Source organism: Kordia jejudonensis (genome assembly GCF_001005315.1).
GTDB classification, from domain to species: Bacteria; Bacteroidota; Bacteroidia; order Flavobacteriales; family Flavobacteriaceae; genus Kordia; species Kordia jejudonensis.
The window spans coordinates 1-57,671 of sequence record NZ_LBMG01000004.1 but is presented as its reverse complement, the minus strand read 5'-3'; the positions used below and the strand labels follow the sequence as shown (position 1 = coordinate 57,671).

Below are 57,671 nucleotides of genomic sequence, written 5' to 3'. Positions count from 1 at the left end.
TCCGTTTCACCATCTTCCTTCTTGATTTTCACTTTCGTATCTTCCGTCTCCATTTTAACTTTTGTTCCATCTTCATTTGTTTTTATCTCTGCTCCATCTGCCTCCATTTGTTCAATTAGTTTTTCTTCTTTTGTTTTTTCTTCACAAGAAGTAAACGTTGATATTGTAAAAACTGATACGATTGCTAATGTTAGTAATTTTTTCATAATAAGTATTATTTTATATTAGGTGTTAATTTTATTTTTTATCTGTTGTTATTGTATTGGATACTATTTTTGTGGCTCCTATTTGAACAAGGTAACCCAACATTGATTTCATAAAAGAATTAGATTTTCCTATTAAGACGCGTTTCGAAATGTATCCTACTGCAATACTGATTACGGATTCCAAAACATTGTTCTTTATTTTTGGTTCATCCTTTAAGTCTGAGTAGACACGTTTTACAACATTCACGGGTCTTAATTGCTCATAAGAAAGTGCCATTTGAGATTTTAATGCCTCATAGTCAATTGCTTTCTGAGTTTTCAATTCTAATATTGCTAGTTCTAGGTCTATATTATTTCGTATTCTCTTCTTCATGGATTGCAATATTAGCGGTTAATATATCTTCTTTTTTCTTTCGCATCAATTTTGAGATTACTAGGTCAGTAATTGGTTGCATAATTAGTTTTCCATTAAAAATGTACAGACAAATGCCTAATACCAAATAAAATGATGAAACTATTAGGAAACCGAGATAACCTGCTCCTAGCAATGTACCTATGTACAAACTGATTCCTATATTGATGAATAATAAAAATACTGCTGCTACAGAGCCCAATACGATCCACGAAACTAAAGATGATACAACATCTGCTGTTTTATCTATGGCGTTGAGTTTATATAACTCTATGCTTGTTTCCGTGTAGGCTTTTGCCCTTTCGTAGATTGACTCTATGTGTGATGCAGTAGATTCCATTATTGATTGTTATTGTTAATTTTTTGCTGTATATTGACTATACTTCTTGTTGAAATTCTTCTTTTGCATCTGTAGCAATACGTGACGCAGTATTGATTTTTTCTTTTCCTTTCGCAATGATTTCTCTTCCATCGTTTTTAAGTTCGTTGAACTTTTGAGAAACTTCATTCATTACTTTATCAACGTTATCTTTTACGCTGTTTGCTAAATCTTTCGTTCCGTCAGCAATTTCTTTTCTAGTTTCTTCACCTTTTTTTGGTGCAAATAAAATTCCTAATGCTGCTCCTACTGCTACGCTTCCTAATACTAATACTGTGTTGTTAATTTTCATCTTTTCTGTGTTTTTAAATTAATAATTATTTTGTGTTTATCCTTTTGAGTGGATTAGACTGCTTTGCCACCTTTTATGAGTCGTAATAGTATTGCAATTACTGCTATTACTAATAGTATATGTATCAATCCACTTGCGCTGTACACAAAGAATCCTAATACCCATCCTATGACTAATATAACGGCTATGATATATAATAAACTTCTCATGGTTTATGTGGTTTTAATGATTTATGATTTTACTATTTTTTAACTGTCTGAATTTAATATTTCTAGTGTCTGTACTGATTTATCAAAACTTTCCTCTAAAACATCGTTAGCAGATTGTACCAATTCTTTAAAATCTTCATTGTTTGTTGTATCTGATAATTTATTCAGTAAATCTTTTTGCTTATGTATCTTTTTACTTAATAGTTTTAGATGTAATTCTAAGTCTAAAGAATCATTTAATTTCGTAATATCTTCAAAACTCATATTTGTATATCTCGGTAAGGAAATGACGTTTTCGGAAGCTACTTTACTATAGGTTTCAAGTACTTTTAGTTGTTCATTTTTTATTTCTTCAACTAAATTTTTAACTTCATCATCACTGCTTACATCTTCTATGATACTACATAATTCTATGACGTCTAAGTTGTTTTTGGAAGCTTGAACTAATAATTTAGCTTCACTTTGTCCTGTTGTTATGTTATTGTTAGATTTTGATTTCTGAATGTTTTCTGAATTCTCACTTTTAATAAAATATTCACAAGAATTAAAACTTACAGATACAAGCGCTATCAGAGCGAGACTTGTTACGATAAATATGTTTCTGTTTAATTTCATTCTTTCTTCATTTTCGTTTCTACAAAGATGCGACAGCTTTTGTCTTTTTGCGTTACATCATTTTTAATGTTTGTTACACGATTTTCATTTGTATGTTATAGACGTGTAATTTTTAAGTATTGTACTACTTATTTTGTACACTACAAATGTACCGCGGAAACACAGGTTGCGTGTTACACGATTTTCAGACTTCGTTATAGGATTTCTACTTTCGGGAAGAATTAGACGCAAAAAAGCCTCAAACACAAGGCTTAAGGCTTTTCAATGTAGTATTTGTTGCTATTTTATACTACAGGAATGTATATGGTAAATGTTGCTCCAACACCAGTTTCTCCGTTTGCAAAAATAAATCCTTGATGATTTTCTATAATTTTTTTACAAATAGACAATCCAATTCCGGTTCCTGTATATTCATCTTTGTTGTGAAGTCGATTGAATAGTACAAAGATTCTTTCGGCATATTCATTGTCAAAACCAATACCATTGTCTTTGAATTCTATTTTATGATAGGAATCGGCCGTTGCGTTGGTAAGTAATTTTTCAGATTCCGTTTTTACCATTTCGTACGTAATATTGATTTCTGGTGTACGATCTTCAGATTTGTATTTTAACGAGTTTCCAATTAGGTTGGCAAATAATTGTTGTATTTGAAATGGAATTACATTTATGACTGGAAAAGCATCCGCATTGATTGTGGCATTCTCCCGAGCAATTACTTCTGCCAAATCTTGCTTTGCACCTTCTAGCAGTAAGTTAATGTTTGAAACTTCAAAAACCTTATCCGCTTTGTTGGTTCTTGAGAATTGTAACAAATCATCAATAAGCAAACGCATTCGAGTAGCTGCATTCTTGATTCGTGACATGTATTTTAAACCAGATTCTGATAAATTATCCTCTTCTTTGTCTTCCAATCGCGATAAGAAAGTTTGTATTTTTCGTAACGGTTCCTGTAAATCATGACTTGCTACATGGTTGAAGGCAGAAAGTTCTTTGTTGTTTCGCTCCAGTTCAAGATTTCGTTTTTCCAACGCTCTAAAACTTTCTATTTCGTCTGTAATATCAGTAGTCGTTCCTAATAAGTTACGTCTATTTTCACCACTAACAACTACTTTTCCATACGCTTTTAAATGTTTAATAGTTCCATTTTTGTGGATGACACGATAATAAATAAACGGTAAATTTTCATTTTCCTTCATTTCTTCCACTTGCGCACTTAGCTTTTCCAAATCTTCAGGATGTACAAATTTCATAAAATTTGCAATTGTAGGCGCGAACGAATGTGGTTCTTCTCCTAATAAACGGTATAAATTGTCGGAGAAACTAAACGTATCTTTTTCAATATTCCATGTCCAATTACCATGTTTGCTTACGATTTCTGATTGATTGGCAGATTCTTTAAAAAGCTCCAATGCTTGGTTAGATGCTTCTAGCTTTTTAAGATTTGAAATGATTTTAAAATATGCACCTATTAATAATAGTAACGACAATAACATTAGAAGGTACAAGAAAATCGGAGTCACTTTTAAATTATTCTCGTATTCTTTTTGATTTATTTCTAATTTTTTGTTTTGCACATCGAGCATGACTTTTATTTTAGCTCGAATTTGATCCATGATTTTTTTTCCCCTAGCAAATAGTGGTTCAAAAGCTGGACTGTTGATGTTGTTTTGTTCTTTTAAGATAAATCGCTGTACTTGTTCTAAATTTGCCAAGCAATTATCGATTAAAAAGTTCAATTCGATTAAGTTTTGTCCTTGTTCGGGTTCATCTTTAATCAACTCTTTAAGTTCTGCAAGACTATTATTGATGTTTTCCCTTCCAGAAAAATACGGTTCTAAATATGTTGAATCTTTTATGATTACAAAGCCACGTTGTCCAGTTTCGGCATCTTTTAAATAAGATAAAATTTGTTCTAACTCAATAGCGACTTCATATTTTTCTGTGACCAAATCCGAAGAATCAGACAAATCGCTCATGTTTTTATAGGTAACACCCGCAACAAAAAATATAAGAAAAAAGGATATTACAAATACCGCTTTTACAAACCAAGGTGCTCTGTAAATAGATTTTAATGGCATAATTACAATCTTAATAAAAAGTTATCTTTATTCAATCCGCTAGTATGGTATTGCCAATTGATGGTAACAACTTCGGACAATGCCTTTTTAAGCTTTTTAAAATTATCGGGCTTTTTTATGTAAATATTTGCGCCGTGTATAAATGTATTTTCAATATCTTCTTCAGAAGCAGAAGTTGAGTATATCGCAATTGCAATGTCTGCAAACTTTTCATTGGCTTTTATTTCTTTTAAACATTCCATTCCGTTTTTTCGTGGCATGTTTAAATCCAGAAATAATACATTTGGCAAAATGGCATCTTCACTATTTAAATAATCCATTAAATACACTCCATCATTGTATGTCTGTACTTTAGTGGTTATTTTGAGTTCCTCGAAAGCATCCGTAAAAAAGAGACGATCATCTTCATCATCATCTGCTAATACTATGTGTATGTAATCTTCATTCATCTGTTTGGCTAGTTATTTTGTTGAATTTCGCGACGTTTGGTTATAATGCGCTGAAAAGCACTTGGTGTGATTCCAGTTGTGTTTTTAAATTGTGTGCTTAAGTGTGCCACACTAGAATAGTTGAGTTGAAACGCTATTTCAGTTAAACTCAAATTCCCTTCTATAATTAATTGTTTTGTATATTCTATTTTTTGAAGAATGATAAAATTTTCTATGGAAGTATATGTTACTTCCGAGAATAAATTGGACAAATATCCGTAACTGTGTTCCAACGTATCCGCCAAGTATGCAGATGTCTTAACGTTCACAATCGTTTCCTCATTGAAAACCATGTCTATGATCGTGTCTTTAATTTTTTGAACCAAGATGCTTTTCTGATTTTCAACAATTTCAATATTGTATTCACTTAAAGCATTCGTAAAAGCTGCGTATTTTTCGGAAGATAATTTTTCCAAAAGTTCTACTTCACCAAAACCTAATAGATTGTATTTTACGTCGAGCGCATCTAATTTTTCAGTTAATACCTTGGTGCAAACTGCATTAAAGTCAAACTTTACAAATAATTTCATTTTAAGGATAAGTTTATTGTGTAAATTTAAACTATTTCTTTTTTATAAACGTGCTTGATAAAACTTTTACGATTTACGACTGTTTGCCTTTTCTTGACGAAGTGTTTTCCAAACTTTGAGTCGTTGCTTGGCTTTACTTTGTAATAGCGCATCTACAGGCTCTCCCATAACAAAACCATACGCTTCATATCCAGGTGTATGATCAAAAATTATTTTTAAAGAAGCTGTTATTGGTAAGGCTACAATCATTCCTGATATTCCCCAAAGCATGGCAAATGCAATTAATGAAAAGATAGCTATAAATGAATTCATACTTACTTTTGAACCCGTAATTTTTGGCGTAATAAAGTTTCCTTCCAAAAATTGAATAAAACCAAAAACACCCATAACCGCAAAAGCATACCAAATAGAATCTTTGGTTGCTAAGGCAACAATTGTGGGTAATAATGCACCAATAATGACTCCAATATAGGGTATTAAGAGTAGCAACGCTGCAAAAAAGCCGAAGAAGAAAGCGTTTTCTATACCTAAAACGAACAAGGTTATGGTATTTAAAACACCTACAATCAGCATTACTTTTAGCAAACCAGCCAAGTAATTTTTTTGAACATTATAAATTTTATTAATCATTGTATTTACAAATGATTGTGTTTTATTTTTGAATACTTTGTAGGCAAAAGTGCGCAGAAAACGGCGGTAGTATAAGAAAAAGAACAGATAGATCGGCACCAAAATAAGATCACTCATAAATGAACCAGATTCTGAGATAAAAACGGTTACTCTTCCTAGATTACCTTTCAACAATTGATCAAATTTTATATCCTTATTGTTTATAACTTTGCTGTTGCTGATATTAAAAGCGTCTCCCATGTAATTTACAATATTTTCGTATAGCTCCGTAATTCTAATAACATAGTCTTCTCCACTATTCACAAAGCCTTGCAGCTGAATGAAAATTATTAGAAACAAAATTGCGGTAATTGAAAAGATGATAATGATTGAAAAAATAGTAGCAAATATTCTGCTACACTTCCATCTTCTTTCAAAAAACTGTTGTACGGGAAAAATCATTACACCTAATATCATTGCAAATAACAAAGGCATAATTAAGGGTTTCAATATGTAGAGTGAAAAAACAATTGCAATGATAGCAAATAGTCCCATTGCACGATTTGAAATTGATATTTTAGAGGTCATTGCTAATGATTGTTTTTTATTGTAAATGTTCAAAATGTATCTTTTCATGTATACATGTGTGCGAAGATACGATACAAAAGTATTTATTTTGATCGTTACCGTATTACATAATTTTAATCGTCTGTTATATAATTTCTGTTCATGCCAATTGTTTTAAAAACTTTCCCTTTTTTCAGATTTAATCTAATGAGCGCATTTTGTATGGCTTTATAGGTTAAATTTGTACTACCGTAGTATTAATACATCATGAAAGATTTAATCACGTTTTATTCAGATCTTCCTAAGCATTTTACGCCTTTAAGAGATTTATTGAAGGATGAAAGTCTGTTTACTGGCATACCCAAAAATTGGCACATTGTCGTTACAGATATCGAAGGCTCTAGCATAGCTGTAGAAAACGGACAACACAATGATATTAATTTGACGGCAACAGGAAGTATTATTACCGTTTTAAACGAGATTAAATCAATTGATGCTTCCATTAAAGTTCCTTACTTTTTTGGCGGTGATGGTGCCACTTTTATAATTCCAGATGCCATTATTACGCAAGTTATTTCAGCTTTAAACACGTATAGCGTACATATAAAGAAAACATTACAGCTCAATTTAAGAGTCGGAAATGTGATCCTAGAAGAAGTTTATAAAAACAATGTGACCGCTCGTATTGCAAAACTTAGACACAATAAGTATTTGACAACACCTGTTGTTTTGGGTAACGGATTAAAATTCGCGGAAGCGTATATTAAAGATAATTTTAAACCAACTGATATCTTCGGAAATAATGAAAAAGTCATTGATTTGACTGGAATGGAATGTAGATGGGACGAAATTAAGCCAAATAGTTCCGAAAATAAAGTCGTTTGCTTGTTGGTCAGTTGTCACGATGAAACGAAACAAGCACAAGTGTTTAAGAGTATTATGGACGAAATCAATTATCTTTTTGGCTCACTAGATGAACGAAGACCGATTACGACCTTAAAGTTAAAGCTGAATACGTCTATTGAAAAAATCCGAAAGGAAATGATGGCGAAAATTGGCAAGCATGATCGGAAATATTTAATTGACAATTGGTTGATTACCGTTTTTGGGAAGTATTATTTTAAAATTTTTCCAGAAGGAAAACGCTACTTATATCGTGTTACACAATTAAGTGATACCATTATGTTAGATGGCGCTATTAACACGGTTATTTCTGGAAGCAGCAAACAAATAAATAAGCTTCAAATTTTCTTAGATACGCTCGAATCTGAAAAGGAAATTACTTACGGAATGCACATTACACATTCATCAATAATGTCGTGTTATGTACAAGACCGAAAAGAAAATCACATTCATTTTGTAGATGGCACCGAAGGCGGTTACACCTCAGCAGCTATTGTATATAAAGGTAAGTTGAAAAAAATTTAACAATATCAACTGTTATTTTCATATTGATTTCAATTTAATCAACGAGTGGCGTTAAATCAATATAACTATAACTTATATCTCCAATATGCTTGTAAGAAGTATCCTTTTCGTGTAATGTTCCCCAACCAAAATTGCGCTCAATTATTTTATCTTTATATTGATCTAAAATGTTTTCAGACAGTAAAATATATTCGTCAAATGGAATTTTATTTTTCAAAAGTCTGTGAGCAATAATTACATCTTCTCCCATTAATTTTATATTTTTTCCAATAGGAACGGCACTAATTTTCTCCCCAAAATGTACTACAATTTTTAAACCTAATACACTTGGGATATTTATTTTATCGTCATTGTGTTTAAATTGTGTGTGCAGTAAACGTAATTGCTTGTAAAATTCTGTATAGAACAATCGGCATTGCGTAATAAGTTCTTCAAAAGTTGGCAAATCTCCAGTTTTGTAAAACAAAATAGCATCTCCTTCTATTTCAGAAACTTTTAAACCTATTGTATTGGCGTAAATAACTTTATTCAGAAGCGCAGGAATTACTTGTGAGCTCAACTCTATATTGGTAGAACTCATAAACTCTGTAAAACCACTAATATCAGGAATACAAATTAACGTTGGTTTTGCTTTCATAATGATATGTAATTATTTTTTAAGTTGCTTATATTTTTTGTGTGAAGATGACATGAAAATGTTGGGACTAATTTTATGATATCATTCAGAATTGTTTTAGGTAATAACCTAATTTTCTACAAATTAGAGATTCGGTACTTTTTGTTTATTTTGACAATTAATAAGAACAATAATACGAATTCTTTACAAGAATCTATACCATTTCCTAATTATCAAATGTACGTTCTATTATGTTATCATTGGAGAAAAATCTACACTTTCGCATGTAGCTTGTCTGCTTTTAGTTTTCAAAAAATCTTTTTTGTCCTTGTTGCATCTGTCCATACATGTTACAAAACAATTTGTATAATTAACGTCAGTTCGATATAAGTGATTCAATTCATATTCATGATTGAGCTTAATTTACAACAATAAAGTCAAAAAAATTTTAAAATCTAAGGACATGTACACCTAATCAACTTCATCCTTGATTATAATAAACAGGAAGCTTCGAAAGAGGATTATTTAGTTTTTTTCACAGCTGAATGTGCGTTTATAAAATTTACAATTAATGCTGGCGATGTGTACATGGTATTCACTTTTTCAACTACTTGAAGAGGCAAATTGCTTTTGTCTATAATAAATTTTCGTGCAGCAGGAACGTACGTTTTCATTCTTTTCTTAGCGCAACGATTAGCTTTCAATTCTTTCTTTTTCACAAACTCTTTAGACACTTGATACGAAAACATTTCTGTAAGTAATTGATAAGTAGAAATTGATTCATAAGCCAAAATTTTTGCCAACTCTACTCCTAACCAACCTATTAATACATCTTTCGGAATAAAACTCATCCGAATTTCAGCATTTTGCAAATAAAAATTATTGCTGATGATAATTGTATACGCTCTTTTATGTTTATTGAAGAGTAAACTAGAAAGCGAAACATGCGTGTGCATTATATGTTTTGCTGTTTTTTTAGATAGTTGAAATGTTATTGAAGTATGTTCGAGTTCTGGAAAAAATGACAATGCTTTGAGCACTTCATTTTTAAAATATTCTGGAATTGATTTGTTTCCTCTAATACCAAAATCTCTATAAGAAGGTAATTGTGACTGTATCATATCAATTTAATTTTATAAAAAAACATATTCTAAATTACTACACGGATATTTTTATAATTGATGCAAAAAACCAATATTTGCACTACAAATAATTAAAAAAGGTAGCTTGAAACACATCTCAATACTACCTTTTTACAAAATTAAAAATCAACTAGTGACTAGTACCTACCAGCTGACCAATCATAAAACTAACCTAAATTTTTATAGTTGTTTAGAACGCTACTTTCTTGTTTGATCTAAACACGTTTTCCTCTAATTATTGATAGTATAAATAATACTAAGAATATGAAGAATAAAATTTTTGCGATTACGGCTGCACCTGAGGCAATTCCGCCAAATCCTAATACGCCTGCAACTAATGCCAATATGATAAATGTAATGGTCCAACGTAACATGTTGTAGTGGTTTTGGTGGTTTGTTGATAAAAGTAAAATCGTGTATCGAATTACTTATACAAACTTCATAAATTTTGATTGCCAAGATTAGCTCTATTAATTAAATTTTTATCGCAAAAGAAATTAATCCCATCCAATAGCATTAAAAAGACTATATTTATATAATACTAATCTTAGAAAAAAGTGAGTAAGAAATTATCTGTAGGCGACATGGAAGCTAGCGATATTGTAAAAGATATGGCAAGCGTTCTTAATGTTGATTATGATGAAAATCATAACGAATATTGTTTAAGAATTCCTGAAAAATTTGGTACAGGATTCGTAAAAGCAACCATTTTTGATAACGGAATCAGCGTATTAGAGTCTGATTATTTATTAAAAAAGGAACTGCATTTCGAACTCAAAAAGGGAGTTGTGCATCCGCTTAAAATTATGTTTAACAGACAATCTCCTTTTGAACATAAATTCACGGAGGATACTGATTCGCAAATTATCAATAGGTTAGATAGTGTAATGCTTTCTAGCACACCAACCAACAATCACTTCTTTAAAATTCCTGCAAATACTGCTATTTGTGTTTTTAGCATTGAAATCAATCGAAAATTATTTGAAGAAAAAATAGAATCTTTCTTAGCGGAAATGAACGAAGATTTGGTAAATGTTTTTAGAGATGCCAACGGAATTCGTAAATTCTTTTACAAAGGTCAGTATAGTTTGGACATTGCAAAATTTATTGAAGAATTTACAGAATGTGAGTTGGAAGGTTTCATGAAAGCTGTATTTCTAGAAGGAAAAGCCTATGAAATACTTGTACATTACTTACAGCAATATCTTGATGACTTAAATACGCCCGAAAAACGTAAGATTATTAGAAAAGCAACCATGGAAAGTATTGAAGAAGCCGTGGAAATTATTAAAAATGAAATTGCCAGTATTGATAATGTTTCCGTGTTGGCCAAACGTGTTGGCATTAATCCTAATACACTTCAAAATGGATTTAAACACTTATACAAATCCTCTGTAAATGAATATATTAAAAATCATCGTATTGAAAAAGCGAAAGAACTTTTGGAAACTTCTTCGCTAAATATCACAGAGATTACGTACAAAATTGGGATTAATTCTAGAAGTTACTTCTCTAAAATATTCAAAAAAAGATACGGAATTACACCAAAAGCCTACTTGAAAAAAACCAGAGGTGACAAATCTGCCTAAAATGTAATTAAATTTCACTTTTCACTTCTTACAATTTGTATAAAACTGAGCAATAGTGTTAATATTTGTACTCAAAAGTGTTATTTATCGTGGCATTTGTGTTAACGAAAATTTAGTTATTGTTTAATCTTTGCATCCTAAAAGTTCCACGGAAAAAGGAGAAGAACGATGCACAAGATACATGTAAAAAACACAAGTACTAAAGATGCGCTCATACAATTAAAAGAAAATTTGGGCGGCGAACTAAATGAGGCTTGGGGCGAATACACGATGACTTTTGACAATAAACTAGGTAAAGGTGTCATTAGAGGTATTGATTTTGATTGGGGACTATCATTAATTGATTTTAATGTCAATTTTGTTGAAGTCACTAAAATTACTTTTGAAAACAATGAACGAAAGTTAGTTGAATTTATCTTTATTTCAGAAGGTAATTTAGAATTTAAAGAAGAAGAAGCGGCCACATTTTTAAACTTTGATCGCTATCAGAATATTATCATTTCAAATAAAGTACCGTCAAAGAAAGTATTTATTTTTCCTAAAGCAACTCAGGTAAAAGTAAATATTATCCAATTAGAAACTGAAAATTACCAGAAAAAGAAGAATAACAATCTAAGCTATTTAGACAAAGCATTGCGGACGGTTTTTGAAAGTCAAAATCAAAATGTTTCCTATCATCATTTAGGCAATTACAATCTTAAAATTGCGGATGAGATAAAAGAACTTGACAATGCGCACAATGCTGGTATCATACGAACGCTGTCAATTGAAGGACAATTAAATTTGATTATGGCAATGCAAATGCTAGAACATGAAAACTCTAGTGTAAAGCAAACATTGCCCGATTCTTTATCACAAGAACACATTAAAAAAATCCATCAAGTTTCTACTTATATTGCAGAAAATATATCTGAGAATTTATCAGTAGAATCTCTTTCGAAAGTAGCAGAACTGAGTTCAAAAAAATTACAATTAGGTTTTAAAGTACTGTACTCAAAATCTGTAAATGAATACATCAGAGACTTGAAACTAGAAATTGCTAGGGATCAATTAAAAAATTCGGACTTAACTATTTCAGAGATAGTTTACTATATAGGGTTTAAAAGTAGAAGCTATTTCAGTAAAATTTTCTTTGAACGCTATAAAATTTTACCAAAAGATTATAGAAATAATATCCGAAAAACTACTTAGTTTTTGGTACATTTTTATAACTAACAGGTTCCAAAACAGAATCAAAGTCTACACCCAATTTGTGAAATTCCTTTGCGATGGTGTGTGCATGAAATGACAGTTCGGAAGTGGTTTCTACAATGGTTTCAATAAGTTCTTGACTCGTATTGGCATCTAACCACATATCTTGATTGAATGTATTGAGTACAACTGGCATAGAAGTATCTGAATTGTGTATTTCTTTGATAAATTCATTTGCCTTAGATACTACAATAGAACACGTTACAAATCCGTCATCCAACTCATTATAAACGCCAGCAATGGCAAATGGTTCGTTGGATGGCAAGTGTACGTAATATGGATACAAATTTCCTTCGTGCAAATAATAGGTAAAAAAACCTGTAGCAATAATCAAACAACGTCTTTCTTGTAGCGCATTTTCATACTTTGGGTCTTCCTCTATTCCTTTTAAATCTACATTTAATGTATTTTGTACATTTTGGAAATATTGCCAATCATCTTGAAACGTTTCTGGCAACAATCCCCAAATTGCCAATGTAATTTCTTCCCTATTAGACATTTTAATAATAGAAATTGGCGACTCTACCAAGCCATCTATAACAGGAGTTTTTTCATGGAGCTTTGGAAACTTAAATGTGGCATTAAATACATCCTCAATTTCTTCCTTTCCAGCAGTATTTGATATTTTATAACACATTATCTTATTTTTTATACAAATTTCCTAAATGTTTCGTATACTTTTTGCCTTTAAACGTTTTAATAATGACGCATTTAAATTATTTTTTTATGCATGCATACAAATTATGTCAAATGCCCAAATGCGTTACACTTAGTTGTTAAAACGGCAAGTTGTCAAAAATCGTATCGTTAATTTTATACTATTCTAAACGAGGTCATCAACACTCGGAATAACCCATAAAATGTCTATCATAAAAAAACAAAAAGTATCATTTCTAAATCTTGAAAAGTTGCATATGCACTTGGATGGAACATTAGAGGTTGTGAATGGTATCAACACACTTCATTTCGACAATGCCAATGGTGTTGGTCGCATGAAACATTTAGTCATAGATGATGTCTTAGAAACCATTAATTTGGAGGTAAGCTTGACTTCTAATTTGACATTTTCTTTGGGAAATCTAACTTCAGAAGCTATCCATTTTATTTTCTGCCTAGAAGGTCATTGCTCACATTCTTTTGAAAATTCACCTAAGATCAAAAAAATTGAAGAATTGCAAACTGCAGTTACCGAAAATTGTGAAAATATACAAAGTTCCATTCACATTAGACCCAAAGTGAACACAATAATAAATATTATTTCCTTAGATAAATCCGTTTATTTTAAAAAACAAAACAATGCTGCTTATTTAGCCAAATCACAGCTGATCAGCTTATTAGAAACCTTAAACTTAAAAGAAAAGCAAATATATTTTGGTTCATATAGTCTAAAAATTGGTGAGTATGTAAAATCTTTATTAGACTCAAATGAAGAAGATTATATGACAGAATCGATGCGTTTTCAAGGACTAAGTCATTTTATTTTGGCAAATCATATTGATCAATTGTATCACGAATCTATCAAATCTGAAAACAGTTCCGTACTAAATAATAGAGAATTAAAAAGTATTTTATCTGCTATTGAACTCATCAATGCAAATCCGCAAGATGCGTATTCTATCGACATGCTTTGTGGAATAACCAGATTATCGCCTGCAAAATTACAAGAAGGTTTCAAAACATTACATAACAGAACGGTTTCAGATTACATACGTCATGTACGACTTATAGAAGCACAGCGATTAATTGTATCAAGCGATTTGAATATTTCTGAAATTGTATACTCTGTAGGTTTTACAAGCAGAAGTTATTTTTGCAAAATTTTTAAAAGAGAATACGGTTGTTCTCCTAGACAATACAAGAAAAAAGTGCGGCAATAACTATCGTAAATCGGTTAAAATAACACGTATATTTATATAACAACCATTGTGCATTTAAATAAAATACATTATTCTAAACTTGATTCAAAATCACATATCACTGTAAATCAAAAGTATATAATGAGACCTTGAATCAAGTTCAAGGTGACTAGCTAGTTATGAGACAAAAAGCGGACAATCACACTAAAACGGATAGCCAATTGCAAAATTGAAAATTCCGTTACCTGCATCAAACGTATACTTACTTGTTTCATTTTGCACTGGCGCATGTACTGGAGCTGCCCAATCCAATCGAAGTACAAATCCTTGAATATCTACACGCAAACCTGCACCAGCACCAATAGCCAATTCGTTCATAAAATTTTTGGTAAACTTTCCACCAGGCAATTCTGAATTTTCATTGCGCAACCATACATTTCCAGCATCCACAAAAAACGCACCTTTAAAGTACGAATACAGCGGAAAACGATATTCTACATTTGCTTCCAATCGGATATCTCCCGATCTGTCAAAGAAAGAACTAATATCTGGATTTTCGGGCACGTATGTTCCTGGACCTACAGAACGTGTTCTAAAAGCGCGAATACTGTACGGACCACCTGCAAAAAATTGTCTGGAAAAAGGAAGTACATCTGAGTTTCCGTAAGCATATCCCAAACCAGCAAAAAGTCTTGTAATTAAAGTTTGTTCATTCTTAAATCTCAAGTAAAAACGTGCATCAAAATCAATTTTTGCATATTGAGCAAACTCCACACCCAAAATCGTTTTCCTTCCTGTGATGTCATCTTTTGATCCTAATAAACTTAGCGAGTTTCCAGCAATATCGATATTAGAACTAAAGAAAAAAGGATTCTTTTTATTAAAATCGCCTAGTTCGTTATACGTAAAATTATACGTTAATCCAGAAATTAATTGTTGCTCAAAACTATTTTTTAAAAAAAGATTATCTTCCAATATAGCATCAAATTCATCGGTGCTATTGGACAATCGAATGTAATTTGTACTAATCGGATTGATGGTATGATATACGTACGTATTTGCATTCCATTGGTATCCAAAACTCGTATTAAAACTACTTAAACTATACAATTGGTTTCTATTTAGATACTCAATACCAGCACTTATTTTCGTTTTAGGAATGTTATATTTAAACTGCTCCGAAACATCCATAGGAAATAGCAATCTTGGAAAAAGCAGATCTGCCGTTAATCCCAATTGTGTACTATTGAGTCCTGTAGTATTATTTGCTTTTCCTCTAAGTTGCGCTTCATAGCCAAATTTCCCCGTTATTTTTAACACTTCTCCACCTTTAAAAAGATTTCGATTTGTGTAACTTAACGCCAATGTTGGACCTGTAAAACCACTCGATTTTGCGTTTGCTTGCAATTCTGCACTCAATGCGCGCTTGTTTAAAGGAGATAAATATACACTCGTGTTCAAATAGCCAATAGTATCTCGGTCTGTAATTGGTTGTTCTTCAAACTGAACATTCACAAATTTATACGTACTTATGGACGATAATCGCCTGCTTGTTGCTTTAAATTTCTTCGGATCATACAATTGTCCTTCTTCAAACAATACAAAAGGACGCAATCTTTTTGGCTTAAAAAATAACGTGTCTTGTATAAAATTGACACCTTTCATCGTAGTTGTGTCTGCATGTTTGTAATCGTTATTTACCGAAGTATTTGGATATATATTAACCGTTTTCAATTTATAAGCAAACAATGCTTTTATGGGTGTATTTTTCTTTAAACGTAAGAATAAATCAAAACGTTTGTTTTTATATTGATTGGTATCGATTTCAAAAATTAAAAAATCAGCATTAAAATTATAATAGCCTTTTGATTTTAGATCGGCATCAATACGTTCGCGCTCTACTTTTAGCCGAGCAAGATTGAAACGTTCGCCTTTTTTAATGAAAGATTGATCTAATGTTTTTTGAATTTCTTTGTGAATGGAAAGTGTATCTGCCGCTAATTGATAGGTTTCCATCGTATATGGTTTTGCGAGTTGAATGGTGTATACAACTTCACTTGTTTTATCATTTTTAATAATTTCAGAAGTCACCGAACTGTAGAAAAAACCTAAATTTTCTAAGCGATTTAGAATCAAGTTTTCCGTATTTGAAATATCTACATCCGATTGATATACAGGTTCTTCGCCCAATCGTTTATCAATAAAACGATAGATAAATCCTGGTTTTCCTGTTTCAACTTTGTAATGTGCCAACAATCCTAATTTTGAAGAATTTGGTTGCGGTCTTAATACTTCTTGAAGCGCTTCTTTTATAGCTTGATCATCCGCAATTTCTTCTTTAGATTCAATCTTGAAAGTTGCGCCTTCATACAACGTTTCATTTTCAGGTATAAACCGTTTTACACTACATGAATAGAGTACTATTACAAAAAATAACAGCAAAAAATAGTTTCGTTTCATTGGTTCAATTTATCTTTTTTCATCACTGTTTCACTGCTTTTTTTCTTCCGTTTTGGTTTTCGTCACTTCTTCTTTTACTGCTTTCGCAAATAATTCCTCAAACTTATTGAATTCTTGATTGAAAATTAATGAAATTCCTGTGAGAATCACTTGCCCATCAATCACGTTTTCAAAATCGTTTTTACGATATGCTTTCAATCGCCAACGTCCATTCTCATCAAATAAATATTGAATATTTACCGTACCAACCAACGGCGTAGTTTGTCCTGCATTTTGCGAATTTTCTTGAATGTCTACGCCACTTCCTATTTCTACAATCAGTTTATCATTAAACAATCGCTTTCGAGCGCTGATATCTAATTGCGTCCTGTCAGTTGCTGAATTTCCTTGGTAATCTGTGTAACTGTTCAAGCCAAAGTCAATCTCAATACCCGATTTGCCAAATAATTTATTTGAGAAATTATTCAATTGATTCGAAAGTACATTGTTTGCATTGTCTCTTGCGATAGAAAGTGATCCACCTGAGCTTCCATCATTCGTAGCTGAAGGAAAAAATTGATTCAATACCAATAACGAAAATACTTGTTTGTTCAGTTCATCTTCTCTTGTATTTAACTGCTGTACTTGTGCATACACAGCGCCCCCAAGTTCTCCTTGATTGTCTCTCGGAATATCAAGATTGAATGAAATTTCAGGACTTAGCAATTGTCCATTTAAATTAAGATAGACAAGAAATGGAAGTTTCTGACGGTATTTACTCGTCACACTTGCACTTTCGCCTGTAAGTTGACTTGCCATTAAACCGGAAGCCGCTGTTTCAACTTTATATATTGCACGAATATCCATGTCGGCTTCTAGCGGATTTCCACGCCAAACAATGCTGCTCCCTTTTGCAATTTCAAAATGTCTTCTTACCAAATTATACAGACTTACTTCGTAATGTCCGCTATTGACTTCATATTTTCCTGAGAGTGACATGTCGCCGTTTTCGGAAATACCAAAGTTAAAATCTCCTGTACCAGATACTTGTAAATTATCGCCTGTGCGTTCATCGACAATGATATTAAAAATTGCTTTGTTTGAAACGCTTAGTTTTGCATCTATGTCATATCCTCTTAACACAGCTTTCGATGAAACATCTCTTTGATTTGTTAATATATCATCCGGATTTTCCTTGTTTACAAAAATGACAATTCCGTCTCTTTCCACCAAATTGACTTCATCTTCAGGAATTACATACGTAAAATCTGAACTGTCATTGATCATTAAACTTCCTCTTACAATAGGATGTTGCAACGTACCTTTTATAGAAACATCAGTATCCAAATTTACTTTACCATAAAATAAATCGTGTGCTTCTTTTGTAGAGTTGAGCACTTCAATATTTTTCGCTTTTAACGTAAGTGCAAATGATGGATTTGTCAATGTTTTTGTCGTGATATCACCATCCAATACAAACGGATTTTGATTTGTATCTAACATTGTGAATTTATCAAAATAAATGCCTGTATCATCAATTTTTATAGATTCTTTCGGAAGTGTAAAAGCGGCATTAAAAGCATTAACCGTAACTCCTGCATTGTTAAATTTTATAGCTCCTAGAAGTTTGGGCACATTTGTCGTACCCGATACTTTAAAGTTTCCAGAAATAGTACCAGAAGTTTTTGAGATGTATTTTTTTGAAAATTCTTCAATCGCTTTTAATTCTAAGTTTTTGAGGTCGATATCAAAATTAATAGGTGCGCCGTCTTCATTTGCGGTATAATCTCCAATAATGGAAAGGTTCAAATTTTCTCCTGAAACTGCCAAATTAAGATCGTATTTGGACGTGTTCAATGATTTTGCATCTAGATTAAGCGTTCCAAACGGCACTTCCATTACTTTTAAGTTGGTAATATTTGCTTTCGCTAGAATTCCCATGTCTCCAAACGGATTTTCCGCTATAAATTCTCCATTTAGTTTCCCAGAAGCTAACAATTTTTCTTGATTGAAGATGCTCGTAATGGTACTCAACTTGAAATTTTTAAAATCAAAACCTACATGCGGAAGCGTTTCGCTTGGCAACGTATTACTAATGGTAATTTCTTGCATGTTTTGGCTCATCTTAAAATCATTGAAGCCTAAATAATCAGTTGCAAACGTGATTTCATTACTTGGAAGAATTGTCCAATTTTGCTTGTTTAATATTAAGTTTTCAGGATCGATATGAAACTTCGTACTGTCGTTTTCTCTCGTAATTTCAGATGCGATATTAATCAGCGTTTCTGTAGAATCTTTCGCAATGAAATTCGTGTATAATATTTTGTCTTTTAAATTTCCATCTAAGCGGATTTTCTGAATTGCAAGCGCTGTTGTTTTTAGTTTTCCAAGTTCAAAATCGAAATCTAACGCCTGTTTTTCTGCATTTAATGAAAAATCGAGACTGTCAATTGTATTTCCGTTATAAATTATTCTTGGTGCTTTGGCAATAGCTTTGAATGAATTGTTTTCTGCGCTAAAATCGACTGTAATTGCTATGGGTTTTAGCGATTCTAACTTCGGTAAAAATAGGTCTTTTAAAATCGGAGCTTGTTTTACCGTTGCATCAAATTTCATTGTAGTATTTGATATGATTAAATTTTCCGAAACGGCGATATCTTCCTTGAAATAATTGTCAAATTGTTGTTGCAATTCGTCAAGAAGATTTAGTACATCCGTATTGGAAACCAATGTTGCTTTTATAGGATTACTATCAATCGTAAAATTGGTAGTTTTATCGGTTAGTTTTCCGCTAAACGTAATGTTTCCAAGCAAATAAGGTCTATTATTTCGAACAGAAAGTGCATCTGTAATGATTCCATCAAACATAAGATCATAGATAGAATTCCCAATGATATCTGCTTCAAGTTTTAATTTTGCACGCACATCTTCTTCTGCAAGTTTAAGTGTTTGAAAATTGACGCCTTTTAGATCCAAAACCGTATGAATTTTGGAAGCAACCGTATCCAATTGAATCGTGTTGACCATTTCAAAATCCAAGTTTTTATCTTTAAAATCTAGGTTTAGTGTTCCGTTTCCATTCGTAATTTTTCCATCAAAATTTAAATCAGAGAAATCATATCCATTATAGGATAGTTTTTTAAAGTTAGTTGCCAAAGTTGCATCCAACGTATTCAAACTATTTCCTTCGCCTTTTACCGTGGTTGTGAATGAATACGTTCCTAATTTTTCATTTTTAAGAATTTTGCCAAGCGCCAGATTGTCTACGTTAAAACTACCATTGAAAGCAATGACTTTACTGTTTTTAAAATTTCCTTTTATAAGCACATTGCCATCGGAAGTTGTAAGTCGTGCATTCGTTGTAAAGTTCGTTAAACCGCCATTTAATGTGCCTTTGAGTTGAAACTTTTCAGGAACTTCCACCGTCAATATTTCAGGATCAATAAAGTTGAACGCGTCTTTTTTAGTAGATACGATATTGAAATTTTTAAAATCTAGCGTTAATTTGTCAATGTCTACTGCATTTTTAATATTTCCTTGAAGATTGATTTTTGTGTCAGTTCCCCAATTTAGTGTTGTTTCAGGAATCTCAAAATTGTTTAAAGTCCCTGTTAATGCTAGCGAACCTTTTAATTGCTTCTTTGAAAGTTCCGTGATGTATGTATTATTTTTTAATTCTGGCAAGAAAAAATAAGCATCTTTAGGATTCACATTCAAATTTGGAATTGTTACTGAAAGTTTACTTAGATCAGGATTTTCTATGAAAGAATTTATTGAATTGTAATTTATATACACAGTTCCACTGATAGCATTGTTATTTGTTCGTACAGAAAGATTTTTCAGACTTGTGGAAATGTTATTGATTTGCAACTGAGTGACTCCGTTTTTTAATTGAAAACCGCTTCTGTCTACAAACGAAATCGCTTCTATTGTTGCGCTTATATTTTCTGGTTTGTATGCAATAGAATTGGCTTTTAGGTTAACGTCTTTCAACTGAATATTCTCTGCGTTAAAAACGTTTCTAGCCGAAATTGCATTGCCCGTTTTAGCATAAATTTCATTATTTTCGAGCGTTATAGTTTCTGCCGTTAATTGCCATTGTGGCCATGCAATATTCGTAGGATTTACAACTATTGTTTGACTAGATGGAATGCGTTGTTGAATTTTTACAATTGAATTTTTTAAATTGAAATTAGTGACACCAATCGTCTGTTTTTCCAAGTCTAAAGCAGGTATTTGTGTGCTTAGTTCGTCAATTGTCAGATCCGTTTCAAGATATTCTGGAGCTGAATTGTACGTCATGTACGTTTTCTTTACATCAACATTTTGAATCGCTAGAAAAGGTAGTTTTATTTCTTCGCCCGAAGTTGTAGGAAATGTTTTTGTTTGATTGTATTTTACGTTTCCGTCAGAAATTGTAACATTTTCGATATCAAAACGCATTTGTTCCAGATCAACTTTATTCGTTTCAATAGTGAGTGTGTTTAATTTCACGCCGCTATCAATTCCTAAAACTGCATCAGTATAGGTTACGTCAATATCTTTAAAATTGAGTGCTCCTACTATTATTTTCAATGACTCTCCCGAGTCTTGTGTAGTGGTAGTATCTGCTGTGGCGAAAGCATCAATTAAAAATTCATAGTTAAATTTAGATATACTGTCTTTTCTGTAAATATTAGCTTTTAATCCATCCGAAGCGAACGACTTTAGATTGAATGTATTTCCGCGAATAAGTGGCATTAGTGCGATGGAAGCTTCCATGTTTTTAGAATACACGAGCGTGTCTCCTTGTTTATCTTCTAAGTAAAGACCTTCAAGCAATAGATTTCCAGAAAAAGTGACATAGAATTTTTCAATTTCTACTTTCGTATTTGTCTTATTTGAAATATAATCGGTGACTTCCGTTATAATAATATTTTGTCCCCAAGAACTTCTAATGAATAAGATAAGCGCAACAAAAAGTACAAGAACAACCAGAATTATTCTCTTAGTGATTTTCCAAAACAAAGATTTTTTTGTTTTCTTTTGTTGTTCCATTACTATTTTTATAAATAAACGTTACCTCTTTTTATCGGATACTTTCTAACTAATTTTTACTAAAAATGGATGATTTAATTTTTGAATTGTACTCGTAAAGCAACAATTGCCTCAAAAGTCAAGCCATTCATATAAATCATTTGCTGTTTATTGAAACGACGAATATGTTGAACAAATGTACTTAAAAAACACTTAGAGCATTAACGCAAATGCACTTTTTCAGTGCTAATTTAAATAAATGAATAGTTCATATGTTTTAAAAACATTTTTTTAAACTTTTGTGTCGATGAAAAGCATTTTGGAAGTATGAAAAAATACTTTTAAATAGCTTTAATTTTGAGTTAAGATTCTGGTAAAAGAACTATAGCTACGGAAAGAAGCCGCAAGGAACTATACTGCCAACTGAACGAGTTTATATGTTGTATCTTTTAGTTTATTTGGTATTATTCCACTCCATACTAATTACCCGTTTTAAAATTGCACCATATGTAATAAAAACAAGAAAGCCTTACTATTGCTAGTAAGGCTTTGTCTTGTGATCGCGAACCTTCAAAGTTCGAACTTTTTGCTGGAGGATTTGCGGGAGATTGGGTTGTTTGTTAATGACCATTTCGTATTATTAAACACTTATTAATCAAGAGTATATTAAGAATTTATTTTTTTAGAAATTAGTTTTAAGTATAAAATTCCTTTTATGGGAATCATATAAATTTCTCGGATCAATCCATAAGCTAAAGGAGCAAAATACGTGTAAATTATAATCATTAGGAAAATAGAAAATCCATTTCCATACGCATAGATAGCTGTAATGATTGCCAAAACAATTCCCAAGGGATAAGTAAGTACAATAATGGCATTAAAAATTCCTAAAAACCATATATACAAAGGAAAATCGTCTGAAAGGTTACGTTCTTCCGAATCTTCTGCTTTGCTATTTGAAAGTTTTACTAGCGCATTTTTATAAATATTAAAAGGTAATAGTAAAGGCTCTAAAATAACTAGCCTCAACACTTTTAATAATATCTGTCCGTAATCTAATTTTTTTAAACTCATAGGGTACTATTTTTTAAGTTTTTATTAATAATTATCACAATATTTCCATCCATTTGAAGTCTTAATCATTTTTATATCTTGTATGATGAATTCATTCATATCGCTTCTATTCAGAATAGAAAAAGGTGTAATATCTGTTGCTTTATACTGAACTTTAACTACTGCTGTATTTTGCATAGGATTTTCTATGACCTCTAAAACTTCATCAACCTCATATTTATGACTTCTCATAAGGACAAAATTACTTCCTTCTCGAAGTTCTTCAATAAGCTTTTTTCCTGATTCTGTGATAGTCACTTCGAACTTTCTTTTGTTTTTTTCTAAAGACTTTATTTCTAAAAGACCCTTTTCTTGGAGCTTTTCATACTTTGGGAGTAATTCCTTTATTTGAGATTTATAAAACCGTGTTTTATTTATTTGAAGTTGAACAGTTCGTTGCAATGGCTTTTTTTCCAAACATGTTTCAATAATTGTTTTTGCTTTTGAATTTGTCAGATTTCCAGAATCACAACTAATTAAAGTCAACAACGCTAAGATTAATATTTTTTTCATACCACTTTTATATTAGTTACAGTTTGCATTTTGTGATGCTTTTTGTAATGCTTCTCGAAACTTCAATGCATCTTCGCCTGAGTTGTATTTTTTTGTAAATTCTATCGCTAAAGCTGCTGCTTCTTGAGCAAGTTTTTTACTTTCAGAAAGTACTGATGTATCTCCAGACATTCCTTTTTGTTGTAGTTTTACCGCTTTGCACTGTAATTCGGCTAATTTTTCAGCATCACTTTCGATAGAACCACAACTGGTAATCAAAAACGATAGTATCATCATGAATAAGGTTACTTTTTTCATACTTATAAGATTTAATTAGAATAAATTGAATATTAAAAAAACTATGAGCAGTATGATTAAGTTGATCTAAACAACTATTACTTTGTGCTTTTAGAGTGAAAAATTATCTCCTATATTTTTACACGACTTTTTTGAAATCATAATGCTCATGTTCAAGTGTAAAACTATCCGTAAAAAAGACTTAAATCAATAGGTAAATTCCCTCAATAATAGAAAGAGCATTATGAGAGTACTTTATAAATGATTAATTTAGAGCAACTAACAAACATAATGTGAAATATTTATTTATAAAATGTTTTTGTTGCTTGTGTATGCTATTTTCAGTTTTTGCACACACTGAAAACAGTGAGTTTGATGTATTAGTCTCTAAAGGAGATAGTTTAAAAAAAGTAAAACAATATCAAAAGGCATTGGATTATTATAAAAAAGCGCTCTCAATTACAGAAAAGAGTAACAATAATGGAACTTCCACATTAATTCACAATAAGATAGGTGCTATTTATTATTTTTTAAAAAAGTATGAAGCTGCAAAAATAGCATATAAAAAAACGCTTCAACTTCATCCAATAAGTTATGCTTCAGCTAATGCTTATAGTGCGTTGGGGTTAGTTCATAGAAAATTAAAGAATAGAGATAGTATTCTTCCCAACATTGAAAAGGGATTACAATTGTATGAGCGATTTCCGTATGAGAAAGAAACATTCAACTCATTTTTGAATGCTGGAATTATCTATAAAAACAAACAACATTACGACAAGGCAACCCAAAATTTACTCAAAGCTGCATCGGGATTTGAGGTTTTGAAAGATTATAAAAAGTTAGCCGCCACTAAAAATGCCATTGCTGAAATACAACGGGAATTAGGTAATATTGAAAAAGCTAGGGATTACTATACCGAAGCACTACAACTACGAAAGCAACTAAAAGATACCGCTAGTATTGCCAAAAGTTTTAATAATCTCGGCAATTTTCACAAAGAAATCAATGATTTTGATAGTGCAATTAATTACTACGAAAAGGCGCTAAAACTTAAAAAAAGAACTTCAAAATCATATGGTATTACACTTCATAATATTGGAATTAGTTATTATAAAAAAGGAAATGTTACGCTAGCAAAAAAAACGTATTTGGAAGCTTTAGGAAATAAAAAATGCTTTAAAGATTCGCTTTCTATTGGATATACATATAATGAATTATTAGCGATTGCTCTGGATGAAGATAGATTACCTATCGCGAAAAAATATATTGCCGCAACACAATCCATATTTAATACTGGTAATGATAAAGTATTTCAATTGCGGAATTTAAAATTACAAACGCTGTATCATGTAAAGCTACAACAATATAAAAAAGCTTACGAAAAGCAGTTAATATATCAAGATATCTACACCAATTTATATGATGAGGAGCAAGCAGAACGCATCTTCAATGCACAAGAAAAATATGAAACCGAGCAAAAACAAAATGATATTTTAAAACTTTCTTTAAAAACAGTAAAACAAGAGAATACAATTCTAAATCAAACAAAAAAAATAAAAGAGAAAAATCTGTACATATTGATTTTTTTAATTCTATTTCTCGCATTTATCGGAACGTACTTCTTTTTAAGATTACGTCAAAAAGCACAAAAAAAGGAAGTAGCCTTACAAAATTTGAAAGCAATTTTTGATGGACAAGAAGTCATTAGAAAGCAAATAGGAAAAGATCTTCATGACATTATTGCATCGGGATTTGACGGACTTCGACTCAAAGTACTTTCATTAGGAATGAATGATGTTAAAACTAAAAAACTAGCAGATCATATATCTGAAGAAATTATAGAGTTAAATCAGCAAGTACGACTCATCTCTCATAGATTATCTCCGTTAGATGATAAAATAAAAAAATACAAACTCACGGAGATTATTAAAGCACGTTTATCCGAATTTCAATTGTTTGGCAATATCCATGTGACTTTGAAGACACCTTTCTTACAAGAGTTGAATCAGATATCTTTAGATAATCAAACCAATTTTTATGGAATCTTTTTGGAGTTGCTGAATAATATTTCAAAACATTCTCAGGCTACAGAGGTCTGTATTGAAAATAAAATAATCAATCCCAAAACTTATCTCTTACAAGTACAAGACAACGGAATTGGAATACAAGAAAAAAGCGTTGAAGGTATTGGTATTTTAAATATGAAACAGCGTATAAAATTATTGCAAGGAACGATTTCTTTTCAATCTACAGAGAAAGGATTGGCTATAGAAATACAATTTCCATTAAACTACAAATAATCATATTATGAAATCAAAAATAAGTGTATTAATCGTAGACGATTCTATCATGTTTGCTGAGGGTTTACAAATGCTTTTAACACAACAAAAGCGCATAGAAAATATCACTTTAAAACATACATACGAGTTAACCATGCAGTATTTACAATCGAATGCTGTTGACATCGTTTTGTTAGATTTAAACTTTGACACCGTAAAATATGATGGCTTTGTAATCGCCAAAAAAATAAAAAAATTATATCCAAAAATAAAAATTATGGTACTTACACAATATGCACAAATTGATCACTATGAAACACTATTTGATGAATGTAATGTGGATGCGTATTTGGATAAACAATTGAGTATAGAGGAAACATTTATTGCTATTGATAAAGTGTTAAAACATGAAAAATATATTGATGCCAATATTTCCAAAATGCTAAGTATTGGACGATGGATGGACATTTCTCCTAGGGAAAAAGATGTTATTCAATTATTGGCGGAAGGACTCACACAAAAAGAAATTGGGGTACAACTATTTATAGCCGCTCGAACAGTTGAAAATCATATCAGAAATTTATGTAAGCGACATGAAGTTAAAAATTCGGTAGAACTTATCACCAAATATATTCGTTATAAAAGTGCCACTCGCGAAAATATAGATGATACCACAGCGCCTTTTAAAAAATAATAGTGCGAGCACACTTTTAAAGTATGCTCGCAGGTTATGAATTAACTTGATGGTTCAAGTTCATCGTCTTCTTCCTCCGTTTGAGGATCTACTTGAAGTTCTGTTGTATCATCAGCAGCAAAAGCTTCAGATTCCAGCATTTCTGGAGTACAAGATGTCAAGTTTATAAACCACACTATAGTTAGCGTATAAAATATGAATGTTCTCATTGTTTCTCTTTTTAATTATTGAATGTGCGCTGTCAGTTTTAAAAATTGACATGCTTTAGAGTTAGGAGTACTCCTTTGTTGGGAAATGGAAATCAAAATGTGATGAAGTACGGAGTTCCCAATTTCTATACGTCAAACACAAAGTGATTTCCGAAGCATACAAACTGTACAAGCAGTGTTAGCTATACACCACGATTTCTATGCTTGGTACAAATGAACAATGAGAAGTGTAGAAATGTGTAGACAAGACATCGACAACTTTTGGACAAGTTGTAGACACCAATAAGGACAAAGGATTACAGCTATTTAAAATCTATAGAAAACAATTAAAATTTGAACAATACATGAGTTTTTCAGAAGAAAATATTAAAAAAATAGTGGAAGAAGTTTATCTAAAAGCAGAACAGAATTGTTTAAGAGATAATAAAACTAGATTTGCTAAACACGTTCATGAAGTTCTAGATGAAAAATACAATGAGCAACTAAGTATTAAGACTATTTCAAGAATGTTTGATAAATATATCAACCAAAAAGAAGAGGTTTCTACACCTGGAATTGTAACTGTAGATTTATTATGTATGTATTTAGGATATGAAAATTATCAAGATTATTTAAATACAAACTCTTCTGTAATTTCTAAAAATGAAGATGAGTTACCGCAGAAAAATAGGCGATCAAGGAAAATGGTTTATATTATTTTTGGAATCCTTTTTTTTACATCAGGAATCACTATTGTATGGAATAATTACAATATTAACTACAATAACAATGAAACAGGAATTGACACTACAAAAAATGTAACATCAGAAATAAAAAAAGATGGTTCTAAGTTGATTGAGCAACTAAAAAAACAGGAAGAAAAAATAATTGAACAATCAGTGAAATTAGGAATTTTTCACAATGGTAGCTTAGACTTAAACATAACTAGAAAATTACAAGAAAATCTCTTTAAAAATTACAAGATTACATTCATACAGCTTTCAAATATAAATGCAGTTACATTACAAAAGTTACAACAGGGAGATATCAATATCATCAAAAATAAAAGCTCACATTATTATTGTATTGGCACAGTCTCTTATCGTTTTAGACAGGCAGAAACAAATTCCCAACTCATAATATGTGAACTTCAATTACAGTATGCGACGTATGATAGTGACGGAAACTTTCTATCACAATTTTCAAATACACGAAATATACGTGCCAATGGATTTACAAAAACAGAAGCCCAAGCGAATGCGATTCTTAAACTGTAAAACTAATTATTTAATGGTATAGGTTTTTGATTTACAAGTTTCTACTTTGAGTTCGCCGAAGTCTTTTAGGTGCTTTCTATTGTTAGAATTAGTTATCACACCTAAACTGCCTAGAAGTTCCTTATTAAATTTGCTCCAAGTAGCGATATAAAACTGAGACTCTCTACTTGCTATTCTATATATACATTTAGTTTCGCTAGGACGTAAGTAAATATCTTTTTTCTTATCAAATCTCCTACTTTTTGAATTAAGAAAGTATTTTATTAAAACTATTACTTTTTCATTAGTAGAATTGTAAAAACATAGATCTCCAAATTTTTCTTCTTTACATTTTGGATCCACAGTTTCTGGGTTATTTACGGATTCGCCTGAAGCCAAGGGTCTGTTAAAGCCTTTATTTTTGGTATTACTACCATTTACACCAACACCAACATACGAGGCTACATCTTCATTGATGGCTAATTTTGAAATCGCTGCTGCAAATTGTAAAGCTGTTTCGGTGTCTAGTACTTTTACACGGACTTTTATATTTTTATCTAAAACAGTATAAGTTCCAGTGATAACAGCATCCACAGCAATAATTTTCCCTAGCTTTTTGGCTGTAGCGTCATCAATATAACCTTCTGAGTTAAGTTTGTGTTCTTTTAAAAGTGTGTCTAAGTGATTGCGATCTATCACTTCAAATTGTTCTCCTGCATTGGTAATATAAATTGAAAAGTCTTCAGTAATATAATTCCCTAAAGAAGTCCGTTCCCCATTTTCGGTAACAAATCCCCAAACAGCAATTTTCTTTTTTTCTTTTCCATTTAATTTGGCAGCAATAGTTTCTGCTAATTTTTTGAGTTCTACATCAAAATCTTGCGCATACACAGTTGAAAAATTACAAATAATAAAAATAAAGTTTAAGAGCATAATACGTTTCATAGAGATTATAATTTATGGTTTACTTTATGAAAGTACTAAGAAGTAGCCATAAGAATTTGATTTCTTTTTAAAATTAGGGGAATTTACTTACTATCCTCTTATAAATATTGTAAGTAATCTAACTTTTAGATTTTTTTAAAATCAAATACATATATAAAACTGTCCGCTCGGGTATAAAAACAAAAAACCCTGTAATCTTTTAAATTACAGGTTTTTATAATTTTTGTGACTCCGAACCTTCAAAGTTCGAACTTTTTGGTGGAGGATTTGAGGGAGATTGGGGTGTTTGTGAAAGAGTTTTCTGTGTTATTAAATACTTCTTCATTTTGATTTAAGCATACATTTATCTACTTTTAAATAAGTATATACTATATTAAAATGCACTAAATTCCATAGATGTATGAATTACTAGTAATTGTGAAGAAGTCAAAAATCATATTAAAAAATTTTACTAGAGCAATAATATTGTTGATTCCTTATGTAGGCTCATCGATTGATCAAATTACTTTTGGCATTAAAGGCTCTCTAAAGGAAAATGAATTAATTAACAAATTAAGAGAATTAGAAAAAGAGGTTAGAGTTTTATATTCTAATAAGAAATCTACCGAAGATTTAGTTTCCGAATTAATTGAGTTTCCAATATTTAAAGAAACTTTGGAGCAAATAGATGTACTAAGCCAAGAATGGAAAAAAAGACTTCCAACCATTAAATCTAAAATTGATTCAAATATTAATGAATACTTTGAGAAGTTAAATGAAGAATACAAGCACTCATTTAAAACCATGAATGAAAGAATTAAATTTTTGGAAGACGAAAATGAAATTTTTCTCAAATATTTCATATCGATAAATGATATATTGAATTACATAGAAAAAGAAACTTTAAGTGAGTCCAAAAATAAAAAGATAGACATCTCGACTTTAAAAGAGTCCTATCAAAAGATAGAGGAATACTCTAAAGCGATTGGGATTGCAATTAAATTAAGCTTAAAATCTGAACAATGCTTTTTAATATCCCCATTACATATATATGAATATGTGTTTTTTCCATTTTGAAAATTTTTCAATTGATATTATATTTTTAGTCTATTTTTTTCAAAAGTCAAACAACAAAATATGTATGAGTGAGACAGATTTGGTAGATATTAAGGTGTTAAAGTATTATTTACAAAATACCTCACACGGAAGTATTATAAGAAAATCAACTCCAAGATATGAAGCAGTTAGAAAATTTCAGAAAATAGTTCGGAAAATTAATTTTCAAAATATCCCATTTGATTATGAATCTGTAAAAGAACCATTTGATCTAGTATCTAAGCAAATGAAAAATAACCATACAAAAAGTCTATTCATCGATGTTATTAGATTTTCACTACTTAATTCCCCAAATAATAATTATTTTACAACAGCTCTTAGTAAAGATTCAAAAATAAAAATAATACATAACACACTTTTTGAAAGAAATTTATCTATTGATTTATTCAAAAATAAAAAAATAATTTCTCCCTTAGTATTGGCACTAATGGCATTTCAAAAAAGCAAGAATAATAAAACAGAGATACTATTACTACTTTATGAAGTTTTCTCTAAAATTTCCAAATCTCTTAATACAAATTATATAAATTTTGCTTCATTAAAAGACATAAATGAATTCAAAACAAGCTTAAAAACAATAAAAAGTGAAATAGACAAATTCGTAAAAGATTTACAATTAACACTCTTAAAGGAAATTAAGGAAACAAATGAAGTTCAATCAACTTTTATTTCTGCGTTTGATAAATTTTTCTATTCATATAAAATGATAGGTGAAGATTTAGATAGACAAATAATATCAGAAATAAATTTTGAAGAATAAAAGTAAAACCATTAGGAATTGTGTTTGTATGAAACAATTCTAACTTTTAAATAATTTGAAATCAACAACTTATAATAAAATTATCCGCTCGGGTATAAAAACAAAAAACCTGTAATCTTTTAAATTACAGGTTTTTACATTTTTTGTGATCGCGACAGGATTCGAACCTGTGACCGTCTGCTTAGAAGTCGTAATTATTTGACTATCAATATTTATTACAATTATCAGTTTCTTAGTATTTACAGTACTTCACAAAGATTCACTTTATAGTTGTTAATAAGTATTGGTAGTTTATTAATAACATTTTTGTGCAAATTTTGTGCAAATTCTTAACTTAGTAACTAACTAATGGACAGGACTATGCAGTATAATACATCTATCTATCTGGATAGAAGAAAATCAAGTAAAAAAATTAACACCCTTTTCCCTGTAAAACTTCGTTTATATTCCAACCTCACAAAAAAAGCCAAGCTCTACCCTACTGGAATTGATTTAAGTATAACAGACTTTGAAGAAATTTTCAATTCAGATACCAAAGTACGTGGAAAGAAAAAAGAAACTAAAATACTTGTGCAACGTATTCAGAGTAATGCAGAAGATGTTGCCAAGAACCTCAACCCTTTTACTTTCGAAACTTTTGAAAAGAAAATGTTTAGGGCAAAAGATGCTTCAATTAATGTAAAGTACCATTATCAAAACAAAATCAAAGCTTTAAAAGACAACAAACAGTTATCTACTGCTAGTAATTATGATTTGACACTAAAAACATTTGATTCCTTTTTAAAGTTAAAGACAAAAACAACTTTAAAAAAACTCACTTTCTATGATGTTACGGTTGATTTGTTGAATAAGTATGAAAAGTATATGACCAATGATAAAGAGAGAAGCCTTACCACCGTTTCAATTTACCTAAGAACATTACGTACTATTTTCAATGATGCTATAAGAGAAAATGAGATCAAAAGAGAAATTTATCCCTTTGGAAAAGGCAAATATCAAATACCACAAACCACACAAAAGAAACAAGCACTTTCAAAACAACAATTAGCCATTCTTTTCAATGCAGAACCGCAAACACCCGAACAAGAAAAAGCAAAGGATTTTTGGTTTTTTAGTTATGCATGTAATGGAATGAATATGAAAGATATTGCTCTGTTGAGGTACGAAAATTTAAACGATGATACGATTAAATACTTTCGTGCTAAAACAATTAATACTAAGAAAGGAAACCTAAAAGAAATTAGGGTGTTTTTAAATGATTATGCCAAAAGCATCATTGAAAAATACGGACATAAAACCCAAACCAAAAAGCAGGTTATTTTCCCAATATTTTTAAAAGATGATGATGTAGCAGAACAACAACGAAAGATTAAAAACTTTACAAGTTTCGTAAATCTACACTTTAACAAGTTAGCCAAAAACAATGGCTTTACATTTAAAATATCTACGTATTGGGCGCGACATTCATTTGCAACGTTATCTATACAGAAAGGTGCATCTATGGAGTTTATAAGCGATGCTTTAAATCATAGTAATTTAAGTGTTACCAAAAATTACTTTGCTGGTTTTGAAGATGAAACCAAAAAAGAGTTTGCAAAAAATTTAATGGATTTTTGATGGATATAGTAAACATTCTAACATTACAGCTCACTAAAATTGAGAATTTACTCAAGAACGACCTACAAAAAAAATCTATTATATATAATTTCTTAGTAAATGATAACGATAATTTTATTAGTTATTTTAAACTTCAATCATTTGTTTTAAATAATGAGTGTAAAAATATAGAAGCATTAAAAAACATAAATCAAAAATGCACAAACATTGTTGAACTATGGAACATAGATTTGGATGGATTACCTTATAAAATCATAAAAAACGGGTTTAATTACTTCAATGAAGATGGAACAAGCGGCGTAGTTTCTGAAACAGATTTCCATACTATATCGACTTTAGAAAACGATGGCTATTGGCAACTCTTTAGTACTATCTACGGTAAAAAACATTTTATAAAAAATTATAGTTTTAAAAATTTTTCTATTAACCAAATTGTATCAAGATGTATAAACATAATTAACTTAATAGAAAATCAATTCCCCAAAGCTATTGTAGATTTTAGTTGTAAATATTATTTGGATCATTACCATACTACTGGGAATTTTGATTTGCAAAGTAAATTATAACCTCTCGAAAGTAAACACTTTGAATCATTTTGTAAAAGAATAGATAATTATGAATTTAGGTATTATTACATTTTTAAAAACCTAGAAGGTAATAAACAAACAGAATTCAAATACGACACCTTAGACCATCTTAAAAAAGTTTTTAAAGTACAATTGCTTTCTAAATATAAAGTAGCTTTAAATGACTTGATTGAAAAAATCAAATCTTATGAAGAAAATATTGTAGATGCAAAAAAAACAAAAACCAACACTTTCAAAGAAATTTTTACCGTTGATGATTACGAAAAATATATCAATGCACTATATCAAGTTGAAAATCCTGTAATAGATGAAAATTGGAACTTCATAGGTAAACCAAGAAAACATAAGGGCGTTATTTGTTGTTGGATTAATCATTTACAAACCAAAGGTATTATTAATAAGAAATTCAATAGACAAGTTTTGGCAGAGGTTTGTAATCATGAAATCAAAGACTTTAACTTAGGAAAAGATGGAAAAACTTTTGATAACACATCAAAGATTTATGACGACAACTACAAAGACTTACTACTAAAAATAGTTACCTAATTTCCTTTGGCAAATCAAGGAAATAGCGGGTAATAACTATTGAGTTCATTTGCGACAAGTTCAACAAAAAAACTTGTTACAATGGATTTACAAAAAGAATTTACTTCACTACGAAATGAAATAAGCGAATTAAAAGGCTTATTGCTACATCAAACTTCAAACGAAAAAGACTCGGAACAAATTCTAACTATTAAAGAATGTTCAAAGCTTTTAAACTTATCAGTTCCTACGCTTTACAGTTATACTCAAAAAAACAAAATTCCCTTTTTTAAACAAGGCAGGAAATTAATGTTTTTAAAGTCTAGTATTATCAACTGGATTAAAGAGGGAAAAGTCAAAACAGTCTCCGAAATTCAAGCCGAAGCCGACGACTTTCTAGGAAAGAAAAAGAAATAATCTCACGATGTTTCATACTTCCAAAGTGATCGACTACATTAAAATAGCAATCCGAAATGCAGATACCAACTATCTGACTACACACGATTTTTTAGACTTCAATAGAGTTATTTCTGAAACTACTGGCGAATGTCAAAAATACATTGTAGCAAAACATCACTTTTGCAAAATCAAAGTATATGATAACGGTTTTATACAGTTTTCAGGAAGCATCCACAAAATGCGAAATTCGATTCACGGAATCAAAGCACCTTTTTACGATACGTTGACAAAACAGCAAAAAGCCAAATACAAAGGTTTTAACGGCAATCAATTTACAATCGATGACATTTTTGAAATTAGAAACTATTTGCAAATGTTATTCAATTGCAAACCTCATCAAATGGTCCTACAAAACATTGAATTTGGCGTAAATACAAACATAAATTTCAATCCAAACACATACATAAATGGACTGCTTTTCCACAAAGGTATTTTGTTTGAGGAAAAACATAAAAGAAGTTTTGCACAAGTGGTGCATCAAAGATATTTTCTAAAAATTTACAACAAGTCACGACAATACGGAATGGCAAAAAATACGCTACGTGTAGAGCTAAAAATTTTTAAGATGGAAGAAATAAAACATATCGGAGTCAAAACGTTTGCAGATATAAACACCTCAACACTAAACAAGGCAAAAGACTTACTTTTAAAGCGTTTTGATGAGGTTGTTTACTTTGATAATACAATTAACAAAAAGAACCTTTCAACGTGTCAAAAAGAGCAAATAAACAACTATTCCAATCCTAGATACTGGATTGATGATTTAAAACCAAACCACAGAGATCGACACAAGAAACGATTGGCGAAAATCAATAAGGACAACTCAACAAACTTGCATCAAATCATAAAGCAAAACATCATTCAAAAGTGTGTAATAATTAACCAACTTTCTAAAAATGCATGTGTGTAATAATTAACAGTTCAAAGTATAGTGATATTCTTTACACATTTACATCGTGTAAAGTTCTCTTAAAGATTTAGGTTATTATGGGAAGAAATACAACAACCGCACAAAGCATAGAAAGCGCATGTAAACTAGATTTACGAATTATGTTAAAGGATGGTTCAATATGTAAAAATCGTCATTTAGGCGGCTCAATAAATTGGGAACATGGTGGTGCAATATCTTTTGAAAGTAAAGTATTTGAAAATGAAAAATATCTACATGTTATGTATACCACAACCAACCGTTACGGTAGTACGACAAAACACGATTACAAAATACAGTTGGTATCAGTTCCTAGTAATTTAGGCAAAGGACAAGTTTTATATTTTAGGTGTCCAAAAACAGGAAAGCGTGCGCGGGTTTTATATTCCACATATGGAAACGATTTGTTTTTACATCGTGATTATTACAAAGACCATTACGGACAACGACTATTTTACAACTCGCAAATAGCATCTAAAGATTGGTACAACAACACCATGTACTTTAATTATAAAAGGCAAGTTGAATCGTTTGAAAAGTACCTACTAACATTCAAACAATGGAAAAGAACCTATCGTGGAAAAGAAACCCGACACTTTAAAAAATTACGTCAGCTAAAAGAAAAAATGATGCACTACGATATAAAGCGGTGTGAAGCACTACGAAAAGTTGTGTATAAATATGAAAATATACCATAAAGATGAGGTTTCCCGTAAAAATTAATACTAGCTAAAATGTACTATTGTAACAAGGTTTTTAAAATACAGGAAGTATCACAAACTAAAATTTAGTATTTTCGGAAATATTAAAATTCTTACTTATTCAAATTCATGTCAGAAGATCAAAAAAAACTCTTAGAAACCCAATTGTGGAACATTGCCAACGAACTACGTGGCAAAATGGATGCAGACGAATTTAGAGATTACATACTTGGGTTTATCTTTTACAAATACTTATCCGAAAAACAATACCTATACGCCAATAGTCTACTGGAAACGGAAGACATCAAAGACTACGCGAACGTAACCAACGAAGACGATTTGGAAGCCATCAAAGAAGAATCCTTATTACAATTAGGGTACTTTTTACTGCCAAACGAATTGTTTAGTGCCATTGCAAAAAAAGGAAACGCCAATACCGAAGTTGAAGACAATTTTATACTGGAAGACCTAGAAAGCATCTTAAACAGCATCGAACAAAGCACGATGGGAACGGAAAGCGAAGACGATTTTAACCAACTTTTTGAAGACCTCGACTTAACAAGTACAAAATTAGGCAGAAGCGCAGAAGCACGAAACAAACTCATTGCAAAAGTATTATTTCATTTAGATAAAATAGACTTTGCCTTAGAAGACACCGAAGCCGATGTACTCGGAGACGCATACGAATATCTAATTTCACAGTTTGCAAGTGGCGCAGGAAAAAAAGCAGGCGAATTTTACACGCCGCAACAAGTTTCTAAAATACTGGCACAAATAGTCACAACAGGCAAAAAACGACTCAAAAATGTATACGACCCAACCTGCGGAAGTGGTTCGCTATTGTTACGTGTAGCGCGTGAAGTTGAGGTAAGCGAGTTTTACGGACAAGAATTAAACCGTACGACCTACAACTTAGCACGTATGAACATGATATTGCACGATGTACACTTTCGTCAGTTTGACATACGCCAAGAAGATACCTTAGAAAAACCACAACACACCGAACAACGTTTTGAAGCCATTGTAGCCAATCCACCATTTTCGGCAAAATGGAAAGGGAAAAACAACCCGATCAATGAAAACGATGACCGTTTTAGCCAATACGGACGACTTGCGCCAACAAGCAAAGCCGATTTTGCCTTTGTGCAACACATGATACACCAATTGGCAGAAAACGGAACAATGGCGTGCGTATTACCGCATGGTGTTTTATTTAGAGGTTCGGCAGAAGGAACGATACGCCAGTACCTAATTGAAAACCTCAACTATTTAGATGCTGTCATTGGCTTACCACCGAATATCTTTTTTGGGACAAGTATCCCCACGGCAATATTGGTATTGAGCAAATGCCGTGTACATAGCGAAAACGTACTTTTTATTGACGCGAGCAAAGAATTTGAAAAAGACGGTAACAAAAATAAGTTGCAAGAGGAACATATTGACAAAATTGTAACCACGTTTAGAGAGCGTACCACCATTGACAAATTTAGCTATGTAGCCACAATGGACGAGATTATAGAAAACGACTATAACCTAAACATACCGCGCTACGTAGACACCTTTGAAGTAGAAGAAGCCGTAGACCTAAACGAAGTTGCCAACGCCTTACAAGCCCTAGAAACGGAAATTGCCGAAGTAAACACCACCATAGCGGACTTTTGTCAACAATTGAATATAAAAACACCGTTTTAGTATGCAGAAAGACGTTAACAAAGTACCGAAGTTGCGATTTAAGGAGTTTTCAGAAGATTGGAAAATTGAACCAATTGGTAATTATATTGATTTACTGTCAGGTCATGCTTTCAAAGGAGATGATATTTCTGAAGATGAAGCAGGTACGCGAATACTTAGAGGTATTAATATTACTGAGGGTTACATAAGACATGATGTTAATATAGATAGATACTACAAAGGAGACATATCCAAATTCAAAAAAATAATATTAGAAGTTGACGACTTGGTACTTGGAATGGATGGTTCTAAAGTTGGCAAAAATGTTGCATTGATAACTGATAAAGATAAAGGTTCTCTATTAATTCAAAGAGTCGCTAGAATACGAGCTAATAGGTTGTCAGATATAAGATATATATATCAACATATTTTTTCTAGTAAGTTTCATAGATACGTTGATGTTGTTAATACGAGTTCGGGAATACCTCATATAAGCTCTAAACAAATAAAAGAATTTAAAATCGGGTTTCCATCCTTAAAAGAACAAAAAAAAATAGCATCCTTTCTTTCGTCCGTAGATACCAAACTCAATCTATTACAACAAAAAAAAGACCATTTGACGCACTACAAAAAAGGTGTCATGCAACAAATATTCAGTCAGCAATTACGATTTAAAGATGTTGATGGAAATGAGTTTCCGAAGTGGGAAGAAAAGAGATTGAAGGATGTTGGAGAATTTAAAAATGGCATTAATAAAGATAAAAAAGATTTCGGTTTTGGGTTTCCATTTATCAATTTAATGGATGTATTTGGCAAACCAACTATTTCTGACTTAGACCTTGATTTAGTAAACGTTAATGATAAAGAATTAGAGTTGTATGAGTTAAAAAAAGGAGATGTTTTATTCATACGATCATCAGTTAAGCAATCTGGTGTTGGAGAAACATCCGTTGTGTTAAGAGATTTAAAAAATACTGTTTACAGTGGGTTTTTAATTAGATTTCGAGATAATAAAATTAAAATTGATTTGAACTATAAAAAATATTGTTTTTCTAGTAAAAGTTTCAGAAATAATTTAATTTCTTTAAGTACCACAAGTGCAAATACTAATATTAATCAAGAATCATTAAATAAATTAAAAATCCAATTACCGTCACTAAAAGAACAAACCAAAATCGCAACCTTTTTATCCGCTATAGACAATAAAATAGCATTGGTAGCCACCCAAATAGAAAACACGCAACAGTTTAAAAAAGGGTTGTTGCAGCAGATGTTTGTTTAGTTGATTTAATATGGAAAGACGAGTAGCAAATAGTTTAGAGGAGTTGATTAAAATTTGTAGAAATGACTTATTTACAAATGAAAAACATTCAAAACAAATTTTACCAGCATCTAACCTTTTGTTATATAGAATTAATTCAGTTGATATTCATTTTCATTTTTGCGTTCTCCGTTTTTTTAATTTTATAAATGAAAACTCTGATTTAAAAGAAACTGAAGACTATCTTTCTTTTGAAAATTGTTATTTCTATAAAGCTACAGATATTATTGATATTGAAAATGTTAAATTAAAAATTGAATTTTACAACTGTCATTTTTTGAGTAAAAACTTAAAAATAGCTTCTATTTCTTGTAATGTAAAACTATTATATTGTGTAATTAATCATTTGTACTGTGGCAATACTGATATAGGAAATGAAGAAAATAACAAAGGAGGAAAATTAAAATTATATACTTGTGAAATATACGAAGTAAATTTTAGAGGAACTACTTTTCATAATTTAATTAATTTTTTTCAGAGTACATTTCACAAACCTGTAACTTTTCATAAAACTAAGTTTTTCGGTATTGTAGTTTTTTCAGCAGTAACATTTAAAGAAAATGTTTTGTTTTCATATACAGTTGTTAAAGATCTAATGTTATTGAGAGGTGCATTTGCAGAAAAAGGATTCGATATTTCCTTAGCAATAATTAAAGGAAGTTTAAGTTTATTTAAGTTAAGAATTAATAATTTTAAAACATATACATCTATTTATAAAGATGTGAATGCTATTTATAAAAAAGATTCTTATACATATTCATTTACCAGAGCTTATGAACAAGTGTATGAAAATGCAGTATCAAAAAATCATTTAATACCTATTGAAAATAAGCGAGAAACCTACCGAATTTTAAAATATCATTTGGAAAGTCAAAAAAACTTTATAGCCGCTGTACATTACAAAAGACTTGAAAGCAAAACACTTCTTTTAGAATCATGGCTAAAGTTCAAACATGGTAATTTTTTAGATTCTATTGCAAATCTAGGGATCTTATCTTTAAATGCGATTTCAAATTGGTTCGGCTCATCATACATACAAGGTGTGCTTTTCACGGTTTTGATTGGTGGCTTGTTCTTTAGCTTATCTTTATTTCATGTAGAGAGTTCTGAGTTTATAACATACTACGACAAATGGCAATGGGAATATTTTGTACAATTCCTAAACCCAACACACCGATTTGATTATATAAAAGCTATTGACGAAAACCCACAAACATGGTTTTTTATATGGGATTTTATCGGTAGAATTTTTGTAGGTTACGGAATATATCAAACCATTCAAGCTTTTAGAAAATATAAATAACAAAAGGCGTTTGCTTATGAGCACAAAAGAAGACTTACAAAAAGAACTAAACGGAATAGAAAATACCATTTGGGCGTATAAATTTGAATTCCATGATATGGAACAAAGTGTGCGTTTAGAAACTATTCAAAAGTTTGAGGATAAAAAAAAGTTAGTTGAAGCAAAAATTAAGGCTTTGAATATGAAAGACAAAATAAATAAGCTGAAATGACCACACAACCCGAACAAATACTAGAAGAAAACTTAGTACAGCAACTTACGGAAACTGGCTATACAAAAGTCGTTATCAAAGATGAAGCTGACCTCATCGCAAACTTGCGTACGCAATTGGAAAAGCACAACAAGTGTACATTGTCGGCTAATGAGTTTAAGCAAGTACTCAACGTGTTGTCAAAAGGGAACATATTTGAAAAAGCCACCACGCTACGCCAAAAACTTAGTTACACCAAAGACGATGGCAGTACAGGCTATTTGCAACTCATCAACCAAATACATTGGTGCAAAAATCAATACCAAGTGACTCACCAAGTCACAATGACAGGCAAATACGAAAACCGTTATGATGTGACCATCTTAATCAATGGTTTACCATTGGTACAAATAGAACTCAAAAAACGTGGTTTGGAACTCAAAGAAGCCTTTAACCAAACCGTACGTTACAAACGACATTCGTATAGCGCAGGAAAAGGCTTATTTCAGTTTATTCAACTATTTGTCATAAGCAATGGAGTTAATACCAAATACTACGCTAACAATCCTATTGGCGCACTCACATTCAAACAAACGTTTTATTGGGCAGACAAAGAAAATAAAATCATTACACAACTTAACGAGTTTACAAACTTGTTTTTAGAACCGTGTCATTTGTCCAAAATGATTACCAAATATATGGTACTCAACTCCTCAAAACTCATGATGGTATTGCGTCCGTATCAATATTACGCCACCGAAGCCATTGTACAACGTGTAAAAAACAGTTCCAAATTTGGTTACATATGGCATACGACTGGTTCAGGAAAAACACTCACATCATTTAAAGCGGCACAAATACTCACAAACTTAGATGAGGTTACAAAAGTGGTTTTTGTAGTTGATCGTAAAGATTTGGATTATCAAACCATCAAAGAATTTAATAGTTTTAGTGAGGGAAGTATTGACGCAACCAACAATACCAACAGTTTGGTAAAACAGTTTTCTGATGATACCAAACTCATCGTAACGACCATTCAAAAACTCAATACTGCCATCTACAAACCAAAATATTTGGCAAAGATGGAACGACTCAAAAAAGAACGCATCGTATTTATTTTTGACGAATGCCATCGAAGTCAATTTGGAGAAACGCACAACCGTATCAAAGCATTCTTTGAAAACTCGCAACTATTTGGTTTTACAGGAACGCCAATATTTGCAGACAATTCTGTTAAAAACGATTTAGGAAAACGCACTACCAAAGATTTATTTGATGAATGCTTACATAAATACGTCATTACAGATGCGATACGCGACAAAAACGTATTAAAATTTTCTATTGAATACATCAGCACATTCAAAAGTAAAGAAGACAATGAAAGTGTAGACATTAACGCAGACAGTATTGATAAAACGGAAGTGATGGAAGCACCGCAACGTTTAAACAATATTGCAGAATATATCATTGCCAATCATAGCCGTAAAACAAAAGCGAATAAGTTTACAGCCATCTTTTGTGTATCCAATGTAAAAACGCTCATCAAATACTATGAGTTGTTTAAAACCAAAAAGGAACAAGGCAAACACGATTTAAATGTAGCTACGATATTTTCATATCGTGCCAACGAATTACCCGAAGATGCAAACGGTTTCATTCCCGATGAAGACTACGACGATTTTAAAGTAGTAAAAGAACCTGCAACAATATATTCACATACCCGCGAAAAACTAGAAAGCTTTATTGTCGATTATAATGAAATGTTTAATACCAATTATGACACATTACAGTTCTATTCGTACTACCAAGACATCGGTCAGCGTGTAAAACACCAAGACGTTGATATATTATTAGTGGTCAATATGTTTTTAACTGGTTTTGATTCCAAATATCTAAACACCATCTATGTTGATAAAAACTTACGTTATCACGGTTTAATACAAGCATATTCACGTACTAATAGAATCTTAAACGAGCTTAAATCCCAAGGGAACGTCGTTTGTTTTAGAAATTTAAAAGACAATACTGACGAAGCTATTACGCTATTTTCAAACAAAGACGCTATTGAAGAAATCATAGTGCAACCGTATGAAGATTACACTAAAAAATTTACCGAAGCCATTGAACGACTCAAAGAAATTGCACCAACGGTTGATAGCGTAAACGAGTTGCCATCGGAAACGGAAATACTAGAATTTGTAAAAACCTTTAGACAATTAATGCGTTTAAAAAATGTATTGACAACGTTTACAGAATTTAGTTATGATGACTTAGACATTACGGAACAAGAATTTGCAGACTACCAAACCAAGTATTTAGATATTCGTGACGATGTAAAACAACACAAAGAAAAAGTTTCCATTTTAAACGACATCGATTTTGAAATAGAACTCATACGACGTGACGAAATCAACGTTGCGTATATATTGACACTATTAGCCAAATTAGCAGGAAGTAAGAAGCCAAAAGATCAGGAACAACAGCGTAAAACAATTTCAGACATACTTGCATCTAACAGCGAGTTACGAAGCAAAAAAGAACTCATTGAACGCTTTATTGAAGAAAACTTACCATTAGTTAGAGATTCCGACCTTGTAGCCGACGAATTTGATAACTACTGGACTATTGAGAAAAAGAAAGCTGTACAATTACTAAGCAACGAAGAAAACTTAGATTACAAAAAGCTAGTAGACCTCATCAGCAACTATTTATTCACACGAAAAACACCGTTACGTGATGATATTATTAACTTACTGGAAGTACGCCCAAGTTTGCGAGAACGCGCCAAAGTTTCCGAACGTATTACCACAAAAATTATTGACTTTGTAGAAATATTTATTGATGGAATGTAAAGACACAAATAAAAGTTCCTTAGTTATTTAGGTTTCCTCGCACGCGCACGCGAGACAAAAAAGAAAATATGCCAAAGCCACAAACATTTCCGCTACTATTTAATGAAGTAAAACAGCTAAGTATTACAGATTTAAAAAAGCTGAAGTACTTAACAAAGAATACAAGTACAAAAGGCGTTCTTAGGTGGAAAAGCAATGGTGTCGAAATTGGTAGTATTACAATACAAACACATATTTTTGATTCAAGTGGCACAACTACTTTAATATACACATCTAACGGTACAGACTACAACTATACTATAGATTTGGTTACCATACCATCAAATATCGGAAACGGTTTACTATGGTACTTTATTTGCCCTCATACGCATACACGATGTAGAAAGCTATACTTAATAAGCGAACGTTTTATACACCGTTCAGCCTTACCAAGTGGAATGTACACAACGCAAACACATTCTAAAAAGTGGCGAAACATTGAAAAAGTCTACGGAAACTATTTTGATGTAGACGAGTACTACAGAGAACTTTACAAAAAACACTTTAAAAAATATTACAACGGAAAGCCTACAAAGCGATATTCAAAACTAATGAAAAGAATTAATGATGCGCAACGCTTTGATGTACACGAAATAGAGCAACTATTTTTGATGTAACAATTATTTATTTCCTTTTACGATATTTAGTAAATTTTCCAAGTCATCTATTGAATAAATACGGTATACTTCATTTTCATGCTCTACAAATCCATTCAGTAAAGAACCACCTTTTGTGGGTTTAAACAATTGCCTAATATCTACTTCTAAAACCTCAGCAATTTTTACCAAAGTATCAAACTTAGGTTTTATATTGCCTGTTTTAAATGCACTTGCAGAAGTTACTGAAACGCCTATCAATTCAGCAAATTCCGTATTGGAAATTCCTTTTTCCTTTAAAATTACATCGAGTCTTAACATGAGAAGTTTATGAGATATAAGTAAATATTACAAAATCACACTAAATATAAGCATTAATTGCATTTAAATTAATTATAACTTATATTTGGTTTTAATTTAAAACTAATACTTATACGATTAAATTACAAATCAATTTACAATGGTAACAAATCAGCAAGAACTCAACAAAAAGCTAGTTAAGGAACTAGCAGAATGCAGAACTAAGCTAGTACGTTGCAAAAATGATTTTGAAGTTGAAAAGAGTATTAAAAACGGACTGTATTTCTTTATACTAGAAAACGGTTTGTTTGAAGAACTCAAAACTTTTGAACCAAAAGCAAAGTATCAAACTACGGATTACAAAATTAAATCCTTAGAAAAACTAGCAAACGATTTACCATAAGTAGATATAATGATTACAAGCCTTAATTTTGATTTTTTGTGCAAATTTTGTGCAAATTGAAAACAAGAAAGGCTCTCAATTTCTTGAAAGCCTTGTTATACTTGTGATCGCGACAGGATTCGAACCTGTGACCGTCTGCTTAGAAGGCAGATGCTCTATCCAACTGAGCTACGCGACCCTTATTTTTTGTATTTCGATTTGTCGGGGTGGCAGGATTCGAACCTGCGACCTCCGCGTCCCAAACGCGGCGCGATAACCGGGCTACGCTACACCCCGAAATACTATATATAATTCAAAAAAAGCGGAGAGACTGGGATTCGAACCCAGGCAACCCGAAGGTTGACAGCTTAGCAGGCTGCTGCATTACCACTCTGCCACCTCTCCAATATTCTTTATGAATTAAGAACTTACGCAACTGTGAAATTGCGGTTGCAAATGTAACTGTTCATTTAATATCAAACAACTATTTGCGGTTTTTTTTAGTGTTTTTTTACTATTTTTTTTTCAATAATTTAATTTTCAAGAAACTACCGTTTATTCTGGATATTCTATTCGTAAATGATAGCTATTATTTAGCTTCTTTTTTAACACCTTTTTGATGGTTACAATTTCTTTTAAGGTAATATCTGCATTCATAAATTGTTGTTCATCCATTTGTTTGTCAATAATGCGCTCTACAAATTGATCAATTTTCTGCGATGTTGGCTCTTTTAAACTTTTTGAAGCCGCTTCCACAGAATCTGCCATCATTAAAATTGCCGTTTCTTTAGAAAATGGGATCGGTCCAGGGTATTGAAATTGTTCTTTAGACACTTCTTCATCGAGTTCTTTTGCTTTTTGATAAAAGTAATAAACTGTAGATGTTCCGTGATGTGTTCGTATGAAATCTATAATTCTGTCTGGAATTTTATTGCTTTTCGCGATTTCAATTCCATCCAATACATGATCAATAATCATTGCCGCACTTTCATCTGGTGCCAATTCATCATGCGGATTTACCGAAGTTGCCTGATTTTCAATGAAAAAAGTCGGATTGTTCATCTTTCCAATATCATGATACAATGCTCCTACTCTAACCAACATGGTATTTGCGCCAATTTCACTTGCTGCGGCTTCCGCCAAGTTCGCCACTTGTAATGAGTGATGAAATGTTCCAGGTGCTTCATTCGCGAGTCGTTTTAAGAGTTTTGAATTAGTATCTGATAATTCTAACAAAGACACATCTGACACCAGTCCGAAAATCTTCTCGTAAATATATATTAACGGTTGCACAAACAACGTTGCCAATCCACATAACATGAATTGCATGAAATAAATCCACGTTACATGTACGTTGCCTAATTCATTCTTACTAAATACTTCTGTAAATTTGATGCCACCTTCATGTGTAATGTAAAAAGCAAAATATGCTATGATGTAAATTAAGGTAATCTGTCCGACAGAAATAAAGAGATTGGCTCGCTTGTATAACTCAGAAACTGTTAAAATGGTAACGATACCAGCTATGATTTGTAAAAAGATATATTCTGAACTGTTTGGAACTATAAATCCTAAAAGTAGTACGGTTAATACATGTGCAAATAAACCCAAACGTGCATCAAAAAATGCTTTCAGAATTAATGGCAATATACATAATGGAACGATATATACATAGTTAGCATTGTATTTTACAACCAACGTTGTTAGTACAATCATAAAAACAATATTCATGAAAATAAACGTCACTTTATTATTATTTTCATAAATTTCAGGACGGTATTTTCGAATGAATAACAACAACATTAACAATGCCAATGCTACTAAAATAGTATAACCGAAAACGATCCAATTGTAATTAGATTCATTCCAAATCTGTGATTCATATTCTTTTTTGAGCGATTCTAATTGCGCTAGCTTGTCACCTTCAACTACTTCACCTTTGGCAATAATTCGGATACCTTCTTGCACATTTCCATGTGTGTACGCCATTTGCTCTAACCTCGCAGACAATTCACTATTTGTGATTTCAGTATTGATTGTCACATTGGGTTCTACCACATCGAAAAACAAGCTATACAATTGTGTTTCGTAGTTTTCTAATGACTCACGCGCGGCAAAATCACTGATATATTTTTGAAGATTATTTAATTTGATGAATGAATTATAACTCACATTTCGTTCTTCATTACCTTGTGTCAAAATGACGAGTTTGTCCTTTTTAGATTCATCAACAACTTCAATAACACCGTTTTTGTAAAAATTTCCTAACAATCGCGTCGCCTTTGATTTTAACGTAGAAAATGCTCGTGTTTCCGCAATACTATCATTTCCAAAAAGCCTATCAAACTCTTCATTAAAATCACTTTCTACACGTTCTGCAATTGTTGTATCATAATAATAATAGGTATTTGCGTTGGCAATAATTTCGGATTTTTCAGCTTCAATTTCTTGTGGAGTTTTTGCAATTGGGAAATCAAAAGGTGCAATTAAAGTTTCGTACTGCCAAGGTTTTCCCTTTTGAAATTCATATTGAAACTGCCCGCCTTTTGGAAAAAGATATACCACCAAAAAAGTAGTTAGTATGTATAAAAAGATTTTATAGACTAACGATTGATTTTTGTATAACTTGTTGATGAGCTGCTTCATTGAACGAATATATGGTAATATTCAAAAATACTAAAATTAAGCGTGTCTTATTATCGCTTAAATTGATAATTTATACGGATATCTTCTAAAAAATAATTAAATTCGCAGCAATTAAACGTTAAGCAAAAATCATGAGTAAAGAAGTTGTTATTGTAGCAGCTGCAAGAACTCCAATCGGAAGTTTTTTAGGCGCTTTATCCACTATACCAGCTCCAAAGTTAGGAGCAACAGCCATTAAAGGTGCTTTGGCACAAATAAATTTGGCACCAGAACATGTACAAGAAGTGATTATGGGGAATGTTGTACAAGCTGGAACAGGACAAGCTCCTGCACGACAAGCCGCAATTTTTGCTGGAATTCCAGATACCGTTCCATGTACTACGGTAAATAAAGTCTGTGCTTCAGGTATGAAAGCCGTAATGCAAGCTGCACAAGCCATCGCATTAGGTGATGCTGATATTGTAGTTGCTGGAGGAATGGAAAACATGAGTTTAATTCCACATTACTACCACGCACGCCAAGCAACGAAATTTGGTCCTGCCAAAATGGAAGACGGAATGCAAAAAGATGGTCTGGTAGATGTGTATGATAATGTAGCGATGGGCGTTTGTGCAGATGCCTGTGCAACTGAATATGAATTTTCTAGAGAAGATCAAGATGCATTTGCTATTCAATCTTACGAACGTTCAGCAAAAGCATGGGCAGAAGGAAAGTTTGCCAATGAAGTAGTTCCTGTTGAAGTTCCACAACGTCGTGGAGAACCTGTTGTTGTTAGTGAAGATGAAGAGTTTAAGAACGTAAAGATGGAAAAAATTCCTGCCTTACGTCCTGCTTTTACAAAAGATGGTACCGTAACTGCTGCCAATGCATCTACTATTAATGATGGTGCTGGAGCAATGGTTTTAATGAGTGCCGAAAAAGCCGCTGAACTAGGTTTACAACCGTTAGCAACGATAAAAAGTTACGCAGATGCCGCACACGAACCAAAATGGTTTACAACTGCGCCAGCGAAAGCACTTCCAAAAGCCTTAGCGAAAGCTAATCTTGATATTGATGCTATTAACTATTTTGAATTTAATGAAGCATTTTCAGTAGTTGGATTGGCAAATATGAAAATCTTAGGCTTGTCTGATGATAAAGTAAATGTAAATGGTGGAGCTGTTTCTTTAGGACATCCATTAGGATGTTCGGGAGTTCGTATCCTAATTACGTTACTAAATGTGTTAGAACAAAATAATGCCAAACTTGGAGCTGCAGCTATTTGTAATGGTGGCGGTGGCGCTTCAGCCTTGGTATTAGAAAGAGCTTAATATTTTCAATTTAAAAAATCATCCGAATTTAATACATGCAATACGGAATTTGCAATTTGAGTATTGTTCCGCTTCGTGGGGAACCAAGTGATATGAGTGAACTTGTATCACAAGTATTGTATGGCGAACATTTTAAAGTGTTAGAACAACGCAAAAAATGGAGTCGCATTCGTATTGCATATGATAAGTATGAAGGTTGGATTGATAATAAGCAGTATTTAGAAATTACCGAAGCTATTTATAAAGAAAAAGATAGCGAAGAATTGCAATTGTCTGCCGATTTGGTAGAATTTATTACAGATGATAAACATTTGATGCCGATTCCTATTGGCTCAGTGTTGAATCCGTTGTCATTATTATCGCATCAATATGATGGAAATGTTTTAAAAGGCATTCTTCCCAAAGAAAACATTATAAAAACTTCCTATATGTACTTGGGTGCACCATATTTGTGGGGCGGAAAAACTCCGTTTGGAATTGATTGTTCAGGTTTTACACAAATGGTGTATAAGTTGAACGGTTACAAACTTTTGCGTGATGCTTCACAACAAGCGACACAAGGCGAAGCATTGAGTTTTATTGAAGAAAGCGAACCAGGCGATTTGGCATTTTTTGATAATGAGGAAGGAAATATTATTCATGTAGGTATCATTATGGAAGATAATTACATCATTCATGCACATGGAAAGGTTCGTATTGATCGTATTGATCATTCAGGAATTTTCAATGTAGAAACCAATCGTCACACACATCGACTTCGTGTGATTAAGAAGATTATTTAAGCATAAAAAATACTGTATCGTCCTAAAACAATAATGTCACTTTAGGACGATATAGTCTGTTTATGTTACTTCTTTTTCGACTTTTTTATAGCCTGTTTAATGTCTGAAATGAGATCCTGCTTCTCCTCTATTCCAACCGAAAAACGAATCAATCCATCTGAAATTCCTTGCTTTTTACGTTCTTCAGGAGTTAATAAAGCATGCGAGGTTTGTGTCGGACTCAACATGGTACTTTCAACACCTGCCAAACTCATGGATGGTTTGATTAATTGTAAAGACTTGAAAAATTTTGAAACATTGTATTCTGACTTTAATTCAAACGACATCATTCCGCCAAAACCTGACATTTGCGATGCTGCCAATTCGTAATCAGGATGCGATGTTAAACCTGGATAATAAACGTTTTCAACCGCTTCATGCTTTTCCAAAAAGCTCGCTAATTTTAACGCGTTCTTATTTTGTTCTTTTACGCGAATTCCTAAAGTTTTCATACTTCTTTCCAACATCCAAACTGTAAAATCACTCAGGCTTCCGCCAAGATTTTTTGCCAATTGAAATATTTGATTCATATGTTCCGCAGAAGCCGCAACAGCTCCAGCCAATATATCACTATGTCCGCCAAAATATTTAGTTGCGCTGTGAATTACAATATCAATTCCCATCGTAGCTGGCAATTGGTTTACAGGACTTGCAAAAGTATTATCGATCATGGTAACCAAATCGTGCTTTTTGGCAAGTTTGGCAACTTTACGAATATCCGTAATTTTCAACAGCGGATTTGAAGGTGTTTCAATATAAATCACTTTGGTGTTCTTCTTGATTTCCTTCTTAAAATCTTTGATGTTCAGGCTTTGGGTAAATGAATATTCTATTCCGTATTTATCAAATTCTTCCAACACTAAATTCATCGTTCCACCATACAATGCATTTTGCAGTACAACATGATCGCCTTTGTGCAAAAATGCCAACAAACTTGTACTTACAGCTGCCATTCCGCTACCAAAAATCATTGCGGCTTCTGTATGTTCTAGCGCGGCAACTTTTTTACAAAGTGCTTGCTGATTTGGTGTATTAAAGTACCTTGGATAGCGTTTTTCATCAATATCTTCAAAAGCATACGAACTACTTAGATAGATTGGGGAAACGGCTCCTTTAAATTGCTTGTCTTCTACTTCTCCCGTATGTGTACAAACTGTATTGAGCCCTAACTTTTGTTTTTTTATCTTCATAAATAACTTCGATTATTTTCCTTCAATCCAAGCCAATACACTTTCGTCGTTTGGTAAGGTTTGTGGAGAAACTACTTTTTCAAGTTCTCCGTTAGCGTTTACTAAGTATTTTTGAAAATTCCAAGCAACTTCAGAATCTTGCAATCCGTTTTGCGATTTTTGAGTTAAGAATTTATACACTTCGTGCATGTCAGCTCCTTTAACAGAAATTTTGCTCATCATCGGGAATGTTACGCCGTAATTAGCTTTGCAAAATTTTGCAATTTGTTGATCACTTCCAGGTTCTTGTCCGCCAAAGTTGTTTGCAGGAAAACCAATAATCGTAAAGTTTTTATCTTTGTATGTATCGTATACTTCTTGTAATACTTCGTATTGTGGCGTTAATCCACATTCAGATGCTGTGTTGACAAATAGTACTTTTTTCCCTTTTAAATCGGCTAATTTAAAGACGTTTCCAGCAATATCTTTTACAGTAAACTGATGTATTGATCCTTTTTCCATGGTTTTTTCAGATGTTGTTTTAGTTGTCGTTTCTTGATGTAAAGCAGTTTCTTTTGCTTTTTCTTTCGGTTTTGAAGTACAACTTACAGCACAAACCATAAGCAGTAACATAAATATTCTCATGAGGTTTTTAGTTTTTTGTAAAAATACGAAAGAATTTGTTTAGAGATTGTAAACTTTTGACACTTTTAAAGATAGTATTGTGATATTGAGTGTTGCAATCTGTTTGGGTAACGTGTATCTGTAGAATAATACTTAACGTCAGTTAAATATAAGTAATCAAATTTATATTTAAGTTTGAAAACTCTTTATTAATTCCCACATTTTCAGCATTTAATTTTCATTTTCTTTGCTTTCCCAAAGAAAAGAAACAAAAGAAAGGGAACTTTTCCAGAGGTATTTTTAGTTTTTCTTTTAGGGAAAAACTAAAACCGCATGAATTTCCCTAAATTTTTTCCAAGGATTCAAAAATTTTTAACGGAAAATCCCTGCTATACTTCGGAAAAGAAGAGTATCGAACTAAATTTTTTACGTCGAACTCCTTTACTTATCAAAAATAATTGGCATTGCTAAATAGCATCAAATTTCCAAAAATCATGCGTCGGCAAAGATGCTTCATACATTATAGTTTCCTTAGCATCAGCATCTTCAAAAGTTAGTTTCCAAGCATGGAGACAAATTGATAATGGTAAATATTTTTGATCAGATCCATAGGTAGCATCGCCCACGATAGGAAGTCCAATATTAGCCAATTGCGCACGTATTTGATGAAATCTACCCGTTTTTGGTCTAACTTCTAATAGATAACCCGTATCATTTTTACCGATTACTTTATAAGAAAGCATACAATTTTGGGTGTCTTTTGTTTTGGATGGAACTATTTCTGCTTTTTTTTCTTTGGTGTTTTTTCTGAGAAAATTGACTAAGTTTCCGTTGTTTTTTGCTGGTTTGTTTGTAACAATTGCCAGATATGTTTTTTGAACTTTTCGGCTACTGAATAACGTATTAAACCTTACTAAAACACTTTTCTTTTTTGCTAAAATTAGAACGCCGCTCGTCACTCGATCTAACCGATGAATGATACCAACATAGGGTTTTCGCTTGCTTTGCAAAATATGATTAAACACCTGATTTTCAATAGTGATAGCTTCATACGGGCTTTGCTCACTTATCAATCCAGCAGCTTTATTTACAACAATGTAATCGTTGTTTTCATGTATGATTGTAAGCTTAGACATTCAGGGCTTTCTTTATGAAATTTTAAAATTGCAGACATTATTTCACATCAAAGCTAGTCGCTAATTTAACGACGCTTCTTTTTGGGTTTGTGTTTCTTTTTAGAACGTGCGTGATGCGCAGGAATTGCATTATCAAACGTATTTTTCACCTTTTTAGGCTTGATACTTTTCCACGTATTCGTTTCTTCTTCAGGCACCAACGCTTCTACTAAATCTTTTCTACCAAGTTTATTCAGCGTTCTTCGAATCCAACCTTTGTTATCCTTTTTATACCAAAAGAAAAAACGATGTTGTTCCTCTTTTTCTTTCTTAGTTTTCGGTGTTTTGGTTGGTTTTAGTGTATATGGATGATATCCACTGTAGTAAATTACCGTTGCAACCGTCATTGGTGTTGGTGTAAATCCTTGTACTTGCTCTAACTGAAAGCCCATTTCTTTGGTTTCAGCAGCTAAATTTGCCATATCTTCTACTTCGCAAGCTGGATGATTTGAAATAAAGTACGGAATCAACTGAAGTTTCAATTTTTTCTTGATGTTGATTTTATCAAAACGTTCTTTAAATTTATGAAAATATTCAAATGAAGGCTTACGCATCAGTTTTAAAACTGGATCAGATGTATGCTCTGGAGCTACTTTTAAACGTCCCGAAACGTGTTTTGTCATCACTTCTTCTGTATAATCATCCAATTCTTTTGCATCTGCATTTTTATTGAATTCTGGTACTAACATATCGTGACGAATTCCACTTCCGATGAATGATTTTTTTACTTTCGGATGACTATCTACTGCTTGATACAATTCAGTTAATGGTTTATGAGATGTATCTAAATTACTGCAAATTACAGGCGAAATACAGGAAGGTGCGACACATTTATCACAGATCGATTGTACTTTTCCTTTCATTTGATACATGTTAGCAGATGGTCCGCCAATATCTGATAAATAGCCTTTAAAATCGGGCATGTTTGCCACTTTATCAACTTCTCTTAAGATAGATTCTTTACTACGACTTGCAATAAATTTTCCTTGATGTGCAGAAATTGTACAGAAACTACAACCGCCAAAGCAACCACGATGAATGTTGATAGACGTTTTAATCATTTCAAACGCAGGAATTGGTCCGCGCTTGTTGTATTTTGGATGTGGCAAACGTGTGTATGGTAAATCGAAAGAAGCATCAATTTCCTGTTCCGTCATTGTAGGATATGGTGGATTTATTACCAAAGTCTTGTCATTTACACCTTGAAAAATTCGTCTTGCTTTTAGTTTATTCGATTCTTGCTCGATGACTTTAAAGTTAGACGCAAATTTTTTCTTATTCTTTAAACAAACATAGTGCGAATGAATTTCGACATCATCCCAATTTTTATTTTTAGGAATCTCTTCGTCTTTATGTACTAAAAAAGCGGTTTGTTTTATGGTTCTTAAGCTTGAAAAAGGCACTCCTTTTTGCAATAGTTTTACAACTTCTCGCAAAGGCTGTTCGCCCATTCCATAGACTAACATATCTGCTTTAGAGGTTTCTAAAATGGTTGGCATGAGTTTATCACTCCAATAATCATAGTGTGTTACACGGCGTAATGAAGCTTCAATTCCTCCGATTAACACAGGAACATCTGGAAATTTTTCTTTTAAGATATTTGAATATACTGATGTGGCATAATCTGGTCGAAAACCTTTATCACCGTTTGGCGTGTAGGCGTCTTTATCTCTTCGTTTTTTACTTGCAGTGTAATTACTCACCATAGGATCCATGCAACCGCCCGTAACTCCAAAAAACAATTTTGGCGTTCCTAGTTTTGTAAAATCTTGCAAATCGTCGTGTACACTTGGTTGCGGAACTATAGCTACTTTTAGTCCATAACTTTCCAAGATACGACCAATAACGGCAGGTCCAAATGATGGATGATCTACATACGCGTCACCGCTAAATAGAATTACATCTAGTTCTTCCCAACCTCGAATTTTTACTTCTTTTTTTGTTGTTGGTAACCAATCTGAGAGTTTATTTGCTTGCATAAGAGTGCAAAGGTACGAATTAATTAGTTTTACAGTTATACACTAAAATTCATCTTTGTAAATTTATTATCAAATTTAGGTACATACTAAAGCATTATTTTGCATCTTAAAACGAATAAGATTTACTTTAAAAAACTAGACACTCTAAACATGACTAATGATACTCACGAAATGACTAAAATTATTGTTGCTGTTCAATCAATAACAATTCTAATACTAACGTACTTCTTTTATATAAAACTTAGAGAATCTATCTTTTTACCCATAAAATACAAGTTGACTACTTGGGAAGAACTATCATTAGCATATTACACAAGAGAGTTTTATTTTGATTTTAGTCTAATAGTTTTAGGCTGCTTTTCGATAATCATGCTATACCAAAATCATAAAAATGGCTGGATTGGTAGTATTATTTTCTGGTTTACTCTTCTAATATCATTCTTATTTACAGTCACTTACCTTGACTTCAATGATATGCTAGATTTCTTTATTTCAGATTTTCTTTTAGCAATTGCATTAAATGTAATTTCAGTATTTATGATTACATTGTTAATTAAAAAACCATTTAGAAAAAAATATGGATTCGGTCTTAAAAACAAGATTATTATGATTATTGGAATCATCATTCTAACAATTAGTTGTATTCATTCAATAACAATTTTTTAATAAAGGATTGATAAAAGTGAAGCGAATTTATATTTTCATTATTTGTTTAGGCATACTTGCAATTGGGTTGATTGTATCTTCAAAATGTATCAATTTAAATCCTTTTAAAACTATTGGCGAAGAACTTGATTCCTTCAATAATGTATCTGTGTATTATAATGGCGCGGTAAATCATGTAGAAAAACGAAATACAACAAAAGATGGATATAATTTAGGATTACAGTTTCAATGTGTTGAATTTGTCAAACGGTATTATTATGAATATTTACACCATAAAATGCCAGATAGTTACGGTCATGCAAAAGATTTTTTTAATCCGAACGTAAAAGATGGTAAACGAAATATACAACGCGATTTGATTCAATATACAAATGGAAGCATCTCAAAACCGAAAATCAATGATATTTTAGTGTTTCAAAGTTCTTGGTATAATAGTTTCGGACATGTTGCAATTATTACGAAAGTAACTGAAAATACCGTCACAATTATCCAACAGAATGCAGGTCCGTTTAGTAATACGCGTGTTTCATATGATTTACATCAAGAAGATAATCGTTGGAAAATTTCAAACGCTAGAGTTGTAGGTTGGTTGCGAAAAGAGTAATCTAAAAAATATTAAAAGCTATCTAAAAAATTATCTTACCAAATCTGTAATAATAATTTTTAGACAGCTTCTGTATTCAATTTAATGAAGAGTAATGTCGCTCAAACATACTAAAATGTATGTACATGGTCTGATACGTTTGTAGTTGCATCCAATTGGTGGCGGCGCTAATACAGGTTCTTCACATGGAAAATCAATTGAAGTTGGCACTATTGCGCCTCCGTTAATTGCTTTTTGTTCTGTTTTGCTTAAAGCTTTCCCGATGCTTAAAATGTGTTTTTTCATGATTAATTCATTTAAAATTAGTAATCGTTAAAAATTTTTGGTGTAACAAATTACGCTATAGAAAATGATTTCACAATTTCAAAAAGTTAATGTTCAGAAAAATAGCACACATACGACTCTAAATTCGTTGCAGAAAAAATAAATATTAAAAAAACCTTCTCCGTTTGAAGAGAAGGTTTCCTTAAAAAATCTAAAACTAGATTTAGTAAATCGTGATCGCGTCACAAACTAACTTATACCTACATACTGGAATACCTACCCAACGACAACCTTCTGGTGGTGCTGCCAATAATACTATAGGACACGGATTACCAAGTCCGCCACTTAGTAAGCCTCCATTGATAGATTTCTGTTCCGTTTTGCTTAAAACTTTCCCGATACTTGAAATGTGTTTTTTCATGATTAATTCATTTAAAATTAGTAATTACTAAAATGTTTTGGTACAGCAAATTACATCATAGAAAATGATTTTACAATTTCAAAAAGTTAATATTCAGAAAAATAGTACACGAATTGTTACTAAATTAGATTTTTTAACAATAATCAGATTAAAAGTCACTAAAATAAGTCTCTAAAAAGCAGTCAACACTTCGTCAAAAGCTACCTCTAACTGTGTTCCTGATTTCATATTTTTTACGATGCAGGTATTGTTTTCCAATTCGTTTCCACCAATAATAATAACATATGGAATATCGCGTTTGTTTGCGTAGTTCATCTGCTTTTTCATTTTTGCAGCATCAGGATACAACTCAGCACTTTTTCCTGCTTCACGTAATATTTTGATCAATTTCATAGAAGCAAGCGCTTCTTTTTCGCCAAAATTGATACATAATACATCCACTTTATCGGAAACCGTTTCAGGGAACAAATCTAGTTCTTCTAATACTAAGTAAATTCGATCTAAACCAAAAGAAATTCCAACGCCACTAACATTTTTCAAGCCAAAAATTCCTGTTAAATCGTCGTAACGTCCGCCGCCGCCAATGGAGCCCATTTTTACACCTTCTGGTGCAGCAACTTCGTAAATTGCGCCTGTGTAGTAGTTTAAACCTCTAGCAAGCGTAATATCTAAATCTAAGGTAGCCGTTTTTAATCCTAAAACCTCAACAGCTTCAAAGACGAATTCTAAATCGGCAATTCCTTGCATTCCTTCTTCCGAACTTGCCAATAAACCTTTGAGTTGATTTAATTTTTCGTCTAAATTTCCTGAGAAACCGAATAATGGTTGTACTTTTTCTATCGCTTCCGCAGAAATACCTTTGTCAAGCATTTCGTCCTTTACGCCTTGTTCGCCAATTTTATCGAGTTTGTCCAACGCGACTGTGAAATCGATTAATTTATCCTTTGCTCCGATAACTTCTGCAATTCCAGAGAGGATTTTACGATTGTTAATTTTAATAGTAACACCTTCCAAACCTAAGTTTGAGAATACTTGATCGTATAATTGCACAAATTCTACTTCTTGCCAAAGTGACGTTGAACCGACAACATCTGCATCACACTGAAAAAACTCTTGAAATCTTCCGTGTTGCGGTCTGTCAGCTCGCCAAACTGGCTGAATTTGATAGCGTTTGAACGGAAATGTAATATCATTTTGGTGTTGTACTACGTATCGTGCAAACGGAACTGTTAAATCATAGCGCAATGCTTTTTCGGCTAACGAATTTGAAAAACGCGCTAAGTTTCCAGCTTCTAACGCTTTCAAATCTGCTTTTTTTACTTTTTCGCCAGAGTTTAAGATTTTAAAAATTAAGCGATCGCCTTCTTCTCCATATTTCCCAAGTAACGTTTCTGATTTTTCAAAACATGGGGTTTCAATAGGTTGAAATCCAAAGCTTTGAAAAGCCGTTTTTATGATGTTAAAAATGTAGTTTCGTTTTGCTACTTCTATCGGAGAAAAATCTCGTGTTCCTTTTGGTATGCTAGGTTTTTGTGCCATGATTCTGTATTGTGGCGCAAATATAAGTCTATTTTTTTGGGGATTGAAAAATTTGAGCTTTTTAGGTGTTTGGGTGTTTAGGTGTTTAGGTGTTTAGGTGAAATTTAATTTTGTACTTCCCTAAATAGAGTTGACCGTTTT

At 31.9% G+C, this 57,671-nt stretch carries 55 protein-coding genes and 3 tRNA genes (1 of these 58 running past the window's edge); 25 read left to right on the top strand and 33 right to left on the bottom strand.

From position 1 onward, the window contains the following. The 10 genes from AA089_RS03010 to AA089_RS02970 all read right to left on the bottom strand — a co-directional run. Positions 1–206, bottom strand: partial view of a hypothetical protein gene (locus tag AA089_RS03010; protein ID WP_046755435.1) — the 5' portion only. 25 nt of this gene lie to the left of the window's left edge; only the first 206 of its 231 coding nucleotides appear in the window; its start codon is at positions 204–206; its stop codon lies off the left edge, out of view. A 31-nt stretch (positions 207–237) separates the two neighbouring features. Further along, complete coding sequence (locus tag AA089_RS03005) at positions 238–579, bottom strand: hypothetical protein (protein WP_046755434.1); 342 nt, start codon at positions 577–579, stop codon at positions 238–240. Further along, positions 557–958, bottom strand: coding sequence for a hypothetical protein (locus tag AA089_RS03000; RefSeq protein WP_046755433.1), 402 nt, complete (start codon positions 956–958; stop codon positions 557–559). Before AA089_RS03000 ends, AA089_RS03005 begins: the two co-directional genes overlap by 23 nt. Before the next feature lie 37 nt (positions 959–995). Next, positions 996–1,289 (bottom strand): YtxH domain-containing protein, encoded by a 294-nt coding sequence (locus tag AA089_RS02995; protein ID WP_046755432.1) that lies wholly within the window; start codon positions 1,287–1,289, stop codon positions 996–998. Between the two features lie 53 nt (positions 1,290–1,342). Further along, positions 1,343–1,498: a lmo0937 family membrane protein gene (locus tag AA089_RS24505; protein ID WP_156168879.1), complete on the bottom strand. Its 156-nt coding sequence runs from the start codon at positions 1,496–1,498 to the stop codon at positions 1,343–1,345. A 39-nt stretch (positions 1,499–1,537) separates the two neighbouring features. Further along, the gene (locus AA089_RS02990) at positions 1,538–2,113 is read right to left on the bottom strand and encodes a hypothetical protein (RefSeq protein WP_046755431.1); all 576 of its coding nucleotides are present in this window, start codon (positions 2,111–2,113) and stop codon (positions 1,538–1,540) included. A gap of 284 nt (positions 2,114–2,397) precedes the next feature. After that, positions 2,398–4,191 carry a sensor histidine kinase gene (locus tag AA089_RS02985; protein ID WP_046755430.1) on the bottom strand — a complete coding sequence of 598 codons (1,794 nt, stop codon included), beginning with the start codon at positions 4,189–4,191 and terminating at the stop codon, positions 2,398–2,400. 2 nt (positions 4,192–4,193) lie between these two features. After that, complete coding sequence (locus tag AA089_RS02980) at positions 4,194–4,640, bottom strand: response regulator (protein WP_046755429.1); 447 nt, start codon at positions 4,638–4,640, stop codon at positions 4,194–4,196. A gap of 8 nt (positions 4,641–4,648) precedes the next feature. Then, a complete protein-coding gene (locus tag AA089_RS02975) occupies positions 4,649–5,209 on the bottom strand; it encodes a helix-turn-helix domain-containing protein (RefSeq protein WP_046755428.1) in 561 nt (186 codons plus the stop codon). A 66-nt stretch (positions 5,210–5,275) separates the two neighbouring features. After that, entirely contained in the window at positions 5,276–6,454 is a 1,179-nt protein-coding gene (locus AA089_RS02970) for an AI-2E family transporter (protein ID WP_053002176.1), read from the bottom strand. 198 nt (positions 6,455–6,652) lie between these two features. On the opposite strand from AA089_RS02970, the gene AA089_RS02965 reads away from it, so the two are divergent. Then, a complete protein-coding gene (locus AA089_RS02965) occupies positions 6,653–7,813 on the top strand; it encodes a DUF3095 domain-containing protein (RefSeq protein WP_046755427.1) in 1,161 nt (386 codons plus the stop codon). A gap of 34 nt (positions 7,814–7,847) precedes the next feature. Here AA089_RS02965 and AA089_RS02960 read toward each other — a convergent pair whose 3' ends face one another. From AA089_RS02960 to AA089_RS24055, 3 genes are all read right to left on the bottom strand, one after another. Beyond that, entirely contained in the window at positions 7,848–8,450 is a 603-nt protein-coding gene (locus AA089_RS02960) for a DUF2652 domain-containing protein (RefSeq protein WP_046755426.1), read from the bottom strand. A gap of 500 nt (positions 8,451–8,950) precedes the next feature. Continuing rightward, positions 8,951–9,550: a hypothetical protein gene (locus AA089_RS23435; protein ID WP_053002175.1), complete on the bottom strand. Its 600-nt coding sequence runs from the start codon at positions 9,548–9,550 to the stop codon at positions 8,951–8,953. 236 nt (positions 9,551–9,786) lie between these two features. Then, positions 9,787–9,945 carry a DUF1328 domain-containing protein gene (locus tag AA089_RS24055; RefSeq protein ID WP_046755425.1) on the bottom strand — a complete coding sequence of 53 codons (159 nt, stop codon included), beginning with the start codon at positions 9,943–9,945 and terminating at the stop codon, positions 9,787–9,789. 183 nt (positions 9,946–10,128) lie between these two features. Between AA089_RS24055 and AA089_RS02945 the strand changes: the two genes are divergently transcribed. Then, positions 10,129–11,160: a helix-turn-helix domain-containing protein gene (locus tag AA089_RS02945; RefSeq protein ID WP_241479964.1), complete on the top strand. Its 1,032-nt coding sequence runs from the start codon at positions 10,129–10,131 to the stop codon at positions 11,158–11,160. A 168-nt stretch (positions 11,161–11,328) separates the two neighbouring features. After that, the gene (locus tag AA089_RS02940; protein ID WP_046755423.1) at positions 11,329–12,351 is read left to right on the top strand and encodes a helix-turn-helix domain-containing protein; all 1,023 of its coding nucleotides are present in this window, start codon (positions 11,329–11,331) and stop codon (positions 12,349–12,351) included. Here the strand turns inward: AA089_RS02940 and AA089_RS02935 are convergent. Next, positions 12,344–13,048: an SOS response-associated peptidase gene (locus AA089_RS02935; protein WP_046755422.1), complete on the bottom strand. Its 705-nt coding sequence runs from the start codon at positions 13,046–13,048 to the stop codon at positions 12,344–12,346. The genes AA089_RS02940 and AA089_RS02935 overlap by 8 nt on opposite strands. 223 nt (positions 13,049–13,271) lie before the next feature. Between AA089_RS02935 and AA089_RS02930 the strand changes: the two genes are divergently transcribed. Next, a complete protein-coding gene (locus AA089_RS02930; RefSeq protein ID WP_046755421.1) occupies positions 13,272–14,288 on the top strand; it encodes a helix-turn-helix domain-containing protein in 1,017 nt (338 codons plus the stop codon). Between the two features lie 183 nt (positions 14,289–14,471). Here the strand turns inward: AA089_RS02930 and tamL are convergent, their stop codons facing one another. The 5 genes from tamL to AA089_RS02905 all read right to left on the bottom strand — a co-directional run bounded on the left by tamL (position 14,472) and on the right by AA089_RS02905 (position 23,645). Further along, positions 14,472–16,727, bottom strand: coding sequence for a translocation and assembly module lipoprotein TamL (gene tamL / locus AA089_RS02925; RefSeq protein ID WP_046755420.1), 2,256 nt, complete (start codon positions 16,725–16,727; stop codon positions 14,472–14,474). A gap of 30 nt (positions 16,728–16,757) precedes the next feature. Beyond that, entirely contained in the window at positions 16,758–21,743 is a 4,986-nt protein-coding gene (locus AA089_RS02920) for a translocation/assembly module TamB domain-containing protein (protein WP_046755419.1), read from the bottom strand. 645 nt (positions 21,744–22,388) lie between these two features. Beyond that, positions 22,389–22,796, bottom strand: a complete 408-nt coding sequence (locus AA089_RS02915; RefSeq protein WP_046755418.1) for a hypothetical protein — start codon at positions 22,794–22,796, stop codon at positions 22,389–22,391. A gap of 24 nt (positions 22,797–22,820) precedes the next feature. Beyond that, complete coding sequence (locus AA089_RS02910; protein WP_046755417.1) at positions 22,821–23,348, bottom strand: helix-turn-helix domain-containing protein; 528 nt, start codon at positions 23,346–23,348, stop codon at positions 22,821–22,823. Positions 23,349–23,360: 12 nt separating this feature from the next. Beyond that, positions 23,361–23,645, bottom strand: coding sequence for a hypothetical protein (locus AA089_RS02905; protein ID WP_156168878.1), 285 nt, complete (start codon positions 23,643–23,645; stop codon positions 23,361–23,363). 311 nt (positions 23,646–23,956) lie between these two features. Here AA089_RS02905 and AA089_RS02900 point away from each other — a divergent pair, with 311 nt between their 5' ends. Next, entirely contained in the window at positions 23,957–25,924 is a 1,968-nt protein-coding gene (locus AA089_RS02900) for an ATP-binding protein (RefSeq protein ID WP_046755415.1), read from the top strand. Positions 25,925–25,931: 7 nt separating this feature from the next. Next, positions 25,932–26,597, top strand: coding sequence for a response regulator transcription factor (locus AA089_RS02895; RefSeq protein ID WP_046755414.1), 666 nt, complete (start codon positions 25,932–25,934; stop codon positions 26,595–26,597). Between the two features lie 41 nt (positions 26,598–26,638). Here AA089_RS02895 and AA089_RS24500 read toward each other — a convergent pair whose 3' ends face one another. After that, the gene (locus tag AA089_RS24500) at positions 26,639–26,806 is read right to left on the bottom strand and encodes a hypothetical protein (RefSeq protein WP_156168877.1); all 168 of its coding nucleotides are present in this window, start codon (positions 26,804–26,806) and stop codon (positions 26,639–26,641) included. Positions 26,807–27,150: 344 nt separating this feature from the next. Here AA089_RS24500 and AA089_RS02890 point away from each other — a divergent pair, with 344 nt between their 5' ends. After that, positions 27,151–28,062: a hypothetical protein gene (locus AA089_RS02890; protein ID WP_046755413.1), complete on the top strand. Its 912-nt coding sequence runs from the start codon at positions 27,151–27,153 to the stop codon at positions 28,060–28,062. Positions 28,063–28,068: 6 nt separating this feature from the next. Here the strand turns inward: AA089_RS02890 and AA089_RS02885 are convergent, their stop codons facing one another. After that, positions 28,069–28,986 carry a FlgO family outer membrane protein gene (locus AA089_RS02885; protein ID WP_046755412.1) on the bottom strand — a complete coding sequence of 306 codons (918 nt, stop codon included), beginning with the start codon at positions 28,984–28,986 and terminating at the stop codon, positions 28,069–28,071. 396 nt (positions 28,987–29,382) lie between these two features. On the opposite strand from AA089_RS02885, the gene AA089_RS02880 reads away from it, so the two are divergent. The 14 genes from AA089_RS02880 to AA089_RS02815 all read left to right on the top strand — a co-directional run bounded on the left by AA089_RS02880 (position 29,383) and on the right by AA089_RS02815 (position 43,651). After that, positions 29,383–30,042: a hypothetical protein gene (locus AA089_RS02880; RefSeq protein WP_046755411.1), complete on the top strand. Its 660-nt coding sequence runs from the start codon at positions 29,383–29,385 to the stop codon at positions 30,040–30,042. A gap of 64 nt (positions 30,043–30,106) precedes the next feature. Continuing rightward, positions 30,107–30,841 carry a hypothetical protein gene (locus AA089_RS02875; RefSeq protein WP_156168876.1) on the top strand — a complete coding sequence of 245 codons (735 nt, stop codon included), beginning with the start codon at positions 30,107–30,109 and terminating at the stop codon, positions 30,839–30,841. 360 nt (positions 30,842–31,201) lie between these two features. After that, the gene (locus tag AA089_RS02870) at positions 31,202–32,458 is read left to right on the top strand and encodes a tyrosine-type recombinase/integrase (protein WP_206540699.1); all 1,257 of its coding nucleotides are present in this window, start codon (positions 31,202–31,204) and stop codon (positions 32,456–32,458) included. Then, complete coding sequence (locus AA089_RS02865; RefSeq protein ID WP_046755408.1) at positions 32,458–33,024, top strand: hypothetical protein; 567 nt, start codon at positions 32,458–32,460, stop codon at positions 33,022–33,024. The genes AA089_RS02870 and AA089_RS02865 overlap by 1 nt, the downstream gene beginning before the upstream one ends. Positions 33,025–33,177: 153 nt before the next feature. Further along, complete coding sequence (locus AA089_RS02860) at positions 33,178–33,591, top strand: hypothetical protein (protein ID WP_046755407.1); 414 nt, start codon at positions 33,178–33,180, stop codon at positions 33,589–33,591. 81 nt (positions 33,592–33,672) lie between these two features. Next, positions 33,673–33,987: a helix-turn-helix domain-containing protein gene (locus AA089_RS02855; protein ID WP_046755544.1), complete on the top strand. Its 315-nt coding sequence runs from the start codon at positions 33,673–33,675 to the stop codon at positions 33,985–33,987. Positions 33,988–33,994: 7 nt separating this feature from the next. Then, positions 33,995–34,939: a hypothetical protein gene (locus AA089_RS02850; RefSeq protein WP_046755406.1), complete on the top strand. Its 945-nt coding sequence runs from the start codon at positions 33,995–33,997 to the stop codon at positions 34,937–34,939. Positions 34,940–35,016: 77 nt separating this feature from the next. Continuing rightward, entirely contained in the window at positions 35,017–35,655 is a 639-nt protein-coding gene (locus tag AA089_RS02845) for a hypothetical protein (protein ID WP_046755405.1), read from the top strand. A gap of 132 nt (positions 35,656–35,787) precedes the next feature. Then, positions 35,788–37,350, top strand: a complete 1,563-nt coding sequence (locus tag AA089_RS02840; RefSeq protein WP_046755404.1) for a type I restriction-modification system subunit M — start codon at positions 35,788–35,790, stop codon at positions 37,348–37,350. 1 nt (position 37,351) lies between these two features. Further along, positions 37,352–38,611, top strand: coding sequence for a restriction endonuclease subunit S (locus AA089_RS23430; RefSeq protein ID WP_053002173.1), 1,260 nt, complete (start codon positions 37,352–37,354; stop codon positions 38,609–38,611). Positions 38,612–38,654: 43 nt separating this feature from the next. After that, the gene (locus AA089_RS02830; protein WP_156168875.1) at positions 38,655–39,953 is read left to right on the top strand and encodes a pentapeptide repeat-containing protein; all 1,299 of its coding nucleotides are present in this window, start codon (positions 38,655–38,657) and stop codon (positions 39,951–39,953) included. A gap of 16 nt (positions 39,954–39,969) precedes the next feature. Then, positions 39,970–40,164 (top strand): hypothetical protein, encoded by a 195-nt coding sequence (locus AA089_RS02825; protein ID WP_046755402.1) that lies wholly within the window; start codon positions 39,970–39,972, stop codon positions 40,162–40,164. Then, a complete protein-coding gene (locus AA089_RS02820) occupies positions 40,161–42,995 on the top strand; it encodes a type I restriction endonuclease subunit R (protein WP_046755401.1) in 2,835 nt (944 codons plus the stop codon). Before AA089_RS02825 ends, AA089_RS02820 begins: the two co-directional genes overlap by 4 nt. Before the next feature lie 68 nt (positions 42,996–43,063). Then, a complete protein-coding gene (locus tag AA089_RS02815) occupies positions 43,064–43,651 on the top strand; it encodes a hypothetical protein (protein ID WP_046755400.1) in 588 nt (195 codons plus the stop codon). 3 nt (positions 43,652–43,654) lie between these two features. On the opposite strand, the gene AA089_RS23425 is transcribed toward AA089_RS02815, so the two are convergent. Next, positions 43,655–43,951 (bottom strand): helix-turn-helix domain-containing protein, encoded by a 297-nt coding sequence (locus tag AA089_RS23425; RefSeq protein WP_053002172.1) that lies wholly within the window; start codon positions 43,949–43,951, stop codon positions 43,655–43,657. A 139-nt stretch (positions 43,952–44,090) separates the two neighbouring features. On the opposite strand from AA089_RS23425, the gene AA089_RS02805 reads away from it, so the two are divergent. Continuing rightward, positions 44,091–44,333, top strand: coding sequence for a hypothetical protein (locus tag AA089_RS02805; protein WP_046755399.1), 243 nt, complete (start codon positions 44,091–44,093; stop codon positions 44,331–44,333). A 104-nt stretch (positions 44,334–44,437) separates the two neighbouring features. On the opposite strand, the gene AA089_RS02800 is transcribed toward AA089_RS02805, so the two are convergent. From AA089_RS02800 to AA089_RS02785, 4 genes are all read right to left on the bottom strand, one after another. Beyond that, positions 44,438–44,511, bottom strand: a tRNA-Arg gene (locus tag AA089_RS02800). A 23-nt stretch (positions 44,512–44,534) separates the two neighbouring features. Beyond that, positions 44,535–44,609: transfer RNA gene (locus AA089_RS02795), tRNA-Pro, on the bottom strand. Between the two features lie 26 nt (positions 44,610–44,635). Beyond that, positions 44,636–44,717, bottom strand: a tRNA-Ser gene (locus AA089_RS02790). Between the two features lie 150 nt (positions 44,718–44,867). Beyond that, positions 44,868–46,958 carry an HD family phosphohydrolase gene (locus AA089_RS02785; protein ID WP_046755398.1) on the bottom strand — a complete coding sequence of 697 codons (2,091 nt, stop codon included), beginning with the start codon at positions 46,956–46,958 and terminating at the stop codon, positions 44,868–44,870. A gap of 131 nt (positions 46,959–47,089) precedes the next feature. Between AA089_RS02785 and AA089_RS02780 the strand changes: the two genes are divergently transcribed. Continuing rightward, positions 47,090–48,268, top strand: coding sequence for an acetyl-CoA C-acyltransferase (locus AA089_RS02780; protein WP_046755397.1), 1,179 nt, complete (start codon positions 47,090–47,092; stop codon positions 48,266–48,268). Positions 48,269–48,303: 35 nt separating this feature from the next. Further along, a complete protein-coding gene (locus AA089_RS02775; RefSeq protein WP_046755396.1) occupies positions 48,304–49,050 on the top strand; it encodes a C40 family peptidase in 747 nt (248 codons plus the stop codon). A gap of 65 nt (positions 49,051–49,115) precedes the next feature. Here AA089_RS02775 and AA089_RS02770 read toward each other — a convergent pair whose 3' ends face one another. The 4 genes from AA089_RS02770 to AA089_RS02755 all read right to left on the bottom strand — a co-directional run bounded on the left by AA089_RS02770 (position 49,116) and on the right by AA089_RS02755 (position 54,036). Further along, positions 49,116–50,279 (bottom strand): trans-sulfuration enzyme family protein, encoded by a 1,164-nt coding sequence (locus AA089_RS02770; protein ID WP_394334124.1) that lies wholly within the window; start codon positions 50,277–50,279, stop codon positions 49,116–49,118. A 12-nt stretch (positions 50,280–50,291) separates the two neighbouring features. Next, entirely contained in the window at positions 50,292–50,903 is a 612-nt protein-coding gene (locus AA089_RS02765; protein ID WP_082113183.1) for a glutathione peroxidase, read from the bottom strand. A 446-nt stretch (positions 50,904–51,349) separates the two neighbouring features. After that, positions 51,350–52,018, bottom strand: a complete 669-nt coding sequence (locus tag AA089_RS02760) for an RluA family pseudouridine synthase (RefSeq protein WP_046755394.1) — start codon at positions 52,016–52,018, stop codon at positions 51,350–51,352. Between the two features lie 65 nt (positions 52,019–52,083). After that, complete coding sequence (locus tag AA089_RS02755) at positions 52,084–54,036, bottom strand: YgiQ family radical SAM protein (RefSeq protein ID WP_046755393.1); 1,953 nt, start codon at positions 54,034–54,036, stop codon at positions 52,084–52,086. Positions 54,037–54,718: 682 nt separating this feature from the next. On the opposite strand from AA089_RS02755, the gene AA089_RS02745 reads away from it, so the two are divergent. Beyond that, the gene (locus AA089_RS02745) at positions 54,719–55,306 is read left to right on the top strand and encodes a CHAP domain-containing protein (RefSeq protein ID WP_053002171.1); all 588 of its coding nucleotides are present in this window, start codon (positions 54,719–54,721) and stop codon (positions 55,304–55,306) included. Between the two features lie 81 nt (positions 55,307–55,387). Here the strand turns inward: AA089_RS02745 and AA089_RS02740 are convergent, their stop codons facing one another. The 3 genes from AA089_RS02740 to hisS all read right to left on the bottom strand — a co-directional run bounded on the left by AA089_RS02740 (position 55,388) and on the right by hisS (position 57,530). Then, positions 55,388–55,591 (bottom strand): hypothetical protein, encoded by a 204-nt coding sequence (locus AA089_RS02740; protein WP_046755391.1) that lies wholly within the window; start codon positions 55,589–55,591, stop codon positions 55,388–55,390. Positions 55,592–55,793: 202 nt separating this feature from the next. Then, positions 55,794–55,991: a hypothetical protein gene (locus AA089_RS02735; RefSeq protein WP_046755390.1), complete on the bottom strand. Its 198-nt coding sequence runs from the start codon at positions 55,989–55,991 to the stop codon at positions 55,794–55,796. A 171-nt stretch (positions 55,992–56,162) separates the two neighbouring features. Beyond that, on the bottom strand, positions 56,163–57,530 hold the full coding sequence (gene hisS / locus AA089_RS02730) for a histidine--tRNA ligase (RefSeq protein ID WP_046755389.1): 1,368 nt from the start codon (positions 57,528–57,530) through the stop codon (positions 56,163–56,165). Between the last annotated feature and the right edge of the window lie 141 nt (positions 57,531–57,671).

Excerpts from the sequence above, each read along its gene's own strand:
- tamL (WP_046755420.1), bottom strand. The coding sequence starts at position 16,727 with ATGAAACGAAACTATTTTTTGCTGTTATTTTTTGTAATAGTACTCTAT.
- AA089_RS02880 (WP_046755411.1), top strand. The coding sequence starts at position 29,383 with ATGTATGAATTACTAGTAATTGTGAAGAAGTCAAAAATCATATTAAAA.
- AA089_RS02805 (WP_046755399.1), top strand. The coding sequence starts at position 44,091 with ATGGTAACAAATCAGCAAGAACTCAACAAAAAGCTAGTTAAGGAACTA.
- AA089_RS02765 (WP_082113183.1), bottom strand. The coding sequence starts at position 50,903 with ATGAGAATATTTATGTTACTGCTTATGGTTTGTGCTGTAAGTTGTACT.
- AA089_RS02840 (WP_046755404.1), top strand. The coding sequence starts at position 35,788 with ATGTCAGAAGATCAAAAAAAACTCTTAGAAACCCAATTGTGGAACATT.
- AA089_RS02820 (WP_046755401.1), top strand. The coding sequence starts at position 40,161 with ATGACCACACAACCCGAACAAATACTAGAAGAAAACTTAGTACAGCAA.
- AA089_RS02825 (WP_046755402.1), top strand. The coding sequence starts at position 39,970 with ATGAGCACAAAAGAAGACTTACAAAAAGAACTAAACGGAATAGAAAAT.
- AA089_RS02760 (WP_046755394.1), bottom strand. The coding sequence starts at position 52,018 with ATGTCTAAGCTTACAATCATACATGAAAACAACGATTACATTGTTGTA.
- AA089_RS02980 (WP_046755429.1), bottom strand. The coding sequence starts at position 4,640 with ATGAATGAAGATTACATACACATAGTATTAGCAGATGATGATGAAGAT.
- AA089_RS02935 (WP_046755422.1), bottom strand. The coding sequence starts at position 13,048 with ATGTGTTATAAAATATCAAATACTGCTGGAAAGGAAGAAATTGAGGAT.
- AA089_RS02940 (WP_046755423.1), top strand. The coding sequence starts at position 11,329 with ATGCACAAGATACATGTAAAAAACACAAGTACTAAAGATGCGCTCATA.
- AA089_RS02755 (WP_046755393.1), bottom strand. The coding sequence starts at position 54,036 with ATGCAAGCAAATAAACTCTCAGATTGGTTACCAACAACAAAAAAAGAA.
- AA089_RS23425 (WP_053002172.1), bottom strand. The coding sequence starts at position 43,951 with ATGTTAAGACTCGATGTAATTTTAAAGGAAAAAGGAATTTCCAATACG.
- AA089_RS02865 (WP_046755408.1), top strand. The coding sequence starts at position 32,458 with ATGGATATAGTAAACATTCTAACATTACAGCTCACTAAAATTGAGAAT.
- AA089_RS02885 (WP_046755412.1), bottom strand. The coding sequence starts at position 28,986 with ATGAAACGTATTATGCTCTTAAACTTTATTTTTATTATTTGTAATTTT.
- AA089_RS02875 (WP_156168876.1), top strand. The coding sequence starts at position 30,107 with ATGAGTGAGACAGATTTGGTAGATATTAAGGTGTTAAAGTATTATTTA.
- AA089_RS02815 (WP_046755400.1), top strand. The coding sequence starts at position 43,064 with ATGCCAAAGCCACAAACATTTCCGCTACTATTTAATGAAGTAAAACAG.
- AA089_RS23435 (WP_053002175.1), bottom strand. The coding sequence starts at position 9,550 with ATGATACAGTCACAATTACCTTCTTATAGAGATTTTGGTATTAGAGGA.
- AA089_RS02975 (WP_046755428.1), bottom strand. The coding sequence starts at position 5,209 with ATGAAATTATTTGTAAAGTTTGACTTTAATGCAGTTTGCACCAAGGTA.
- AA089_RS02930 (WP_046755421.1), top strand. The coding sequence starts at position 13,272 with ATGTCTATCATAAAAAAACAAAAAGTATCATTTCTAAATCTTGAAAAG.
- AA089_RS03005 (WP_046755434.1), bottom strand. The coding sequence starts at position 579 with ATGAAGAAGAGAATACGAAATAATATAGACCTAGAACTAGCAATATTA.
- AA089_RS24055 (WP_046755425.1), bottom strand. The coding sequence starts at position 9,945 with ATGTTACGTTGGACCATTACATTTATCATATTGGCATTAGTTGCAGGC.
- AA089_RS24505 (WP_156168879.1), bottom strand. The coding sequence starts at position 1,498 with ATGAGAAGTTTATTATATATCATAGCCGTTATATTAGTCATAGGATGG.
- AA089_RS24500 (WP_156168877.1), bottom strand. The coding sequence starts at position 26,806 with ATGAGAACATTCATATTTTATACGCTAACTATAGTGTGGTTTATAAAC.
- AA089_RS02770 (WP_394334124.1), bottom strand. The coding sequence starts at position 50,279 with ATGAAGATAAAAAAACAAAAGTTAGGGCTCAATACAGTTTGTACACAT.
- hisS (WP_046755389.1), bottom strand. The coding sequence starts at position 57,530 with ATGGCACAAAAACCTAGCATACCAAAAGGAACACGAGATTTTTCTCCG.
- AA089_RS02920 (WP_046755419.1), bottom strand. The coding sequence starts at position 21,743 with ATGGAACAACAAAAGAAAACAAAAAAATCTTTGTTTTGGAAAATCACT.
- AA089_RS02965 (WP_046755427.1), top strand. The coding sequence starts at position 6,653 with ATGAAAGATTTAATCACGTTTTATTCAGATCTTCCTAAGCATTTTACG.
- AA089_RS02785 (WP_046755398.1), bottom strand. The coding sequence starts at position 46,958 with ATGAAGCAGCTCATCAACAAGTTATACAAAAATCAATCGTTAGTCTAT.
- AA089_RS02915 (WP_046755418.1), bottom strand. The coding sequence starts at position 22,796 with ATGAGTTTAAAAAAATTAGATTACGGACAGATATTATTAAAAGTGTTG.
- AA089_RS02985 (WP_046755430.1), bottom strand. The coding sequence starts at position 4,191 with ATGCCATTAAAATCTATTTACAGAGCACCTTGGTTTGTAAAAGCGGTA.
- AA089_RS02960 (WP_046755426.1), bottom strand. The coding sequence starts at position 8,450 with ATGAAAGCAAAACCAACGTTAATTTGTATTCCTGATATTAGTGGTTTT.
- AA089_RS03000 (WP_046755433.1), bottom strand. The coding sequence starts at position 958 with ATGGAATCTACTGCATCACACATAGAGTCAATCTACGAAAGGGCAAAA.
- AA089_RS02905 (WP_156168878.1), bottom strand. The coding sequence starts at position 23,645 with ATGAAAAAAGTAACCTTATTCATGATGATACTATCGTTTTTGATTACC.
- AA089_RS02780 (WP_046755397.1), top strand. The coding sequence starts at position 47,090 with ATGAGTAAAGAAGTTGTTATTGTAGCAGCTGCAAGAACTCCAATCGGA.
- AA089_RS02990 (WP_046755431.1), bottom strand. The coding sequence starts at position 2,113 with ATGAAATTAAACAGAAACATATTTATCGTAACAAGTCTCGCTCTGATA.
- AA089_RS02735 (WP_046755390.1), bottom strand. The coding sequence starts at position 55,991 with ATGAAAAAACACATTTCAAGTATCGGGAAAGTTTTAAGCAAAACGGAA.
- AA089_RS02910 (WP_046755417.1), bottom strand. The coding sequence starts at position 23,348 with ATGAAAAAAATATTAATCTTAGCGTTGTTGACTTTAATTAGTTGTGAT.
- AA089_RS02850 (WP_046755406.1), top strand. The coding sequence starts at position 33,995 with ATGTTTCATACTTCCAAAGTGATCGACTACATTAAAATAGCAATCCGA.
- AA089_RS23430 (WP_053002173.1), top strand. The coding sequence starts at position 37,352 with ATGCAGAAAGACGTTAACAAAGTACCGAAGTTGCGATTTAAGGAGTTT.
- AA089_RS02995 (WP_046755432.1), bottom strand. The coding sequence starts at position 1,289 with ATGAAAATTAACAACACAGTATTAGTATTAGGAAGCGTAGCAGTAGGA.
- AA089_RS02895 (WP_046755414.1), top strand. The coding sequence starts at position 25,932 with ATGAAATCAAAAATAAGTGTATTAATCGTAGACGATTCTATCATGTTT.
- AA089_RS02970 (WP_053002176.1), bottom strand. The coding sequence starts at position 6,454 with ATGAAAAGATACATTTTGAACATTTACAATAAAAAACAATCATTAGCA.
- AA089_RS02890 (WP_046755413.1), top strand. The coding sequence starts at position 27,151 with ATGAGTTTTTCAGAAGAAAATATTAAAAAAATAGTGGAAGAAGTTTAT.
- AA089_RS02900 (WP_046755415.1), top strand. The coding sequence starts at position 23,957 with ATGCTATTTTCAGTTTTTGCACACACTGAAAACAGTGAGTTTGATGTA.
- AA089_RS02855 (WP_046755544.1), top strand. The coding sequence starts at position 33,673 with ATGGATTTACAAAAAGAATTTACTTCACTACGAAATGAAATAAGCGAA.
- AA089_RS02740 (WP_046755391.1), bottom strand. The coding sequence starts at position 55,591 with ATGAAAAAACACATTTTAAGCATCGGGAAAGCTTTAAGCAAAACAGAA.
- AA089_RS02775 (WP_046755396.1), top strand. The coding sequence starts at position 48,304 with ATGCAATACGGAATTTGCAATTTGAGTATTGTTCCGCTTCGTGGGGAA.
- AA089_RS02845 (WP_046755405.1), top strand. The coding sequence starts at position 35,017 with ATGGGAAGAAATACAACAACCGCACAAAGCATAGAAAGCGCATGTAAA.
- AA089_RS02870 (WP_206540699.1), top strand. The coding sequence starts at position 31,202 with ATGCAGTATAATACATCTATCTATCTGGATAGAAGAAAATCAAGTAAA.